The 56450-nt window shown below is 59.0% G+C and carries 54 protein-coding genes (1 of these 54 running past the window's edge); 23 read left to right on the forward strand and 31 right to left on the reverse strand.

Annotated features, from left to right (window positions below; translation table 11 throughout):
* Positions 1–93: 93 nt before the first annotated feature.
* The 7 genes from astE to ACA060_RS21695 form a co-directional block, all read right to left on the reverse strand.
* On the reverse strand, positions 94–1104 hold the full coding sequence (astE, locus tag ACA060_RS21665; protein ID WP_109634088.1) for a succinylglutamate desuccinylase: 1011 nt from the start codon (positions 1102–1104) through the stop codon (positions 94–96).
* 12 nt (positions 1105–1116) lie between these two features.
* A complete protein-coding gene (locus tag ACA060_RS21670) occupies positions 1117–1404 on the reverse strand; it encodes a hypothetical protein (protein WP_033056735.1) in 288 nt (95 codons plus the stop codon).
* 19 nt (positions 1405–1423) lie between these two features.
* Positions 1424–2770, reverse strand: a complete 1347-nt coding sequence (astB, locus tag ACA060_RS21675; RefSeq protein WP_109634090.1) for an N-succinylarginine dihydrolase — start codon at positions 2768–2770, stop codon at positions 1424–1426.
* A 161-nt stretch (positions 2771–2931) separates the two neighbouring features.
* Positions 2932–4401: a succinylglutamate-semialdehyde dehydrogenase gene (astD, locus tag ACA060_RS21680; protein WP_497318330.1), complete on the reverse strand. Its 1470-nt coding sequence runs from the start codon at positions 4399–4401 to the stop codon at positions 2932–2934.
* Positions 4398–5423, reverse strand: coding sequence for an arginine N-succinyltransferase (gene astA, locus ACA060_RS21685; RefSeq protein ID WP_109634093.1), 1026 nt, complete (start codon positions 5421–5423; stop codon positions 4398–4400). Before astA ends, astD begins: the two co-directional genes overlap by 4 nt.
* A 59-nt stretch (positions 5424–5482) precedes the next feature.
* Positions 5483–6502 carry an arginine/ornithine succinyltransferase subunit alpha gene (aruF, locus tag ACA060_RS21690; RefSeq protein ID WP_403106437.1) on the reverse strand — a complete coding sequence of 340 codons (1020 nt, stop codon included), beginning with the start codon at positions 6500–6502 and terminating at the stop codon, positions 5483–5485.
* A gap of 228 nt (positions 6503–6730) precedes the next feature.
* Positions 6731–7951, reverse strand: coding sequence for an aspartate aminotransferase family protein (locus ACA060_RS21695; RefSeq protein ID WP_497313089.1), 1221 nt, complete (start codon positions 7949–7951; stop codon positions 6731–6733).
* A gap of 286 nt (positions 7952–8237) precedes the next feature.
* Between ACA060_RS21695 and ACA060_RS21700 the strand changes: the two genes are divergently transcribed.
* On the forward strand, positions 8238–13103 hold the full coding sequence (locus tag ACA060_RS21700) for a dermonecrotic toxin domain-containing protein (protein ID WP_497313091.1): 4866 nt from the start codon (positions 8238–8240) through the stop codon (positions 13101–13103).
* Position 13104: 1 nt separating this feature from the next.
* On the opposite strand, the gene ACA060_RS21705 is transcribed toward ACA060_RS21700, so the two are convergent.
* The 7 genes from ACA060_RS21705 to acs form a co-directional block, all read right to left on the reverse strand.
* On the reverse strand, positions 13105–14085 hold the full coding sequence (locus tag ACA060_RS21705) for a GlxA family transcriptional regulator (protein ID WP_010457247.1): 981 nt from the start codon (positions 14083–14085) through the stop codon (positions 13105–13107).
* Positions 14086–14329: 244 nt separating this feature from the next.
* Positions 14330–15094, reverse strand: a complete 765-nt coding sequence (locus tag ACA060_RS21710) for an ABC transporter ATP-binding protein (protein ID WP_109634103.1) — start codon at positions 15092–15094, stop codon at positions 14330–14332.
* A gap of 27 nt (positions 15095–15121) precedes the next feature.
* Positions 15122–16234, reverse strand: a complete 1113-nt coding sequence (locus ACA060_RS21715) for a M14 family metallopeptidase (protein WP_497313093.1) — start codon at positions 16232–16234, stop codon at positions 15122–15124.
* 1 nt (position 16235) lies between these two features.
* Positions 16236–16934 (reverse strand): ABC transporter permease, encoded by a 699-nt coding sequence (locus ACA060_RS21720; RefSeq protein ID WP_109634106.1) that lies wholly within the window; start codon positions 16932–16934, stop codon positions 16236–16238.
* Positions 16931–17620: an ABC transporter permease gene (locus ACA060_RS21725; protein WP_010457254.1), complete on the reverse strand. Its 690-nt coding sequence runs from the start codon at positions 17618–17620 to the stop codon at positions 16931–16933. Before ACA060_RS21725 ends, ACA060_RS21720 begins: the two co-directional genes overlap by 4 nt.
* 91 nt (positions 17621–17711) lie before the next feature.
* Positions 17712–18485, reverse strand: a complete 774-nt coding sequence (locus ACA060_RS21730) for an ABC transporter substrate-binding protein (protein ID WP_109634107.1) — start codon at positions 18483–18485, stop codon at positions 17712–17714.
* Positions 18486–19184: 699 nt separating this feature from the next.
* Positions 19185–21140 (reverse strand): acetate--CoA ligase, encoded by a 1956-nt coding sequence (gene acs / locus ACA060_RS21735; RefSeq protein WP_497313095.1) that lies wholly within the window; start codon positions 21138–21140, stop codon positions 19185–19187.
* A 461-nt stretch (positions 21141–21601) separates the two neighbouring features.
* Between acs and ACA060_RS21740 the strand changes: the two genes are divergently transcribed.
* From ACA060_RS21740 to ACA060_RS21750, 3 genes are all read left to right on the forward strand, one after another.
* Positions 21602–21865, forward strand: a complete 264-nt coding sequence (locus ACA060_RS21740; RefSeq protein WP_497313097.1) for a DUF2790 domain-containing protein — start codon at positions 21602–21604, stop codon at positions 21863–21865.
* Positions 21866–22407: 542 nt separating this feature from the next.
* On the forward strand, positions 22408–23658 hold the full coding sequence (locus ACA060_RS21745) for a ribonucleotide-diphosphate reductase subunit beta (RefSeq protein WP_084322765.1): 1251 nt from the start codon (positions 22408–22410) through the stop codon (positions 23656–23658).
* Between the two features lie 414 nt (positions 23659–24072).
* Positions 24073–24606, forward strand: a complete 534-nt coding sequence (locus tag ACA060_RS21750; protein WP_497313099.1) for a BRO-N domain-containing protein — start codon at positions 24073–24075, stop codon at positions 24604–24606.
* Between the two features lie 174 nt (positions 24607–24780).
* On the opposite strand, the gene ACA060_RS21755 is transcribed toward ACA060_RS21750, so the two are convergent.
* On the reverse strand, positions 24781–25878 hold the full coding sequence (locus ACA060_RS21755; RefSeq protein WP_497313101.1) for an SRA domain-containing endonuclease: 1098 nt from the start codon (positions 25876–25878) through the stop codon (positions 24781–24783).
* A gap of 350 nt (positions 25879–26228) precedes the next feature.
* On the opposite strand from ACA060_RS21755, the gene ACA060_RS21760 reads away from it, so the two are divergent.
* The gene (locus ACA060_RS21760) at positions 26229–27218 is read left to right on the forward strand and encodes a hypothetical protein (RefSeq protein ID WP_497313103.1); all 990 of its coding nucleotides are present in this window, start codon (positions 26229–26231) and stop codon (positions 27216–27218) included.
* A gap of 8 nt (positions 27219–27226) precedes the next feature.
* Here the strand turns inward: ACA060_RS21760 and ACA060_RS21765 are convergent, their stop codons facing one another.
* Together ACA060_RS21765 and ACA060_RS21770 are read right to left on the reverse strand one after the other, a co-directional pair.
* A complete protein-coding gene (locus ACA060_RS21765; RefSeq protein ID WP_497313105.1) occupies positions 27227–28390 on the reverse strand; it encodes a hypothetical protein in 1164 nt (387 codons plus the stop codon).
* Between the two features lie 110 nt (positions 28391–28500).
* Complete coding sequence (locus tag ACA060_RS21770; protein WP_497313107.1) at positions 28501–29316, reverse strand: sulfite exporter TauE/SafE family protein; 816 nt, start codon at positions 29314–29316, stop codon at positions 28501–28503.
* 112 nt (positions 29317–29428) lie between these two features.
* On the opposite strand from ACA060_RS21770, the gene ACA060_RS21775 reads away from it, so the two are divergent.
* The 3 genes from ACA060_RS21775 (at position 29429) to ACA060_RS21785 (ending at position 30891) form a co-directional block, all read left to right on the forward strand.
* A complete protein-coding gene (locus tag ACA060_RS21775) occupies positions 29429–30196 on the forward strand; it encodes an AraC family transcriptional regulator (RefSeq protein WP_497313109.1) in 768 nt (255 codons plus the stop codon).
* 93 nt (positions 30197–30289) lie between these two features.
* Complete coding sequence (locus ACA060_RS21780) at positions 30290–30607, forward strand: helix-turn-helix domain-containing protein (RefSeq protein ID WP_109634132.1); 318 nt, start codon at positions 30290–30292, stop codon at positions 30605–30607.
* Positions 30608–30618: 11 nt separating this feature from the next.
* Positions 30619–30891, forward strand: a complete 273-nt coding sequence (locus tag ACA060_RS21785; RefSeq protein ID WP_497313111.1) for an XRE family transcriptional regulator — start codon at positions 30619–30621, stop codon at positions 30889–30891.
* Here the strand turns inward: ACA060_RS21785 and ACA060_RS21790 are convergent.
* On the reverse strand, positions 30879–31937 hold the full coding sequence (locus ACA060_RS21790) for an MBL fold metallo-hydrolase (RefSeq protein WP_497313113.1): 1059 nt from the start codon (positions 31935–31937) through the stop codon (positions 30879–30881). The two genes, ACA060_RS21785 and ACA060_RS21790, sit on opposite strands and share 13 nt — an antisense overlap.
* A 214-nt stretch (positions 31938–32151) precedes the next feature.
* On the opposite strand from ACA060_RS21790, the gene ACA060_RS21795 reads away from it, so the two are divergent.
* Positions 32152–32760 carry a TetR/AcrR family transcriptional regulator gene (locus ACA060_RS21795; RefSeq protein ID WP_497313115.1) on the forward strand — a complete coding sequence of 203 codons (609 nt, stop codon included), beginning with the start codon at positions 32152–32154 and terminating at the stop codon, positions 32758–32760.
* 139 nt (positions 32761–32899) lie between these two features.
* Positions 32900–33436 (forward strand): DUF1003 domain-containing protein, encoded by a 537-nt coding sequence (locus tag ACA060_RS21800; RefSeq protein ID WP_497313117.1) that lies wholly within the window; start codon positions 32900–32902, stop codon positions 33434–33436.
* A 7-nt stretch (positions 33437–33443) separates the two neighbouring features.
* Here ACA060_RS21800 and ACA060_RS21805 read toward each other — a convergent pair whose 3' ends face one another.
* Positions 33444–34385 carry a LysR family transcriptional regulator gene (locus ACA060_RS21805; RefSeq protein ID WP_497313119.1) on the reverse strand — a complete coding sequence of 314 codons (942 nt, stop codon included), beginning with the start codon at positions 34383–34385 and terminating at the stop codon, positions 33444–33446.
* Between the two features lie 15 nt (positions 34386–34400).
* Here ACA060_RS21805 and ACA060_RS21810 point away from each other — a divergent pair, with 15 nt between their 5' ends.
* Complete coding sequence (locus ACA060_RS21810; RefSeq protein ID WP_497313121.1) at positions 34401–35108, forward strand: CTP synthase C-terminal region-related (seleno)protein; 708 nt, start codon at positions 34401–34403, stop codon at positions 35106–35108.
* Positions 35105–35428 carry an antibiotic biosynthesis monooxygenase family protein gene (locus ACA060_RS21815; RefSeq protein WP_497313123.1) on the forward strand — a complete coding sequence of 108 codons (324 nt, stop codon included), beginning with the start codon at positions 35105–35107 and terminating at the stop codon, positions 35426–35428. Before ACA060_RS21810 ends, ACA060_RS21815 begins: the two co-directional genes overlap by 4 nt.
* A 127-nt stretch (positions 35429–35555) precedes the next feature.
* Here the strand turns inward: ACA060_RS21815 and ACA060_RS21820 are convergent, their stop codons facing one another.
* Positions 35556–35882: a DUF2025 family protein gene (locus tag ACA060_RS21820; protein WP_497313125.1), complete on the reverse strand. Its 327-nt coding sequence runs from the start codon at positions 35880–35882 to the stop codon at positions 35556–35558.
* 235 nt (positions 35883–36117) lie between these two features.
* Here ACA060_RS21820 and ACA060_RS21825 point away from each other — a divergent pair, with 235 nt between their 5' ends.
* Complete coding sequence (locus ACA060_RS21825) at positions 36118–37245, forward strand: glycerophosphodiester phosphodiesterase (protein ID WP_497313127.1); 1128 nt, start codon at positions 36118–36120, stop codon at positions 37243–37245.
* A 218-nt stretch (positions 37246–37463) separates the two neighbouring features.
* On the forward strand, positions 37464–37769 hold the full coding sequence (locus tag ACA060_RS21830; RefSeq protein WP_010457288.1) for a PepSY domain-containing protein: 306 nt from the start codon (positions 37464–37466) through the stop codon (positions 37767–37769).
* 158 nt (positions 37770–37927) lie between these two features.
* Here the strand turns inward: ACA060_RS21830 and ACA060_RS21835 are convergent, their stop codons facing one another.
* Positions 37928–39550, reverse strand: coding sequence for a methyl-accepting chemotaxis protein (locus ACA060_RS21835; protein ID WP_497313129.1), 1623 nt, complete (start codon positions 39548–39550; stop codon positions 37928–37930).
* 422 nt (positions 39551–39972) lie between these two features.
* Here ACA060_RS21835 and ACA060_RS21840 point away from each other — a divergent pair, with 422 nt between their 5' ends.
* The 4 genes from ACA060_RS21840 (at position 39973) to ACA060_RS21855 (ending at position 44666) form a co-directional block, all read left to right on the forward strand.
* Entirely contained in the window at positions 39973–40995 is a 1023-nt protein-coding gene (locus ACA060_RS21840; RefSeq protein ID WP_438661144.1) for a transporter, read from the forward strand.
* 214 nt (positions 40996–41209) lie between these two features.
* Positions 41210–42826 carry an inorganic phosphate transporter gene (locus ACA060_RS21845; RefSeq protein WP_497313131.1) on the forward strand — a complete coding sequence of 539 codons (1617 nt, stop codon included), beginning with the start codon at positions 41210–41212 and terminating at the stop codon, positions 42824–42826.
* A gap of 254 nt (positions 42827–43080) precedes the next feature.
* Complete coding sequence (locus ACA060_RS21850; protein ID WP_497313133.1) at positions 43081–43947, forward strand: 2OG-Fe(II) oxygenase family protein; 867 nt, start codon at positions 43081–43083, stop codon at positions 43945–43947.
* Complete coding sequence (locus tag ACA060_RS21855) at positions 43944–44666, forward strand: TylF/MycF/NovP-related O-methyltransferase (RefSeq protein ID WP_046031989.1); 723 nt, start codon at positions 43944–43946, stop codon at positions 44664–44666. Before ACA060_RS21850 ends, ACA060_RS21855 begins: the two co-directional genes overlap by 4 nt.
* A gap of 115 nt (positions 44667–44781) precedes the next feature.
* Here ACA060_RS21855 and ACA060_RS21860 read toward each other — a convergent pair whose 3' ends face one another.
* Positions 44782–45678: a LysR family transcriptional regulator gene (locus ACA060_RS21860; protein ID WP_497313135.1), complete on the reverse strand. Its 897-nt coding sequence runs from the start codon at positions 45676–45678 to the stop codon at positions 44782–44784.
* A gap of 120 nt (positions 45679–45798) precedes the next feature.
* Here ACA060_RS21860 and ACA060_RS21865 point away from each other — a divergent pair, with 120 nt between their 5' ends.
* Positions 45799–46557, forward strand: coding sequence for an SDR family NAD(P)-dependent oxidoreductase (locus ACA060_RS21865; protein ID WP_497313137.1), 759 nt, complete (start codon positions 45799–45801; stop codon positions 46555–46557).
* 141 nt (positions 46558–46698) lie between these two features.
* Here the strand turns inward: ACA060_RS21865 and ACA060_RS21870 are convergent, their stop codons facing one another.
* The gene (locus ACA060_RS21870) at positions 46699–47133 is read right to left on the reverse strand and encodes a multidrug/biocide efflux PACE transporter (protein ID WP_497313139.1); all 435 of its coding nucleotides are present in this window, start codon (positions 47131–47133) and stop codon (positions 46699–46701) included.
* A 90-nt stretch (positions 47134–47223) separates the two neighbouring features.
* On the opposite strand from ACA060_RS21870, the gene ACA060_RS21875 reads away from it, so the two are divergent.
* Positions 47224–48078 carry a LysR family transcriptional regulator gene (locus ACA060_RS21875; protein WP_497313141.1) on the forward strand — a complete coding sequence of 285 codons (855 nt, stop codon included), beginning with the start codon at positions 47224–47226 and terminating at the stop codon, positions 48076–48078.
* A 98-nt stretch (positions 48079–48176) separates the two neighbouring features.
* Here ACA060_RS21875 and ACA060_RS21880 read toward each other — a convergent pair whose 3' ends face one another.
* The 4 genes from ACA060_RS21880 to ACA060_RS21895 form a co-directional block, all read right to left on the reverse strand.
* A complete protein-coding gene (locus tag ACA060_RS21880; RefSeq protein ID WP_497313143.1) occupies positions 48177–49412 on the reverse strand; it encodes an RNA polymerase sigma factor in 1236 nt (411 codons plus the stop codon).
* Positions 49412–49903, reverse strand: coding sequence for an SRPBCC family protein (locus ACA060_RS21885; RefSeq protein ID WP_497313145.1), 492 nt, complete (start codon positions 49901–49903; stop codon positions 49412–49414). The genes ACA060_RS21880 and ACA060_RS21885 overlap by 1 nt, the downstream gene beginning before the upstream one ends.
* Before the next feature lie 27 nt (positions 49904–49930).
* The gene (locus ACA060_RS21890) at positions 49931–50275 is read right to left on the reverse strand and encodes a YciI family protein (RefSeq protein ID WP_497313147.1); all 345 of its coding nucleotides are present in this window, start codon (positions 50273–50275) and stop codon (positions 49931–49933) included.
* Positions 50276–50356: 81 nt separating this feature from the next.
* Entirely contained in the window at positions 50357–50782 is a 426-nt protein-coding gene (locus ACA060_RS21895; RefSeq protein WP_497313149.1) for a YybH family protein, read from the reverse strand.
* 141 nt (positions 50783–50923) lie between these two features.
* Here ACA060_RS21895 and ACA060_RS21900 point away from each other — a divergent pair, with 141 nt between their 5' ends.
* Both ACA060_RS21900 and ACA060_RS21905 read left to right on the forward strand, forming a co-directional pair.
* Complete coding sequence (locus tag ACA060_RS21900; RefSeq protein ID WP_497313152.1) at positions 50924–51409, forward strand: GNAT family N-acetyltransferase; 486 nt, start codon at positions 50924–50926, stop codon at positions 51407–51409.
* 7 nt (positions 51410–51416) lie between these two features.
* A complete protein-coding gene (locus ACA060_RS21905; RefSeq protein WP_497313154.1) occupies positions 51417–52022 on the forward strand; it encodes a pyridoxamine 5'-phosphate oxidase family protein in 606 nt (201 codons plus the stop codon).
* A 131-nt stretch (positions 52023–52153) separates the two neighbouring features.
* On the opposite strand, the gene ACA060_RS21910 is transcribed toward ACA060_RS21905, so the two are convergent.
* The 3 genes from ACA060_RS21910 to ACA060_RS21920 all read right to left on the reverse strand — a co-directional run bounded on the left by ACA060_RS21910 (position 52154) and on the right by ACA060_RS21920 (position 54174).
* The gene (locus ACA060_RS21910; protein WP_497313156.1) at positions 52154–52642 is read right to left on the reverse strand and encodes a GNAT family N-acetyltransferase; all 489 of its coding nucleotides are present in this window, start codon (positions 52640–52642) and stop codon (positions 52154–52156) included.
* A gap of 315 nt (positions 52643–52957) precedes the next feature.
* A complete protein-coding gene (locus ACA060_RS21915) occupies positions 52958–53443 on the reverse strand; it encodes a GyrI-like domain-containing protein (protein ID WP_497313158.1) in 486 nt (161 codons plus the stop codon).
* 68 nt (positions 53444–53511) lie between these two features.
* The gene (locus tag ACA060_RS21920; protein ID WP_497313160.1) at positions 53512–54174 is read right to left on the reverse strand and encodes a LysE family translocator; all 663 of its coding nucleotides are present in this window, start codon (positions 54172–54174) and stop codon (positions 53512–53514) included.
* A 139-nt stretch (positions 54175–54313) separates the two neighbouring features.
* Between ACA060_RS21920 and alaC the strand changes: the two genes are divergently transcribed.
* Positions 54314–55531, forward strand: a complete 1218-nt coding sequence (gene alaC / locus ACA060_RS21925) for an alanine transaminase (RefSeq protein WP_109634179.1) — start codon at positions 54314–54316, stop codon at positions 55529–55531.
* Positions 55532–55640: 109 nt separating this feature from the next.
* On the opposite strand, the gene ACA060_RS21930 is transcribed toward alaC, so the two are convergent.
* Positions 55641–56450: the 3' portion of a GntP family permease gene (locus ACA060_RS21930; protein ID WP_497313162.1), read on the reverse strand. 543 nt of this gene lie beyond the right edge of the window; only the last 810 of its 1353 coding nucleotides appear in the window; its start codon lies off the right edge, out of view; its stop codon occupies positions 55641–55643.

The raw sequence follows: 56450 nt of genomic DNA on the forward strand, positions 1-56450 counted from the left end.
TGCTGGCGATAGCGGAGTGTCAGTCGATAACCAGGGTGACTGACACATTGCAATCGCTAGCAGGCTAGCTCCCACATTTGTTCTGTGTTGGATTCAGGCGAGGTTTTCGTCGGTGGTCGGCACGATCAGGATGCCGGCGCGCAAGCCGTTCTTGACCTTGGGGTTCGGGAAGATGATCCGGGCGCCCTTCTCTTCGATGATCCAGCGAGTCTGGGCAATGTCTTCGGCCAGTACGTAACCCACGTCCAACTCCGAAAAGTTCTCGATGTCCGCCGGCAGGTTCAGGCGGAAGCTGTCGCTATGCTTGATGATTTCCCGCGCCACGCTGAACAACTGCAAACCGTCCAGGCATTCTTCAGTCACCGCTGGCTCGGTACCTTCAATGATCTGCTGGAGGCGGGTCTCAAGCAGCGAGACGTTCACACCGTCGTTCTGCCCGAACGGCCGCGCCTTGCCCAGTTCAAGGGTGAAAGACTCGGCCCCAAGCTTGTCGTAGGTGTAAGAGCTGAACACGATCGACGGCTTGTTCTGCAACAGCACCGCTTCCATGCCGGCAGCACGTAAGCGGGCCAGTTCCAGGCGCGAATGCTGGCGCCCTTCTTTCCACGGATACAACGCGAACTGTTCGATTTTCGAACCGCGTATCGCCGTGTGCAGATCGTAGTGCAGACGCCCACGATCCGGCAGGCTGAAAAAACTCGCCGCCAACCGCTCCAGTTCACAGGCGCGCAGGGCTTCGGAACCGCTGGTTTGTTCGTGACGGCCGTTGAACAGCCGATTGACGTCCTGCTCGACGAAACGCTCGCCTTTGCGAATCGCTTCCGGGTTGCCGAACAGGAACAGAATACGTGCGCGCGGCTTCAAGTCGCCGCGGGCAATGTCATGCAACAGGCGATCGAGCAGCTCGATCGGCGCTGTTTCGTTGCCGTGGATACCGGCCGACAGCAGCAGGTCCAGGCCGTTATCACGAGCCTCAGGTGGCCGGACTTCCAGCGCACCTTCGCTCAACCAGCGCATGCGCACGCCTTCGACAGTCAGTTGAGTCTTCTCCGCCGGTTCGCGGCCGGCGAGGGTCAGTTCAAGCAGTTTGCCGAGGGCGAGCATAGAGCGGTTTCCTTAGTGGTCGTGTGCGCAATCCGGGCCGTGCACGTGGTCTTCGTCGCCGACTTCAGCCGGTTCCATTTCCAGTTGCAGACTTACCAGATTAGTCGCCAATGGGCGCAGCAGCAGGTTTGCGTATTCGGCGTCACCTTCTTCGACGTCCACGCCGATCAGCAGCTGGCCACGGCCGTCCTGCTGGATCCACAGCTCTTTGCCTTGCCACATGACCGCGACGCGGGTGCAGGAGGTTTCCAGTTGCGTGCCGTCGGTGTCTTCAAGGATCAGCTGCAGGGTATCGCTCATGTTTTTACGCTCTCGACGTTCAATTGATCTGGAAGGGATAAACCGCGCCCAGTTTAAGGATTTGCGTCAGTTCATCCAGTGCCGTCCGGCACTCAAGCAGCAACTGCGGGTCCGCGAGATCGTTTTCGGTCATGCGGTCGCGGTAGTGCTTGTCGACCCATTCGGTCAACGTGCCGTACAACGGTGCCGTCATGATAACCCCTGGGTTGACGGCCGCCAGTTCGGTTTCGTTGAGCGCGACGCGCAGTCGCAGGCAAGCCGGGCCACCGCCGTTCTGCATGCTCTGCTTCAAATCGAAGACTTTCACTTCACGGATCAGGCCGCCGGAGCTGGTCAAACCTTGCAGGTACTGCCAGACACGCTCATTGCCACGGCACTCTTCCGGCACGATCAACAGCATCGAACCGTCAGGACGGGTCAGCAACTGGCTATTGAACAGGTAGGAACGAACGGCGTCTTCCACGGTGACGGCGGAACGCGGTACGCAGATTGACTGAAATTTCCCACCAAATTTTGCGAGTTTGCCCTGCAATTCAGCGAGCATCTGCTCGGTGTCGAGGAATGCGTCCTCGTGATAGAACAGCACCTCGCCGTTACCCACCGCGATCACGTCGTTGTGGAACACGCCCTGATCGATCACCGAAGGGTTCTGCTGGGCGTAGACCACGCCGTCATCGCTCAAGCCGTGCAGGCGAGCAACGGCTTGCGAGGCTTCGAGGGTCTGGCGCGCCGGGTATTTCTGCGGTGCCGGGTAGCGGTTGTCGAACGCACTGCGACCGAACACGAAAAACTCGACGCCGGCCTCACCGTATTCACGGCAGAAACGGGTGTGGTTGGCCGCGCCTTCGTCGCCGAACTGCGCCACCGCCGGCAATGCGGCGTGGTGAGCGAAGTGCTTCTGGTCAGCGAACATTGCCCCCAGCACGCGGCTGGTGGTCGGGTGTTCGATGCTGCGGTGGTATTTGCAGTTGAGGTTGGCGGCGGTGAAATGCACGCGACCGTCGGCAGTGTCGGCACTTGGGCTGACCGTGGCGGCGTTAGCCACCCACATGCTCGACGCCGAGCAACTGGCGACCAGCAACGGCATCGCGTCTTTCGCGGCTTGCTCGATCACTTGCGCGTCGGTACCGCTGAAACCCAGGCGGCGCAGGGCTGCAACGTCCGGGCGCTCCTGGGGTGCCAGGATGCCTTGCTGAAAGCCCATTTCCATCAGCGCTTTCATCTTCGCCAGGCCTTGCAGCGCGGCTTCCTTCGGGTTCGAAGACTGCTGGCTGTTGCTCTGGGAGGCGACGTTGCCGTAGGACAAACCGCCGTAGTTATGGGTCGGCCCCACTAGACCGTCAAAATTGACTTCATAGGATTTCATCAGCGAGGCTCCACGAGAATCTGTTGTTATGGCTTGAGTAACTATTCAGTAAGACCGCATCGCGACCATCGCCAGCAGGCTGGCTCCCACAGGTTCGGGGGTGTTCACACATTTTGTGTACGACCCAATCACTGTGGGAGCCAGCCTGCTGGCGATGGGCATCACGCCATTTTCACGCCGGGCGTCAAAGCGGCTGGCAACACCAGGCTCGGCGTTTCCAGCGAGGCCACCGGATACGCGCAATAATCTGCCGCGTAATAGGCGCTGGCGCGGTGGTTGCCCGAGGCGCCGACGCCGCCGAAGGGCGCGCTGCTCGCGGCGCCGGTCAGCTGCTTGTTCCAGTTGACGATGCCGGCACGGCTTTCCAGCCAGAACTGCTGATAGCGCGCCTCGGAATCCGACAGCAAACCCGCCGCCAGACCATATTGGGTATCGTTGGCTTCTGCGATCGCCGCCTCAAAGTCAGCGTAGCGGATCACTTGCAGCAATGGACCGAACAGCTCTTCATCAGGGCGATCGACCACGGCCGTTACGTCCAGGATGCCGGGGGTCAGCAACGCGGCTTGCGCCTGTGGCTGAGTCATTTCCAACAGCGCCACGGCGCCATTGGCCATCAACTGTTCCTGCGCATCCATCAGGGCTTTGGCAGCGCCCAAGGAAATCACCGAGCCCATGAATGGCGCCGGTTGCTTATCGAAGGCTCCGACTTCAATGGTCGAACTGACCTCCACCAGGCGTTCCAGCAACGTATCGCCCCATGCACCTTGCGGTACCAGCAAGCGCCGCGCACAAGTGCAACGCTGGCCGGCAGAGATGAATGCCGACTGAATGATGGTGTAAACGGCAGCATCAAGGTCTGCGACCTGATCAACCACCAGCGGGTTGTTACCGCCCATCTCCAGCGCGAGGATCTTGTCCGGACGACCGGCGAATTGCTGGTGCAGGTGATTGCCGGTACGGCTGGAACCGGTGAAGAACAAGCCGTCGATACCCGGGTTCGCCGCCAGGGCGATACCGGTTTCGCGAGCGCCTTGCAGCAGGTTCAACACGCCCGCTGGCAGGCCCGCTTCAATCCAGCACTTGACCGTCAGCTCGGCGACTTTCGGGGTCAGTTCGCTGGGCTTGAACAGCACGCTGTTACCGGCCAGCAGCGCCGGCACGATGTGACCGTTCGGCAAGTGGCCCGGGAAGTTGTAAGGCCCGAACACCGCGACCACGCCGTGTGGTTTGTGGCGCAGCACGGCGGTGGCGTCGCCCAGCGGGCCGCTCTTCTCGCCGGTACGCTCGCGGTAGCTCTGCACCGAAATCGCGATCTTGTTGACCATGCTGGTCACTTCAGTTGTCGCTTCCCACAATGGCTTACCGGTTTCCTCGCCAATGGCGCGGGCCAGTTCGTCAGCGTGGTTCTTCAGGGCGGCGGCAAAGGCCTCGAGCACAGCAATCCGCTCGTCCAGGGTGCGACGGGCCCAGCCCGGGAACGCCTGACGCGCAGCCTGCACGGCCGACTCGACCTGAGCAACGGTGGCGCCTTCGCCGGTCCACAGCACTTGCTGGGTCACCGGATTCAGCGACTGGAATGCTTCGCCCTGACCGGCCAGCCATTCACCTGCGATGTATAGCGAATTCATTATTTCGACTCCCTGGCAGCAGACAACGGAACGGCGCGCACTTGATCGCCGGCGTTGAGTTGAAGACGTTTGGCGGTCAGCGGATCGACGACCAATGTGCCGGCGGCGAAGCGCGCCGGCGCGGCAGTGATGCGGCAGTCTTCGCGCTTGCGGTTGTGAATCAGGAAAGGGGTAGCGTCGTCACCCGGTGTGCCGATGGCCAACACCAGCGCCTGGCTGTCGCGCACGGCGCGGATCTTGCCGGTTTCGCACTCGACCGCAGGGCCGGCGTCGAAGATGTCGACGTAGCCTTGGTAGCTGAAACCTTCGCTCTTGAGCATGGCCAGCGCCGGCTCGGTGTCCGGGTGAACCTGACCGATGACGTTGCGCGCATCTGGCGACAGGAAGCAGGTGTACAGCGGGAATTTGGGCATCAGTTCGGCGATGAACGCCTTGTTGCCCACGCCGGTCAGGTAATCGGCCTGACTGAATTCCATCTTGAAGAAGTGACGGCCCAGGCTTTCCCAGAATGGCGAGCGCCCGGCTTCGTCGGACATGCCGCGCATTTCGGCAATGATCTTGTTGCCGAACAACTGCGGGAACTCGGCGATGAACAGCATCCGCGCCTTGGCCAGCATGCGGCCATTGAGGCCCGTGCGGTAATCGGCGTGTAGGAACAGCGAGCACAATTCAGAGTTGCCGGTCAGGTCGTTGGCCAGGAACAGCGTCGGGATCTCGCGGTAGATATTCAGCTCTTGCGAGGCGCTGACGGTCAGGCCGACCCGGAAGTTGTACCAGGGCTCACGCAGGCCGACGGCGCCGGCGATAGCGGAAATGCCCACCACGCGGCCGTCATCGTCTTCGAGCACGAACAGGTAGTCCGCATCGCCCCGCCCGGCTTCGCCGCGAAAGGTCTTCTCGGCCCAGCCGACCCGATGGGCCAGACGTTCTTCATTGGCCGGCAAAGTGGTCAGGCCGGTGCCGGTGCTGCGGGCCAGGTCGATCAGAGCGGGTAAATCGCTGCTGCGTACGGGACGAACGATCATGCTATCTCCTCAAACGGGCCGCCAACGCCACCCGCGAAACTTCGCTGCTTTCTAGGCAATCAAACCGCAACCAGGCGCACGCTGGCACCTTCACCGACGCCCAAGGCTTCGGCCGCTTCCAGATCCAGGGTCACGGGTTTGCCCGGCGCGTAATCGAGCTCGAGCAACACGGCGCGGTAATCCTGCAACTGGGCATTGGCCACCAGGTACTGACGACCGGCACCTTTGACCGCCTCGCCGATTTTCACCGGCACCACACGGCTCTGGGCGATCGAACGGATCCCCGAGACACGGGCATGCAACGTCGGGCCACCGTCGAAAATGTCGATGTAGTGATCGGTCTCGAAGCCTTCGCGCATCAGGATGTCGAAAGTGATTTGCGCCCGTGGGTGCACCTGGCCCATCGCTTCTTGTGCGGTGTCCGGCAGCAAAGGCACGTAGATCGGGTAATGCGGCATCAGTTCGGCGAGGAAGGTCCGGCTCTTCAGGCCACACAGGCGCTCGGCTGCTGCGTAGTTGAGGTCGAAGAAGTTGCGACCGATCGCGTCCCAGAACGGCGAATCGCCATTTTCATCGCTGTAACCGACGATCTCGGTCACCACAGAATCGGCAAAACGCTCCGGATGGCTGGCGACAAACAGCAGACGACCACGGGAATTGAGCTCAGCCCACGGCGAACCCACCAGCTCGCGCTGCACGTAGAAACTGGTCAGCAAGCTGTTGCCGGTCAGGTCGTGGCACTGGGAGAGCACGTGGATCTTGTTGTGAATCTTCAGCTCGCGGGAAGCGTGGACGAAGGTTTCATTGCGAAAGCTGTAGAACGGCTCGGAATAACCGGCGGAGGCAACGATGGCCGAGCAGCCGACCAGTTTGCCGGTGGCCGAATCTTCGAGGACGAAGAAGTAGCTCTCTTCACCGTTGAAGCTGACTTCAGCGGAAAACGAGGCTTCGCTCGCGGCGATCTTGTCGCTCAGGCGTTCAACGTCATCCGGCAAGGAAGTGACACCAATCGGGCTGTCCGCAGCCAGACGCTGTACCTCGCCCAGATCAGCCATTTGCGCGGGGCGCATCACCAGCATGGTGTCACTCCTTAATCTCAGAACTTACAGAAGAAAAAATCCCGGGCCATCCCTGAAACAACTCAGAGTCAACTGTGGGAGCTAGCCTGCTAGCGATATCGTCCTGTCAGGCAACAATGATGTTGGCTATCAGGCCCTCATCGCTAGCAGGCTAGCTCCCACACTTTTGATCCAGCCCGAAACAAAAATTTGGATCGACGCCTGAAATGTCAGGCGTCGAAGGGTCTATCAGGCTTGCGTCAACTTGGCCACGGCGCGTTCGAAGCGATCCAGGCCCTGATCGATATCGGCGTCGTCAACCACCAGGCTTGGCGCGAAACGCACCACGTCCGGGCCGGCTTGCAGAATCATCAGACCTTCACGCTCGGCGGCGTTGAAGATGTCTTTGGCCTTGCCTTTCCAGGCATCGCTCAACACACAACCGATCAACAGGCCCATGCCGCGGACCTTGGTGAAGATCGCGTATTTCTCGCCGATCTGCTCCAGGCGAGCCTTGAACTTGTTGTGCTTGGCCTTGACGCCTGCCAGCACTTCAGGGGTGTTGATCACGTCGATCACAGCTTCTGCGACCGCGCATGCCAGCGGGTTGCCACCGTACGTGGTGCCGTGAGTACCGACGACCAGGTGTTTGGCCAGGTCTTCAGTGGTCAGCATCGCCGCGATCGGGAAACCGCCGCCCAGGCTCTTGGCGCTGGTCAGGATGTCCGGGACCACGCCGTAATGCTGGTAGGCGAACAGATGGCCGGTGCGGCCCATGCCGGTCTGCACTTCGTCGAAAATCAGCAGCGCGTTATGCGCGGTGCACAGGTCGCGGGCGCCTTGCAGGTACTCGAGTTCAGCCGGTATGACACCGCTCTCGCCCTGGATCGGTTCCAGGACCACAGCGCAGGTCTTGTCGGAAATGGCGGCTTTCAGCGCGGCCAGATCGTTGTACGCCACGTGGGTGATGCCAGTGATTTTCGGACCGAAGCCATCGGAATACTTCGACTGGCCACCAACGTTCACGGTGAACAGGGTACGGCCGTGGAAGCTGTTGAGCGCGGCGATGATTTCGTACTTCTCGCTGCCGAACCGATCGAAACCGACGCGACGGGCCAGCTTGAAGGCGGCCTCGTTGGCTTCGGCGCCGGAGTTGCAGAAGAACGCACGCTCGGCAAAGGTGGCGTTGATCAGCTTATGCGCCAGGCGCAGCGCCGGCTCATTGGTGAACACGTTGGACACGTGCCACAGCTTGTTCGCCTGCTCGGTCAAGGCACCGACCAGCGCCGGGTGCGCATGGCCCAATACGTTAACGGCGATCCCGCCGGCGAAGTCGATCAGCTCGCGGCCAGACTGGTCCCAGACACGGGAACCGGCACCACGCACAGGGATGAATGCGGCAGGCGCATAGTTGGGAACCATTACCTGGTCGAAATCGGCGCGTTCTACCGCAGCGTGCTCAACGGACATCGGAGTCTCCTGATGAGGAACACTCGCCGGAAACTGGCGAGCTTGGTGAGGATTGTAAGGACAGTTTTCAGCCCGGCCTTGCCGCCAAGCGACAACTTCTTATAGCGCAAACCCCGGTTTTTCCCGGGTTTACGGCAATGCGACATATAGGGTCGCAAAGGCGCAGTTTAAACCGCCGGCACAGGTTATAGGCAGGCTTGTCGAGCGGTGCGGTAAATATGTACCGCACGAAACCCATCATCGTCTGTTTTGCTGGCGGCTCATCCAAACGCTAAGGGAATAGCGCATGAGTCAACACGAAAACGATCGCCCTTCTGATTCCGCTGCCAGTGAATACGTCACGCAGCCGGACGATCATTACCATCACCTGTTCAACAATCTGCCGGCCTGGGTATTAGAAGCATCAGTAGAAACGCGGAGCGCCCTCAAGAACACCTCGCTTGCCACTCCCACATGGCATGGCACCGCGACGCCCCTGCAACATCAGTCGCTGAAAAAGATCAGCCAGGAACACTGGACTCATCGAAATCGCCTGGACTCAACACTGTCAAAGCTTCAAAGCGCACGAGCCTTTGCCGAGCCCCTTCTACAAGCAGCCCTGAAAACCCGGTTTGATCTGGAACTGGATGTCAAAACCACCTTCCTGCGCCTGTACATCCCGCAAACCGTGCCCTGGCTGGGGATCAAGACGGGCGCCGCGCGCACCTGGACCGTATCGCTGCTCGACGCCGCCCTGCACAACTTTCAGGAATCGGAAACGACGGCTGATGCCTACGAGTCCGCCTCGACATTCATCACCAAACCTTCGCCCACCGGGCAGTTCGACACGCTGCCGGCGGTCAAGCAAAAGCTTGGCGTCGCGGCTTTTGCGCGGCTGTGCCGGGAACTGGACATCGGTGCCCGGTACAACACGTATCTCAAGGACAATCTGGGGCTGACCAACCCGGTGGCCGGCGCGGTGTTGAAAACGAAGGTGATCAGCTCGCAAAAAGCGGCCCTCAAAGCCGCGCTGCAAATGGCGCATATCCGCAAGGATATTCCAGAGGATGCCTATCTCTCGATCCTGCGCCTTCTGGAAGGGCGTTCGGGGGCGCAACTGGGTGGCCAATCCCTGTACGGTCATGACCTGACCATAATGTCCTCCGCGCTGACCGGGATTGTCATTTTCGCCGCGAGCCTGGAGCGTGCACGCAAGGGAACACGGATCATTGCCTACATTCCCGACGATCCGGAACATCCGCTCAAGGAATATCCGAACACCCTGGCGTTCATGACCGAGCTGACCCGCAAGCTGCGCGCCCCGGATTACCAGACGTTCTTCAGCCGCTTCGTCGAGCATAAAGAAAGGGGCCATTTTTTCACTGATCTGAACCGTCGTCTCCAGCGTGTCACCTGGCATCAACACAAGCGTGGCGAGCCACTGCCGAGCTGGCGCGCAACGGCCATCGACAGGCCCGATCTGCGGTTCTCGATGACGCCGTTCAGCGCAAACCTGTGGAATCATCTTTATCAGCGACAACTGAACAAGATCCTCAACGACGCCAGCACGCTTGCTGTCTCGACCGCCTCTGCCGACCGAAACGCGCGATGGGCATTGTGGGATGGCTTCAGCAAAGTGGCTTCAACGCTCCTTGAAATCGCATCGTTCGTGGCATTGCCGTTCGTCCCGTTTCTCGGCGAATTGATGCTCGGTTATATGGCCTACCAGTTACTCGACGACACCTTCGAAGGCATCGTAGACCTGGCCGAAGGGTTGAAAACCGAAGCGTTCGGGCATCTGATCGCCTTCGTCGAGACCGTGGTTCAGGTGGGGACATTCGTGGTGGGCGGCGCAATCGCTGCCGGTACCTTCAGCCGTCTGCTCTCGCGTGAAGCTGTCGCGCTGGTCGACCCACTCAAGCCCGTCGCAACGTCAAACGGAAAAACCCGTTACTGGAAGCCGGACCTGACCGCGTACGAGCAAGCAAAGACGCTGCCCGCCGGCGCAAAACCGGATCAACTTGGTCTTTATCACCTCGAGGGCAAGAAGCTGCTGCCTTTGGAGGGAAAACTGTATTCCGTGAAACCCGATGCCACTTTGGGCGCGTTTCAGATTGAGCATCCAACCCGGGCCGATGCGTATCAGCCATCGCTGCTGCACAACCATCACGGGGCCTGGCACACCGAGTTGGAGCAACCACTGAACTGGGATCGGGAAACGGTCATGCGCCGTCTCGGCCAAAGCGTCGAGTCGTTCAGCAGCGCCGAGCGCGAACAGATCCTGCGGGTCAGCGGTTTCCACGACAATGCCCTGCGCGAAATGCATGTCGAACACTATCGACCGCCGTCGCTGCTGACCGACACGATCAAGCGCTTCAGGATCAACCGGGACATTGAAACCTTTATCGAGCAGATCGGCAGCGATCAACCCGAGCGCTATCGAAACGCCGATGTGCCCCTGCAGCATCAATTGCTGAGCGGCTACGACGCGTGGCCCGTCGACACGCCAATGCCGACACCGCAAGCCCAAACGCCGGCCTTCAGGCAACAGAGCGCCGAACTCGCCCGCAAGTACCGCAAAGCACTGTTCGATTTGCGCTATCGCGCACTGGAAAAAACCGATGAACCACGCGTCCAGCGACTGATCGACGACGTGCAGGGGTTACCCTCCGATATCGCCCAGGAACTGGTGAGCAATGCCTCCGGCACCGAATTAAAGCAGCTGCACAACGGCCGCACGCCCCAACGGCTCAAGGACGCGGCACTCAAAGCCATGGAAGCGGTGCGCGCGACCCGAGCCTGTGAAGGCTTTTATTCCGACACGCTGGACACCACCGACACCCACCGACTGATCTTGCAGAGCCTGAACTCGCTGCCCGATTTACCAGCCGAGTTGCGTATCGAAGTGAGGGATTACACTGCCGAGGGCACCGTGCGCGACAGCATTGGCCAGCCCGATGCACCCACTCACAAAACACTGGTTCGCGCTGAAGACGGGACATACCAGGTTCACCCAGACGACGATTCGACGCCTGGTGATTTTTATCACGCCCTGTTCCAGGCGCTCCCGGATGTGCAACGCAACAAGCTGAACCCGTCGATCGCAGACGCCCGGGCACTTAAACAGCGCATCGCCGAACACGCGCTGGAACAACCGGCATTACGCACACTGTTCGCAAAAAACCCTAATCGAAAACCGTTCTACGACCCCACTACCATGCGTCTGCCCGGTGGCACGCAGGGCTACAGCCGAATGAACCGCGAGACCCCCACCCTCGACAACCGTGTTCGCGAGGTTTACCCCGACCTGCCTCAGGAGGAAATGCAGTCCGTTGTTCAGGCATTGCAGCTTCACCCCGATGGCGCCCGTGTAGAACTTTCACGCTTGAACAGGGAATTGGTCCGACTGCATCAGGAGCTGCGCACCTGGGCGGATGACGCCCCCACTGCTCATCCTGAAACCGGACGCCCGCTCACTGAACTGGATCAACAAGCGCAGAGAAACAATCGCCGATTGCTGGCTCAGGAAATCCAGCGCAGCTGGCGGCGACAGTCCGACCGGGACTTCGACACACCGGACGGGGTTAGCCAATATGTGCTCAGGTTTGCAGAGCCGATCATCGGTGACTTGCCGTCATTGAGTGCCGATTTCAGCCATGTCTCTTTACTGTCCCTGGAAGGCAATCATGCCGCGCAAGGTATTCACGGTTTTCTACAGGGTTTCAGCGGGCTGCGCCGTCTGGAATTGCGCCGCTTCTCGCTGGCCACCCTCCCCGACGCCATCAGCCGAATGCCAGACCTGCACGCCTTGGTGTTAAGCGATTGCGGTATCAGGGTCGACGCGGCCACTTGGGCGAAACTGATGGCATTGAACAAACTGGCCATGCTGGACCTGTACAAAAATCCGTTTGAAACCCTGCCCCATTTCGACACGATGAGCGAACTGGTGCACGTGGACCTGAGTGACACTCACCTGAGCGAAATCCCGCCCGGCGCCCTGCAACAGCCAAAGCTCGACACCCTTTTGCTGATGAACAACCGAATCGGCGAGTTACCTGCCGAGTTATTCGAGGCATCGCTGCACGACAAACGGGGCATACACCTCACGCACAATCCGCTTTCAAACAGAGCACTCGAACTGATCAAGCGTCACCATTTTGATACCGCCTACGACATGGGTGTTTATGCCCCAGAGTCGGACATTGATCGCGTCAGGGCGCTGTACCCGAGCATGGAAGTCGAACAGGCGAGCGAGTTTGTGTACGAATTGCCGGGAACACTTGAGGAGGGCCGGACCGCGCTGACACATCTGGAAGAAGAGTTGACCCAATTGAGAAATGACTTGTCGACCTGGACCAGCAACCTTCCAGACCAGCACCCCCTGACGGGCGAGCCCTTCAACGCCTTCCAACTGTTTATCGAGCACGCCAACCGCGACGAATTCAAGCAGGCGCTGGAGCGCTGCTGGCAGCGTGAATCGGAACTGGATGACTTCAACGATGCGCTGGAGCCCACTTACGAGCTCACCATCCGACCGGTCATCAATGGAGAACTGCCGGCCCTGAGTGCAGACTTCAGTCATGTATCCGCACTGGAGATACAGAGCACCAGTGGCGTGACGCGCATCGGGCGCTTCCTGGACGCCTTCCCTAACCTCAAAAGCCTGAGGCTGCGCGAGTGTGAACTCGGCAACATTCCCGACGCGGTATTCAAGATGGGGCGCCTGCGCTCACTGTCGCTTCCCAATTGCCGTGTCAGCCTGTCAGCAGAAACGGCCAATGCATTGGCGGGAATGGAATTGCTGGATTACCTCGACCTCGGTTTCAACCCGCTGGGGCGTACGCCTGATCTTAGTCAAATGCCAGAACTGGCGACCGTGTTGCTCAATGACACCGGCCTCACGGAAATACCCGACGGCCTGCTTCAACTGACGGACCTGGACTGGGCTGACCTGAGCATGAACGGGATTACCGAAGTGCCCAGCGACCTGATGGAGTTGCCGGTTGAAACTGCAGAAAACATCACGTTGAGAGGCAACACGTTTTCCGAGGAAAGCCTGGTACGGCTGATCAGTTACTTCGAACAGACAGGCACAGACTTTGGCGTAGAAGAGGTCATCAACCGAGGTGAAATGCAGGTTTCCACCTCAGAGGGGTCCGAAATCGACGAGTAGATCAGCCGCGCTCGGACGGCACCGACGACAACTCGAATGGACTGCTGCTGCGCCGCTGGTTGCGATCTTCCCGCGGCGTGGCGCCGAAGAAGTTGCGGTAGGCACTGGAGAAATGCGGCCCTGAAGAGAAGCCACACGACAGGCCGATCTGGATGATCGACTTGCTGGTTTGCATCAACATCTGCCGGGCCTTGTTCAGGCGCAGCTCCAGGTAATACTGGCTCGGCACACGGTTGAGGTATTGCTTGAAGATCCGCTCCAGCTGCCGACGGGACACGCACACGTGCTGGGCGATTTCGTCGGTGGTCAGGGGCTCTTCGATGTTCGCTTCCATCAGCAACACCGCCTGGGTGAGCTTCGGATGGCTGGAGCCCAAGCGGTTTTGCAATGGAATGCGCTGGCGCTCGCCGCCTTCACGGATGCGCTCGACCACCAGTTCTTCGGAAACGGCGCCGGCCAGTTCAGCGCCATGATCACGGGCCAGCACCGCCAGCAACAGATCGAGTACCGACAAACCGCCACACGCGGTCAGTCGATCGCGATCCCAATCGAACAGATGGCTGGTGGCAATGACTTTGGGGAAACGTTCGGCGAAATCGTCCTGCCAGCGCCAATGCACGGCAGCGCGATAACCGTCGAGCAAACCCAGTTGCGCCAACGGGTAGACACCGGCAGACAAACCGCCGATCACACAACCGGCGCGCACCAGTTGTTTCAGCGAACTGCTGAGCGCCGGCGCGAGGGTAGTCGGCGGCTCATCGGCGAGCAGAAACAGTTTCTGAAAGTTTTCGAGCTTGCCGGCCCACGGCTCACCCGGCAATTGCCAGGCGCCTTCGGTCGGCGGTTCGGCCTGCAAGAACGACAGTTCGTAGACCACGTCCGGATGCACACGCTGGGCAACACGCAAGGCCTCCTCAGCCAGCGCAAGCGTCAGTGCTTTAGTGCTGGGCCAAATCAGGAAACCAATTCGATGGGCAGTCATGGCGGGCAATCCGAAACGAAAACAGTGATGAAGGCATGGGCCAATGCTAGCCCGTAAATGAACGCAAATCTCAAAACCGATGGAGATCAACTGTGGGAGCTGGCCTGCCAGCGATGGCGGCGTGTCTGTGCCAGAGATGCAAACTGGCCCACCGCTATCGCTGGCAGGCCAGCTCCCACAGGGATCGGGGCCAGCCTTTAGGTTGCGAAGCATGCACTATCCCGGTGCGCAACGGGAGTTCGCTTTACTTCAGGCTGCCCGAGAGAAATTGTTGCAGACGTTCGGACTGTGGATTGACCAGCACTTCACGCGGATTGCCGCTTTCTTCAACGACGCCTTTGTGCAGGAACACCAACTGGTTCGACACTTCACGGGCGAAGCCCATTTCGTGAGTCACCACCACCATGGTCCGGCCTTCCAGCGCCAGGGCCTGCATGACTTTCAATACGTCGCCGACCAGTTCCGGGTCGAGTGCCGAGGTCGGTTCGTCGAACAGCATCACTTCAGGTTCCATCGCCAGCGCACGGGCAATCGCTACGCGCTGCTGCTCGCCGCCGGACATGTGGCCCGGGTAAGCATCTTTGCGGTGGGCCACGCCAACCTTGTTCAGGTAGTGCTCGGCTTTCTCGCGAGCTTCGGCCTTGGACATGCCCAGTACGTGGACCGGCGCTTCCATGATGTTTTCCAGCGCGGTCATGTGCGACCACAGGTTGAAATGCTGGAACACCATCGACAGGCGCGAACGCATGCGTTGAAGCTGTTTCGGGTCGGCCGCTTTCATCGCGCCGTCCTTGTTCGCCACCAGTTTCAGCTCTTCGTTGTTGAGCAGAATACGGCCCGCGTGCGGCTGCTCGAGCAGGTTGATGCAGCGCAGGAACGTACTTTTGCCGGAGCCACTGGAGCCGATGATGCTGATCACATCGCCAGCCGCCGCTTTCAGGGACACGCCCTTGAGCACTTCGTGACTGCCATAGCGTTTATGCAGGTCTTGGACTTCAAGTTTGTACATGCGGTCGGTTCTCACAAAAACAGTCAGTCAGTCGTTGAGCAAGCGCCCGTGACGCAGCGCTTCGCGCCCCGCCACCTTGGCCAGCCAGAAACCGGGTTGGGCATAACGTAGCCGTTCAATGGCAAACAGCACCCCGGACGTACCAGCACACACCGTGCTGACCCGATCCGATAACGGATCGATCACTTCAAAAATCTCGTCGCCGGCTTCGATCCACTCACCGGGTTTACGCAAAAAGCTGATCACGCCCGGGTGCGGCGCGAAGAGCAATTCGGTGCCTTCGAACGGCATGCCTTCGCACGCCTCTTGCGCAGGCTTCGGCCATTCGCCGCTGATCAAGCCTTGCTCGGCGAGGAACGCCAGAATGCCTTCGGCGTAAGCCTCGGCCTCTGCGCGACCGGTATCAGCCTGACCACCCAGTTCAATGGTAGTCGCCAGGCAGGCCAGTGGAATCTGCGCATCAGGAAACTGACGCGACAGGCGCAACCACGGCAGCGAGCAAGCCTCATCAAAGGAACTGCCGCCGGAATCTTCGGCCAGCAACCCCACTTTCACGTTCAGGTGCGCGGCAAGCGAACGCCATTGCGGCCAGTGTTGCGGCAAGGCGTACATGTGCAGCGCGGCTTCGGCATCACAGTGCAAATCCAGCACCACGTCGGCGGCGCACGCATGGCTGAGCAAGATGCGCTGCATGCCTTGCAACTGGCTCGCGGCCGGCGGCAATGCGGCCAGCGCATCGCTCATGGCCTGACGGATCAGCTGAATATTGGCGTGCGGATCATCACCCAGGCGCCCTTCCACCGCGGCGGCCACTGGCGCGCTCAGCTCGACGAAATCCCGGTTGAAATTCTTGCCGCTGCCCGCTTCGAAACGCCCTTGATGACTGCCCTGAAGCAATTGACCCAGCCCCAGCGGATTGGCCACCGGCACCAGTTCGATCACCCCGTTGAGCAAGCCTTGGGCTTCGAGTTCGGCCAAGCGCTTTTTCAGCTCCCAGGCCGTGCGCATGCCCGGCAACTCATCGGCGTGGAGGCTGGCCTGGATGTAGGCCTTGCGCTCACCACTTCCGAAGCGGAACACCGAAATCTGGCGTTCGCTGCCCAGGTGGTTCCACGGCAATGAATGATCGATGCGTTCCATATCAGTGCTTCCGCGGGGCCAGATAGCCCAGCCAGCGGCGCTCGGCCAGTTTGAACAGTTTCACCAGAATGAAGGTCAGGCACAGGTAGAACACACCCGCCGTGATGTACGCTTCGAACGGCAAGTAGTACTGGGCATTGACCGTACGCGCGGCGCCGGTGATGTCGATCAGGGTCACGATGGACGCCAGACTGGTGGTCTGCAGCATCATGATCACTTCGTTGCTGTACTGCGGCAGCGCCCGGCGCAGGGCCGACGGCAACAGGATGCGCTTGTACATTTTGTAGCGCGACATGCCCATCGCCTTGGCCGCTTCGATCTCACCGTTCGGCGTGGCGCGCAGGCTGCCGGCGATGATTTCAGCGGTGTAGGCGCTGGTGTTGATCGCGAACGCCAGGCACGCACAGAACGTTGCGCTGGACAGCCACGGCCACAAGAAGCTTTCACGCACGGCTTCGAACTGCGCCAAACCGTAGTAGATCAAGAACAACTGCACCAGCATCGGCGTGCCGCGGATCACGTAGGTGAAAAGCCAAGCGCTCATGTTAACGACAGCATTCTTCGAGACACGCATCAGGCCAAGTGGCAAAGCCGCCAGCAGACCGAAGAACAGCGACAGCGCGAGCAATTTGAGGGTGGTCACCAGGCCGCCGAAGTACAGCGGCAAGGCCTCCCAAATGACGTTGTAGTCGAAGATCATAGATCAGCCGCCCTTACGCCTACCGAGTAGCGCTTCTCAAGGTGACGCAATGCCAGCAACGAGACACTGGTGATCACCAGGTACATCGCCGCCACTGCGAGGAAGAAGGTGAAAGGCTCGCGGGTGGCATCTGCCGCCTGCTTGGCCTTGAACATCATGTCTTGCAGACCCACCACCGAAATCAGCGCGGTGGCCTTGGTCAGTACCAGCCAGTTGTTGGTGAAGCCCGGAATCGCCAGACGAATCATCTGCGGCACCAACACCCGGAAGAACACCTGAAAACTGCTCATGCCGTACGCCATGCCGGCTTCAGCCTGACCCTTGGGGATCGCCATGAAGGCGCCGCGGAAGGTTTCCGACAGGTACGCACCGAAGATGAAGCCCAGGGTGCCAATACCAGCGGCCAGCGGATTCAGGTCGATGTAGTCGTCAAAGCCGAGCATCGGCGCCACGCGGTTGAGCAGGTCCTGACCACCGTAGAAAATCAGCAGGATCAGTACCAGATCGGGAATACCGCGGATCACCGTGGAATACAGGTCGCCCAGCCAGGCCAGCCAGCGAACCGGCGACAGACGCAATGCAACGCCGATCAGACCCAGAAAGATGGCCAGGACCATGGAGGACAAGGCGAGCTGAAGCGTCAGCCATGCGCCATCGAGGATGACAGCCCCGTAGCCTTTCAACATGATTCAGGTCCTCGAATGTTGGGATGAAAAAATGGCGCAAACCTCAGAGATCCTGTTGCTTGCGCCATTTCGGACTTGTCGCCGGGACGTGTTACTTGCCGTAGATATCGAAGGCGAAGTATTTGTCCTGGATTTGCTTGTACTTGCCGTTCTCGCGAATGGCCGCGATCGCGGTGTTGATCTTGTCTTTCAGCGCGTCGCCCTTGCGAACCGCGATACCCACGCCGTCGCCAAAGTATTTGACGTCGGTGAAGGCCGGGCCAACGAAGGCGAAACCTTTGCCGGCGTCGGTTTTCAGGAAACCGTCATCCAGCAGCGTAGCGTCTGCCACGGTGCCGTCGAGGCGGCCAGCGGCCACGTCGAGGTAGATTTCGTTCTGCGAACCGTAAGGCTTGATCTCGGCACCCAGCGGGGCCAGGACTTCGCGGGCGAAACGCTCGTGGATCGAACCACGTTGTACGCCGATATTCTTGCCCTTCAGCTCAGCCAGGCCTTCGCTGACTTGAGTGCCCGCCTTCATGACCAGGCGCGCCGGGGTGTTGTAGTACTTGTTGGTGAAGTCCACGGATTTCTTGCGGTCTTCAGTGATCGACATGGACGACAGGATCGCGTCGATCTTGCGCACTTTAAGCGCCGGGATCAGACCGTCGAACTCTTGCTCGACCCACGTGCACTTGACCTTCATCTCTTCGCACAGGGCGTTACCGATGTCGTAGTCGAAACCAACGATGCTGCCGTCCGGTGCTTTGGAGGCGAACGGAGGGTAAGCCGCTTCGATACCGATCTTCAGAGGTTTTTCATCAGCGAAAGTCGGCAGGGACAGCACAGACAGTGCCAGGGCGCCAAGCAGCACGAGTTTCTTCATCTTGGGACTCCATCGGTAAAGGGCTAAAACGGCAGAGTGAGCGACAGCCCAATATGCGAATGAGTGGAACCGCAAAGCGGTGCTGCGTCGTAGGAATCGCGCGCTTTTTTCAACGCGAGCCACAACGAGCGAGTGATCGGCATTCTAACGACAGGCCCGAAGCCGATATTTCTTCAATGCGACAACTAATTACAGAAGCACCGAGAAAGCCGTTTGAGCGCGTTGACAGCCCTGCAAATTCATGCAGGAGCAAAAGAAAGTGAACCGATCTACATTGCAAATTGCGGGCCTATTATTGGCAAAGCCTTCTAATCCGGCAAGCGCAGCGTTATGTCTTATTTTTTGGCAGGGCTGGAGAGGCCCGGGAATGGGGGTTTGCGTTTCCCAATGCCCCGTCTCAGGGCGCGAGGTTACACATTCAGTTACTTGAAGGGTGGCGGGTAACAGTGGGAATTGGCGTACGGATGAAGCCGATAATTATTGGGCGATGTTTATTTAGCGTCTGACAGATCGCCATCGCTAGCAGGCTAGCTCCCACAGGGGAACTGCGCTCGGTTCAAACTGTGAATCCACTGGAGATCCCTGTGGGAGCTAGCCTGCTAGCGATGAGGCCCGAACTGTCCCACAAAAACCCCAGACATGAAAAAGCCCCACCCGGCGCAATGCCGGGCGGGGCTTCGATGACTCAGGAACGCCAGGTTAAGCGACGTTCATGATCTTGTGTTCATCAATCAAATGCTGCACCACACCTGGATCCGCCAGGGTGGAGATATCCCCCAACCCATCGTATTCGGCCGTGGCAATCTTGCGCAGAATCCGGCGCATGATCTTGCCCGAACGGGTTTTCGGCAGCCCCGGCGCCCACTGGATCACATCCGGCGAAGCAATCGGACCGATCTCCTTGCGCACCCAGTTTTTCAGTTCCAGACGCAGTTGCTCGCTAGGCTCTTCGCCACCGATCAACGTGACGTAGACATAAATGCCCTGCCCTTTGATGTCGTGCGGCACGCCAACCACGGCTGCCTCGGCGACTTTCGGGTGAGCAACCATCGCGCTTTCGATCTCGGCGGTGCCCATGCGGTGGCCGGACACGTTGAGCACGTCGTCCACGCGCCCGGTGATCCAGTAATAACCGTCTTCATCGCGACGTGCGCCGTCACCGGTGAAGTACATGCCACGGAAGGTCTTGAAGTAGGTGTCGACGAAGCGGTCATGGTCGCCGTACAGCGTGCGCGCCTGGCCTGGCCACGAATCGAGAATCACCAGGTTGCCTTCGGCCACGCCTTCGAGGATGTTGCCCAGGTTATCCACCAGCGCCGGCACTACGCCGAAGAACGGACGTGCCGCCGAACCCGGCTTGAGGCCGTGAGCGCCTGGCAACGGGCTCATCATGTTGCCGCCGGTTTCGGTCTGCCACCAGGTGTCGACGATCGGGCAACGGGACTGACCGACGTTCTTGTAGTACCAATCCCACGCTTCCGGGTTGATCGGCTCACCGACCGAACCCAACAGACGCAGGCTGCTGCCATCAGCGCCTTCAACAGCGGCTTTGCCCGACGCCATCATCGCGCGGATCGCCGTGGGGGCGGTGTAGAGGATGTTGACCTTGTGCTTGTCGACGATCTTCGCCACCCGGGTGATGTCCGGATAGTTCGGCACGCCTTCGAACAGCACGGTGGTCGCGCCGTTGGCCAGTGGGCCGTAGACGATGTAAGTGTGGCCGGTGACCCAGCCGACGTCGGCGGTGCACCAGTAGATTTCGCCCGGGCGGTAGTCGAACACGCGCTCGTGGGTCATGGCGGCGTAAAGCAGGTAACCGCCGGTGGTGTGCTGCACGCCCTTCGGCTTGCCAGTCGAACCGGAGGTGTAAAGGATGAACAGGGCTTCTTCAGCGCCCATCTCTTTCGGCGCGCAGACACTGCCCGCCACTTTCATCAGGTCTTCGTACCAGATGTCGCGATGCTGGTTCCACTTGATGTTGCCACCGGTGCGCTTGCACACGATGACCTTCTGAATGCTGCTGGTTTCCGGGTTGGTCAGCGCGTCGTCGACGTTGGTCTTGAGCGGGATCTTCTTGCCGGCACGAACGCCTTCGTCAGCGGTGATGACCACTTTGGATTTGCAGTCGATGATGCGACCGGCCAGGGCTTCCGGCGAGAAACCACCGAACACCACCGAGTGAATCGCGCCGATCCGGGTGCAGGCCAGCATGGCGACCACGGCTTCGGGGATCATCGGCATATAGATAGTCACCACGTCGCCGCGGTGCACATCCTGGCCGCGCAAGGCGTTGGCGAACTTGCAGACTTGTTCGTGCAGCTCGCGGTAGGTGATGTTGCGGCTTTCGGCAGGGTCATCCCCTTCCCAAATGATCGCGACTTGATCGCCGCGCTCGGCCAGATGACGGTCGAGGCAGTTGTAGGAAACGTTGAGGGTGCCGTCGGCGAACCATTTGATGTCGACATGGTGATCGTCGAAGGAGGTCTGCTTCACCGTGGTGAAAGGCTTGATCCAGTCGAGGCGCTTGGCTTGCTCGCGCCAGAATCCGTCCGGGTTGACGACGGACTGCTGGTACATGGCTTTGTAGGTTGCCTCGTCAGTCAACGTATTGGCCAGAACCTCGGGACGAACGGGATACAGAGAAGCCGCACTCATCTTTCTTACCTCGGTGGAATAGTTGTTTTTGTATGCCCCCAGTTGTAGCCGGGCCGGGCCTATAGAACCATTCGACGATGGTAGTAACAAGCCCCTACAAATTACCGTGATAAGCCCAAAACACACCTCCCCAACACACCGCAACCCCTGTAGGAGCGAGGCTTGCCCGCGAAAAACGATAACGCGGCCCACCTGAAAAACCACATCACCAAAATCGCAATCGACCGGTTAACACAACCTTATTCGAGGATTGTTACAGGATCTGTCAAAGGTGTTTATCAAAACCCCACCTATATGAATGCACCCCCCACGCCTAAAATCAGCCTCGCCAACAAGGCAACGTGATTAACCAAGTTGCAGCCCCCACGAAGGCCGTTAATCCAAGACTCTTTAATCAAGCTCCACACGCAACCCCAAAAAGGTTGCGTGACCCCATTCGACCTCTAAAAGGTAAATCTGAAATGAAAGCTTTATTAGTTATGGCCCTCAGCAGCCTGTGCGCAACCGCCATGGCAGACGAGATCCCGACTGATGTCGCACAGCAGAAACCAGCCATCGAGGAATACACTTACTCGACTCACCTGGACATCGCCAAAGTAATCTCCATGAGTGAAGTCCCCAATGTGTGCGAAGTTGTTCCGGTGAAAATGGAATACGACGACTCCCAAGGCCAACGCCACATCCTGCGCTACAGCATCATGGGTAACGGCTGCACCAACGGATGATCGTGACTGCACCGAATCGGCCCCTTTCAGTTGATCGCTGAAGGTCGATTCCAGCCCGGCTTCGGTCGGGCTCAGTTGTGTTTTGAAGCGGTGAAACCCCTTGCAAACCACAAGATGTAGTGAAAAACGCCATTTTTGGCTGTTTTTTGAACAAATTCGATTCAGCGTCAAAATTAACGAAAAAAAATCTACAGCGGTCAAAGCCCTGTAATACCTCGGTTTGCTCCAAAAACCACCCCTTCCGGCCACTCCATGAGCCGATTCGCCGCACCACGCCGGCAAAAATTTCCCTATAATGCCGGCTTAAACGGGCCTGCAATATTCCCTTACAGGGACGAAAAGCCAGTCTGAAGCCCACGCCGAAGTCTTCACCGATTTCTGCGCCCGTCAGAGGCTCTCGGAACCCCGTACAAAATTATGTTTATTTGCCTGCGTGTACCGCTGCAAAAAACGCTATCCAACGCGGCCAGTACGGCCGTGTGAAAAACCAACCAATCAGTTTTCACACGGGCATCTGGCCCTCACGCAGGAGACGACACGTCATGCTGAGCTGGGACGAATTCGACAAAGAAGACAGCGGCGAGACCGTGGTAAAAGGCGCCAACGCCGGCCACGCGACTGAAGCCAACATGGACCGACTCGACACCGCTGGTGGTGTCGCCGCTCAAGAAGCTCGCGCCGTCACCGCGACCGACTCTGCCGCTATCGCCCGTGCCAAAGCTGCCCTGGACAACCTCGACATCGCCGAAGGCCTCGCCGAACTCGAAGGCGCCTCCGCCCGTGTCGCCGTCGACGAAAAGCGCATGATCAACTGCCGCGCCGACCTCAACCAACTCGTACCGTTCAAGTACGACTGGGCCTGGCAGAAATACCTGGACGGCTGCGCAAACCACTGGATGCCGCAAGAAGTCAACATGACCGCCGACATCGCCCTCTGGAAAGACCCGGAAGGCCTGACCGACGACGAGCGCCGCATCGTGATGCGCAACCTCGGCTTCTTCTCCACCGCCGACTCCCTGGTTGCCAACAACCTGGTCCTGGCCGTGTACCGCCTGATCACCAACCCGGAATGCCGCCAGTACATCCTGCGCCAGGCTTTCGAGGAAGCGATCCACACCCACGCCTACCAGTACTGCATCGAATCGTTGGCCATGGATGAAGGCGAGATCTTCAACATGTACCACGAGATCCCATCGGTCGCGAAAAAAGCCACCTGGGGCCTCAAATACACCCGTTCGATCTCCGATCCGAAGTTCGAAACCGGCACCGTCGAAACCGACAAAGAGCTGCTGCGCAACCTGATCGCCTACTACTGCGTTCTGGAAGGCATCTTCTTCTACTGCGGCTTCACCCAGATCCTCTCCATGGGCCGCCGCAACAAAATGACCGGCGTCGCCGAGCAGTTCCAATACATCCTGCGCGACGAATCCATGCACCTGAACTTCGGCATCGACGTGATCAACCAGATCAAAATCGAAAACCCACACCTGTGGGATGCCGAGATGAAGGAAGAAGCTTCGCAGATGATTCTGCAAGGCACTCAGCTGGAAATCGAATACGCACGCGACACCATGCCTCGCGGCGTGTTGGGCATGAACGCGGCGATGATGGAGGACTACCTGAAGTTCATCGCTAACCGTCGTCTTTCGCAGATTGGTTTGAAGGAAGAGTATCCAGGGACTACGAATCCGTTCCCTTGGATGAGCGAGATTATGGACTTGAAGAAAGAGAAGAATTTCTTTGAGACTCGGGTTATTGAATACCAAACCGGTGGCGCGCTTAGCTGGGATTGATTTCCGAGCTCGCCACGATTTGACGATTGCAGTCTGAATCGACAAATCGAAAAAGCAAAAGCCCCGATCTGATCGGGGCTTTTTTATTGTGCTGGAAAACCGTTTTCACCCCTACGCTAATCCGCTACAACTCCTACAACACTTACAGCCGCTTCCCCATTGATACCCATTCAAAGCACCTCTAAGCTCCATTGCAGGTGCCTAAGAAACGCCCAACGTAGAAAGCTTGGCCAATCACTCAGATCCGCAATCACCTTTAGGTGATTTGTCGTTCAGTTGTGTGATGGCTTTGCTCGTTGGGATTTCTTAAGTCCACTCTACGTTGGGTTCAGGCCCTCCAAAATCTAAACGTAGAGGTAATGGATATGCCTAAACATGATCGCCCCCACGCTCTCGCAATTCAGGAGATCAGCTATGTCTGATCCCTTCTCGGTAATGGCCTTCTCTCGCCACAACCTCGTCCTCCATGCCCTCCTCCTGGAAAACCAAGCATGGTTCTGCGCCCGCGATTTTGGTCGATTGATGGGTTTTCATCTGAGTGATCGGGTGGTCAGTAAACTCGACGAAGATCAGCGGCATACGTTATTGATTGAGTACCACGGGCAACCGGAAAAACGGTTGATGCTCAGCGAGTCCGGTGTGTATGCATTGTTGGTTTATCACTACGCGCCGGGGAATCGGTTGTTGCGTGAATGGTTAACTCATCAAGTGGTGCCGGCCTTGCGCGACGCAGGGCCGTCGAAGAATGCAGATCGGCCAATGTTGAGTTTGCTGGATTGGCCGGAAATGTCATTGACTCTGTTGCATTGGCAGGATGAAGGCTGGATTCGGCTGCGGGATATGCCTTATCTGTTAATAGGTCGTACACGCCGGCACATGCCAGCGGTTAAGCCTTGGTGGCGAAAGGTTTTGGAAGCGTTTCAATTTTCAAAGCATTCGGTCGGTTAAACGTTTTAGGATCGACAGAAAGAAGCGTCGCAGTTCTCTGTAGGTATTTTCGTAGGTCACTGAGCATCGCCGAGGATTTTCAACCCTCGGCGATGCTATGAGCGAAAAGAAGAAAGAAAGCGACTCTGGAGCGCTTTGGAGATTTAGGGCCAATTGCCTTGGCACACCATTCAATCAGCGTTCAATTACTTCCAACCGCTGCTTCAGCCTCTCATTCACCAAAGCCCCGTGCACTCCAGAATGAATTTCCCGATGACAACTCGGGCATACAGCCCCCACATAGCGAGGATGATCTAAACCACCATCTGAGAGCCGGTTGACGTGATGCGGCTCTAGGTATGGCTTGCCATCCTTTTTCGTAAAAGGGGCCGGCCTCTCACAGCTTTCGCATGCACCATCAGCTCGCATCAGCACATAGTGCGCAACCTTACGGCTGCGCTGATAGATCTTACGAGGAGCAGATTGCCCTAAATCATCGCTGCTAGGCTTACATGCAGCCAGCGCAGCCAACCGCGCGGCAGCCAGAGAACCGGAAAGGTCGGCCTCATCTTCATCTAGTTCTTCAGCTTCAATTAGTTCACCAGGAATGCCCACAGGAACTAACCGAAAAACAATCGCCGTCCGATCCTGGCCGTTCACATCCGGCTGGGTCCGTTCAAACATGTCGGCACAAGAAAACTCACCCATGTATTCATTGCCTTTACTTTTGCCGAGGGATTTAAACAAGTGAAGCGCTCGGCCATCCTCGGCATGATTAGCGATCGCTCGGTTGCCTCGGATCAAAGTCATCGGCCCGCGTTGTCCTTCACCGGTGTAAAGATAGGCGCCGTTGTCCCAATCGTCGGCATACCCATATTGCTCACCGCTATCGCCCGTGAACAAAAATATCGCAGGGTAGGTAGCGGACGCTGCAATGCCGCTTTGCAGGCTCCCCCCGAACGGTCCATTGATCTCAGTTTTTCGGTCGTAAACAGCCCCCGGCGTGAACTGCAATACGGGGACGCCCTCCCCACGCGGCAACTCCACAATAGTGAAGCCTCGCTTTTCTAGGTAACTGTTGGTCGGGTGTCCACCGGAGAACTCGCCTACGGCAATACCGGTTGCCAAAGAGACTATTTTCTTCGCCGGATATAGTTCACCGCCCGCGTGAACCGCATAACGGTGAGCTAGGTTGTTTTCCCAGCCTTGCCACTCACCCCTACTCCGAAATTTATGATCAAACTCCAGCATCGCTTTGTCTATTCGTTCCTTCGAAACCGCTTTGATCGCCACGAGCGCAGCCCTTTATCGACAATTGCCGTAGGAAAATTCCTACTACTGCCAAAGTACCAAAGGGCTTCAATATGTAACAGGGCGAATAGCCACTATTTCTAGAGTTGGCCACGCTGCCTGAAGCAGAGAGTTTCGATAGGCGTGGCTAGCCTGCTCTTGGCTGTGGCCGTGAAAGATTGTTAATGATGGTGCGTAGATCAGATATTCAGTGGTGCTTTCAGGTTTTTCGCGAGCGAGCTCGCTCCAGGTCCCGTGGATGGCTGCGGGTTTTGTGGGAATTTGAAAACATTCAGTGCAACCCACCCCGCCTCCCGCTATTAATACCCTTACCACTCAAGGACCCGAGCCCCATGAAATTCGACCTCGCCTACTGCCTCAGCCTCGACGACAAGCTGTCGATCTATGACGTGCGCGATTTGAATTTCGACGAGACGATGGAGTTCGATTCTGCCAAGGAACACTTCCAATGTCCCAATGACGCCTGCCGCTCGGCGTTCGATGCGGCGAATGTGCTGACGACGTTCAACGCCAAAAACGTGAATTACGTTCGCACCCCGCACTTCAAGAACACGCCCAGCACCCGGCATGTGGCGGATTGTCCTTATGTCAGTCTCAAGGCGTCGGCGTCAGGTGTGGATGCGGACGGTGGGGAAACGGATGACAGTCGCGAGGAGCATTTCCCGTCGGAGTTGTTGCTGACTCGGCGTGAGTATGTGCGTAAGCCGTCGAACCCTGCGGTGGCGGCGGATGGGGTGCGGGACGATCCGAAGCCAACCACTGCGGCTAGCAACACAGAACACCCGAGCCGTGAAACAGCACCGGACAAGACCAGTGTCTTCGCTCATCCGGTGGAGTGTTTTGTGTCGAACTTCGAGGACAAGGACCTGCTCAAACGTATGCCGCTGAAGATTGGCGAGCACACGGCGCCTTATGGGTCGTTCTTCAAGAAGATTGAATACCTGACGGACAACAAAGGGCTGATTTACTGGGGCAAGATCAAGGAGATCAAGGATTACACCCAGAGCTTTCGCATCGATTTCGAACAGAAGGTCTGGTTCAAGCAGGCGGATGAGGCGAAGAAGAAGCCGTATTCAGTCAACGTTTACCTGAGCAAGAAGCTGATCGACAACTACCGCAAGCGCAAAGCGTTTCTGGAAGAGATCAAGCACGCCAGTGAGAGCGGGAAAGAGTTGTATTGCTTCTTTTATGGCGTGACGCCGGAGTTGAAGCAGGTACCGAGCAAGAAAAACCCCGAGCAGACGTTCGGGGTGTTCAGTGCGAATATCGAGAACCTGGATCACTTCATTGTTCGTGAAGCGCCGGGGTTAACGGATAAGTAATGCCGGTTTCAGGGCAGTTGCACCGCTGCACCGCCAGGATGTTGTTTAACGAGGCTATAAGGCAGAACGCTCCAGTCTACAAATGCACACGGGGCTTCCGCGTGGGAGAAGTACGGGGCTACCTTGATTCCTTTTTCAGTGAAATACCAAGTGGGAAACGGCCAACGGTCTTCTTCGCCGTACGCACAGTTTTCGTCGCTGCCAGGCATCTGATCAGGGTAAAGCTCACGCAACTGTCCAACCAACCAAGGTGCGAATTCTTTGTTGCGGTAATCGGAATACGCCGTGAATGTGTCGGAGGACTGTTCGTTATTAGGCTCTTCGTAATGCAGCGGTTTGCCCTGCCCTACCCAGAGCACATCTTCAAGAGTCAGAGACTGACCGGTCTTGGCATTCAGATTGATAGCAATCTCGCTGTAATCCGGATGCGCGCCGCCACAGCTGGCCTCAGTACCGACGCTCATGCTGATGACCGTTGGTGTAATCAACAACGGTTTGACGGTTTGGAAATAGAAGTTCACGCCACCGCCGGCGAGACATTCGTAATACCCCACCACTTCCTGCCATAAACGTCCCATCAACAACTGATTGATGCGATCACGCGCCTCGGGGGTGTAGCCCGAAACAATTTCAAAGAACGTCACCTTTGTTTGCGGCTCGCTCCACCATTGCAAAGAGTAGCCATCGAACGTTTCCGTCTTTCCTTGTTTGAGCGTCAGACCTTGCAGACGTAGATATTCGTAAGGTTCGGTGTCACGGAGCTTGGCGAGGTAAGGAGGAGTCCCGGTAGGGATTACTGGCGGCTTGGCTTCCACCAGTTCTATCTTCAACGTTTTGCCTTCGTCGTTGCTCCAATCTCCCCACACCCTATTGGACTCGATATTCAGATGAATTTGCGGCCGAGGCTTTTTCTCTCCGTAAGGATTTTCACCCTCATCGAGTACCAGCATCTCTCCGTTTTTGATGCCACTGAGGACTATGTCCTTACGATACTTTTGATAGAAGTAGCGACCGCTTATGTTTTCGGCGTTAGACGTTTCCACTTCCATAACGATTGGCATCTTGCCCAGCATGCCGCTGAAGACGCGTCGTCCATCGCCAGCCTGCGCGGTGGAACACAGCATGAGTAACAGCGTGGCCACTGGCGCCAGGCATATCAATCCTTTGAGCATCGATCAATCCCTAAATGAGTCGGAGCGGCACCGGAGAGGATTCGCGGCGCAAGTTAAGCGAGGCGGATTATGGCGAGGTTGCTTAGGGTAATCGAGCGGCATTGCACGCTTTAACTCATCATCATGCTGAGCATCACCAACACCAGCAAACCCACATACACCCGCGCATGAACCCGATCCGGTATCCGCCCGATCCAAGGCGTGGCCAATCGAATCCCCACCAACGATCCCATCGTCAACACCGCAAACGCCAGCAGATCCACATAACCGATAAACCAAATTCCCAAATCAAACTCGGTGAACCCCGCCATCGCCATGTAAGTCAGCGTCCCGGCCAACGCCCCCGGCAGGCTTAACGGATTAGCCATGGACGTCGCCTGACTCATGCTCAACCCGCACCGTCGCAACAACGGCACGGTCATGACACTCCCGCCCACGCCAAGAAACGTCGCGATCGCGCCGATTCCTACGCCACCACCCGACACTTCCGCCCTCCCCAATCGTCGTGGGATTGCGGTGTCGGACGCTGTCAGAAAACCACGTCGGAACAAGCAATCCACAATGGTTACGCCCAGATACGCGATGAAGGCATAACGAATCACCTCGCCACTCACCCACATCGCGGCGACTGCTCCGACGATTGCGCCCAGACCGATGAACCCGCCCAGCGGCCACAGGTAATGACGAATGAGATTGCCGGCGCGACGGTGTTTGCCGGTGGCGATCCACGCGTTAACGATCATCACGCAGGTCGAAGTCGCCACGGCAATGTGCATCGCCGATTGACCGATAGGATCGTCGGGGCCGTGGCTGGCAGCGAGCATGTGGTAAAGCAATGGCACGACAACGAAGCCGCCGCCGAAGCCGAACAACACCGCAGTGACGCCAGTCATGCACCCGAAAAATGCCAGCAGGAGATAAAACATCACGCGTCGTCCATTGATTGAGAGCGGTCGACAATAGAGCGATGCTCCTTGGCCTGCTTCAGCAAGTCAGACAATAATGTTCGCGTTTACGCCAACTGTTGGAAGCCGCTCAATGCGCAATGTTTCGATCAATCTGCTGGATGACACCCCACGCTCAGTGGTGGCGATCGGTACGGATTATTCCCACGGCCATGTGTTGCCCCGTCATACGCATCGGCGGACACAACTCCTGTACGGCGCCACCGGGGTGATGCAGGTCAGCACGCATGACGGCAACTGGGTGGTGCCGCCGCAGCGGGCGGTGTGGATTCCGGCGGGGGTGGCGCATGAGGTGTTGATGCTGGGGGTGAGCACGCGCAGTTTGTACATCGAGCCTGGCGCGGTTGATCTGGGGCCGCGTTGCCAGGTGATCAGTGTGTCGCCGTTGATGCGGCACTTGTTGATGGAGGCGGTGGAGATCCCGCTGACGTACGACGAGGCCGGGCGCGATGGCGCGCTGATCGACTTGCTGCTGCATGAGCTGGCGCGCAGTGCTCATTTGCCGTTGCACATTCCGTTACCGGTCGATGCGCGGTTGCTGGGGTTGTGCCAAGGCTTTTTGCAGCGGCCCGATGCGCATGAATCGCCGCAGCAATGGGCTGATCAATTGCACATCAGTTTGCGCACGTTCAATCGGCTATTCCGCCAACAAACGGACCTGAGTTTCAGCCAATGGCGCCAGCGGGCCTGCGTGGTGCTGGCCCTGGCGCGGTTGGCGGCGGGTACACCGGTGACGCGGATTGCGCTGGATTTCGGTTATGACAGCCCGGCGGCATTCTCGACCATGTTTCGCCGCGTATTGGGGCAGGCACCGTCCGTCTGGATGGAGGGCGCGACATAGCAAAAATCAAAAAATGAGTTTGATCCGGGCGCAAAACAACTGTACAAAACAACAGTACTTTTTGGATTAGCACTCTCGAGCCCGGAGAACACCATGGCCTCTCTTGCGATGAAAATCACCCTGGAACGTATCGCCCTTTTCCAGTTCACCCCATCCCACTGTGCCCAGGCCCGGGCGATGCTGGGTTGGAGTGTGGAAGAGCTCTCGGAGGAATCCGGGGTCTCCGTGGACGCCATTACGCGATTTGAAGCCGAACGCGATGTGCTGGATGTCACCCGGCTGGCGTTGGCGTATCGGTTTGAATCTGAGGGGTTGGTGTTCTTCCCGGGATTTGCGCCGGGTCGAGGGATGAATGTGAGAGGGTCGACGCCTGATCCGGTGGGTCGGGCGGACTACGCGATGGTTGAGTGAGGTGTCAGCAGATGAATGGAATCAATGAATGCGACAGGCGCGGTAATCCGTCTTCGGGTGATGCCGATGCGGGGCAGATGAGGGCCAAGGCCGAATACCTCATGAAGATCGGCATGCTGCTCGACACCGGTCAGTTGGGCAAGGCGGAAGCGGCGCAAAGGCTGGGGCTGTCAGCGGGTGAACTGGATGAAATTCTCGACGGGAATGTTCGCGACCTGACGGTGGCGAAGATCGTGGGCCGCTCCATGGCGAGCGGCCCGACGATAGAGGATCAAGCGTTCTGAGTGGCGACCTGATCGCTTTCATCTTCCAGTCCGGACCACCAGGTATTTCCTCGCTGCGGATACATGACGTTGAACGCCTCGCCCATTTGCGGCGTGGTGATCGACACATTACGTTCCCAGGCCAATGCGAGGATCCGGTCGAAGGGCTCGAACCAGGCGTGCATCGACAAATCGAAGGTGCCGTTGTGAATCGGCAATAACCAGCGCCCTTTGAGGTCGATGTGCGCTTGCAGGGTTTCCTCTGGCTGCATGTGAACGTGTGGCCACTCGACGTTGTAGGCGCCGGTTTCCATTAGGGTCAGGTCGAAGGGGCCGTGCTGTTCGCCGATGCGTTTGAAGCCATCGAAATAACCGCTGTCGCCGCTGAAGAAGATGCGCGTGTCGCCGTCGATCATTACCCACGAGGCCCAGAGCGTGCTGTTGCCATCGAACAGGCCGCGACCGGAAAAGTGCTGCGACGGTGTGGCGATGAACTGCATGCCATCGACTTCCGTGCCCTGCCACCAATCCAGTTGGCGCACTTTGCTGGCATCGACGCCCCACTTGATCAGGGTGTCGCCCACGCCCAGTGGCGTCAGGAAGTACTTGGCCTTGTTCGCCAGTTTGAGCACGGCTTGATAATCGAGGTGGTCGTAGTGGTCATGCGACAGGATGACCGCTTCAATCGGCGGCAATTCTTCGAGGCTGATCGGCGGCTGGTGGAAACGCTTGGGTCCGGCCCATTGCACGGGTGAGGCGCGTTCGGCGAAGACCGGGTCGGTGATCCAGAATTTGTCCCGCAGTTTCAGCAGGACGGTGGAGTGGCCGAGGCGATAGACGCTGTGGTTCGGGGCAGCGATCAGCGCGGCCTGGGTCAAGGCTTGCACCGGCACGGGCGTTGTCGGGCGGGTGTTGCGCGGTTTGTCGAAGATCATCTTCCACATGATGCGCACCATTTTCCGAACGCCTTCGCGCTGCACCGGCGAATGATTGCGGAAGAGCCCTTCTGCCTGGCGGGAGGCTTCAGGCGTGGAGGCGTTGTCCGTAGAGGAAATTGAGTGGGCCATGAATGAGTAACTCCTGAAAAACCGCACTGAGCGGCATTTCACGGTGGGACGATAAATGGCCAAAGCACGCACGCATCAGCCGGAGATTCTATTCTTCACTGCACAGGATTAACAAAACATTACACTGCACAGTGTAGTTTCAAGGTTGCATCAAAGCGGATCACAAGTAAACTGCCGAGTGTAATTCTTCTCTGCCGACTGCCGAAGCGTACTTATGACAGCTCCACAGCGCCTCACCGACCGAAAACGCGAAGCCATCATCCAGGCGGCGATTGCCGAATTCCGTGCCAACGGTTTCGACATCACCAGCATGGACAAGATTGCCGCCTCCGCTGGCGTGTCGAAGCGCACGGTGTACAACCACTTCCCCAGCAAGGAAGAGTTGTTCGCCGAAATCCTCAATCAACTGTGGGCGCGGGTAACGGCCGAACAGGAATCACCCTACCGCCCTGACCTGCCGCTGCGCGATCAAATGCGCCTGATGTTGCAGGCGAAACTGCAGATGATGGGTGATGACAATTTTCTTGATCTGGCCCGGGTGGCGATCGCCGCCACCATTCACTCTCCCGAGCGCGCGCAGAACATGGTCGCCCGCATGGGTGAGCGTGAGGAAGGCCTGACCGTGTGGATCCGCGCAGCTCAGGCGGACGGTCGATTGAAACCGGTCGCCCCTGAATTCGCCGCACAACAGATTCAGGGAATGCTCAAATCCTTTGCATTCTGGCCGCAGATTTCCATGGGGCTCCCGGCGCTGTCGGACGCGATGCAGAGCACCGTGGTGGAGTCGGCGCTGGACATGTTCCTGGCTTGTTATCAGCGCTGAATAGAGCTGCAAAAAATGACACGCTCTGCCGATTGATCGATCACGGGTCGCTCTGAATAAAACGCGGCAATGTGTTTCAGAATGAAACTGACGCCGGGGCTATAGTGAGCGTCAGTCCCAGCGCCATGCAGAGAGCATCATGACCACCCCGACCCACGAATCCAAACCCACCGTCGCCGTCGATCACCTGCGCTTTCACCGCGCCCACGCTCACTTGGCGCCGACGTTCGGCAACGACAAATTTGCCCTGCGCGCCGAGGCCTTTGCGCGGTTCTTCGGCACGCCGACCTTTCTGGGTGCCCAGACGTTGATCGTGGTGCTCTGGATATGCCTTAACGTCTTTGGCGTGACTCAGTTCGACGTTTATCCGTTCATCCTGCTCAACCTCGCGTTCAGCCTGCAGGCGGCTTATGCCGCGCCCCTGATTCTGCTGGCCCAGACTCGTCAGGCAGCGCGGGACAAAGCCCAGTCGGATGCCGACGCCCTGCACCGCGAATCCATCGCCGTGGCCAACAGCGAACGTCAGGCCCAAGCGGCAAAGAACACCGCGCAATTGCTGGAGTTGCTTGAGCAGAACACCCGGCTGACGGAAATGACCAAGACCCTGACCGAACGCATTGAAAACCTCACCTCGGAAATGCATCAGCATTTAGTGAAAGATCATCCGAAGGATTAGCACCCGGTCACGGCAATCGAAGCGCCCGCCCCAGCTCATCGAACAACGTCACCACTGAGCGCAACGCGCGGCAGTCCGGACGGGTGAGCAACCAGAGCGCGGTGTCGTAGCCGTGCAACGGGCCGGTCAGCGGTTGCAGTGGGTCACCGATCAGAAAGTCCGGCAACGCCGCGACGCCCAGCCCGGCCCGCACCAATTCGGTCACCGACAGCATGCTGTTGCAGCGATAACCGGGCGTCACGCCGGGCAATTGCTGGCGTCGCCAGGCGACGGTGGGATGGTCGGGAAGAAAGTCATCCGGCGCGATCCAGGTCAGTGAGGCCAGGTCTTCAGGATCGACCGATTTCAGGTACGCGGCGCTGGCACAGACCCGGTAGGAAATGTCCGCCAGACGTCGGCCGACCAGATGCTCGGGCGGCGTGCGGGTGAGGCGCAAGGCGATGTCGGCATCGCGGCGGCTGAGGTTGGCAAAGTCGTTGGAGGTACTCAGTTCGAGGGTCAGCGCCGGGTAGGATGGCATGAACTGCGCCAGCGCCGGCAGCAGCAACCCTTGCAGGACAGAATCCGTACACGTCAGCCGCACCGTGCCGCTGATGACTTCACCGCCCTGCTCCACACCGATTCGCGCGGCATCCAGCGCTTGTTCCGCGCGCTCGGCTTGCTCGGCCAGGGTCTGCGCGAGCGTGGTCGGCAGGTAACCGGCGCGGCTTTTTTCAAACAGTTGCTGGCCCAGCGCCGCTTCCAGTCGGCGAACGGCGCGAAACACCGTCGAGACGTCGACCTTCAACAACGCCGAGGCCCGGGCCAGAGAGCCGCCGCGCACCAAGGCGAGGATCAGCGCCAGGTCTTGGTAGTCGAGCCGATAGTGCGTCGCTGCATTGATCACTTGGGTTAACGCCAATATTGAATGCGTGAACGCCAATCTATAGTGGGTGCCAGGAATCAACAAGCGTCGAGATCACTCATGGAAACCAGTGCAATCCGCCTCGCCCTGATCGGTGACTACGACCCACAGGTCACCGCCCACCAAGCCATTCCCGTCGCGCTCGGCATGGCGGCCGAACAGCTGAATCTGGATGTGCAATTTCAGTGGCTGGCAACCGATCACATAAACGCCGCCACCCCTTTACACCACTTCGACGGTTTCTGGTGCGTGCCCGCCAGCCCATACCGCGACATCGACGGCGCGTTGCGGGCGATTCGTTTTGCCCGTGAGCAGCAGCGACCGTTCCTCGGTACCTGCGGCGGGTTTCAACACGCGGTGCTTGAGTTCGCCCGAAACGTGTTGGGTTGGAAAGATGCCGAGCACGGCGAAACCCATCCCGATGCCGCCCGCGCGTTACTCACGCCGCTGGCCTGCTCATTGGTGGAAGCAACGGACAGCATTCATCTGGTTGAAGGTTCGTTGATCGCCAAGGCGTACGAAAGTGCTGAGATCGCTGAGGGATATCGCTGCCGCTATGGCGTGAACCCGCAGTTCGAGCGTGAGTTATTGACTCAACAGCTGTGCGCCGTTGGCCATGACTCGACCGGCGAATTGCGGGCGGTGGAGCTCAAAGGGCATCCGTTCTTCGTCGCCACCCTGTTCCAGCCGGAACGCGCCGCGCTCAAAGGCACGCTACCGCCGCTGGTCCGCGCATTGGTCGAAGCCTGCGAAGGGCAAAAACCATGATTGCCGATACGCCAACAGCGCCGTACTACGCGGTGATTTTTACCTCCCTGCGCACCGACGGCGATCAGGGTTACGCCGAGGCTGCCGAACGGATGGTGGAACTGGCTCGTGAGCAGCCGGGGTTTCTCGGGGTGGAATCAGCTCGGGGCGAGGATAGGCTGGGGATTACTGTTTCCTACTGGGCCAGCGAGGCGGCGATCCTGGCATGGAAGCATCATCCTGAGCACAGTGAGATTCGTGAGCGGGGGCGGTCTACGTGGTATTCGGCGTGTCATACGCGGGTGTGCAAGGTTGAGCGGGCGTATGGGTTCAAGCAGTAAAGCGATGCAGTGTTCTTTAGGCCGCCATCGCTAGCAGGCTAGCTCCCACAGGGGGATAAGTGTCGTACACAAAACCAATGTGGGAGCTAGCCTGCTAGCGATGAGGCCAGCACAAACACTACAAAACTCAGCCCTGAACAAGACTCCGCACCGCCGCAATCTCCGGCACTTCCCAACGATTCATATAAACCCGCAACGGCTCGGTCACATTGATCCGGTCATCGATATTCTGATCCAGCAACAACTGAATCAGCTCACGCTTGAGCGTCATGGCCGGCCCCGGCGCCGGCGCCCAGACAAATTCACTGGTGGGAATAATCCCGTCATCAGCCACGTCCATGCCAAACGAGTCTTCGCTGAAACGCACGATGTAGTGGCCGGTCTTGCGATTGAGGCCGACGAAGCCTTTGAGTTGGTCGGCGGCCTGACAGATAAGCTCGGAAGTGATGCGCATATAAACCTCACAAAAGGTCGGTAACGACCGGTGATCGATGGTTTACACGCAAGGCTGGGGAGTCGGATTTCCCTCTGCCGGGGAAACGCCTGGGCCAAGAGTACTGCAAAGAACCGCACAAAAGCGCTGAAAAAATCTGCTTTAAACACGTTTATGTCGGTCTGGCGATAGCGTTCGGGGCGCTCAGTTGTTAAAAGAGACGTCTTTGAAAACTCAATGCGAAAGGACCTCGACCATGCCTGTTACCTTCACCAAAAGCGCCCTGCTGCTGAGCGTGCTGCTCGGCCTCGGCCAGGCACAGGCCGCCACTGAGCCTAGCCCGACTGCGCTGGCGACCCGTTTGGGCATCCCGCATCCGGCAGTGATCGCCCACCGTGGCGCGTCTTTCGATGCACCGGAATCCACCGCCGCCGCCTACAAACTGGCCCGCGACCTGGGCGCCGACTACCTGGAACTGGACCTGCAACGCAGCAAGGACGGCGTGCTGTTCGCCCTGCACGACAACAACCTGCAACGCACCACCGACGTCGCCACGAAATTCCCTGATCGCAAGGACAGCCCGGCCAACGCCTTCACCCTCGCCGAACTGAAAACCCTCGATGCCGGCAGCTGGTTCAACGCCGCGTACCCGGATCGCGCGCGCCCGGCCTTCGTCGGCCTGAAAATCCTGACCCTCGACGAAATCATCGACATCGCCCAAGGCAATCCGCTGCACAAGCCGGGCCTGTACATCGAAACCAAAGAGCCGAAGCAATTCCCCGGTATCGAAAGCGACCTCAAGGATAAATTGCAGGATCGCGGCTGGCTGAGCCCGGCCGGTTCCAAACTGGCGAAAAGCAACCTGGCGGTCGGCCAGGGCAAAGGCAAAGTCGTGCTGCAAACCTTCGAGAAGAGCAGCCTCGAACTGCTTGAGAAGGAAATGCCGAAAGTGCCGAAGATCCTGCTGCTGTGGGTCGGCGAAGGCAGTATTGAGCCGAAATCCAAAGTGACGTTTGCCGAGTCCGGCGACAAGGACAAAGCGACTTATTACGCCAAGCAGGAGCCGAAAGACAAAGCCGAATTCCAGCAATGGGTCGAGTACGCCAAGGCCCAGGGTGCGATCGGCACCGGTCCTTCGGCCGCGTTGACCAAGGGTGGCGATCAGAGCTATTCAGACCTGGTGAAACCGTGGATGAACCAGTACACCCACGATCAAGGCTTGCTGGTGCACGTCTACACCATCGACGATGCGGTGGATTTTCAGAAAGTCATGGATGCGGGCGTCGATGGCGTCTTCACCAACCGTGCCAGCGAATTGCTGAAGTTCTACAAACGTCCGGCGGCGGGCACCGTTGGGCAATTGCTGCAGAACAACGGCTACTGATCGGTCGCTGGCACGGCACCGCGTCGACTTCTTCGCGGGCAAGCCTCGCTCCCACAGGGTTTTTGGATGCCGACATTTTTGTGGCAAACCCGGAACCCGTAGGAGCGAGGCTTGCCCGCGAAATCCTCCAAACGACACGGTCATTGGAATTAAGGGTGAATTAAGTTGCCACAGTTAATCTGGACTCACTTAAACAGATCAACCCAAGGAATGACCCCATGAAAACCCTGACTGCCCTGTTCACCGCTGCTGCCCTGACCCTCACTGCTGGCCTGGCCCAAGCTGACGTTCGCGTCGACCAGATCCCTGAGCTGGTCAAGAGCGGCAAGATCAAGCCACTGGAAGAAATGAACCAGGCGGCGCTGAAACTGCACCCGGGTGCGACCATCACCGACACCGACCTGGACAACCACTTCAACAACTACGAGTACGAAGTGGAACTGAAGACCGCTGACGGCAAAGAATTCGACGTGGACTTCGATGCCACCACCGGCAAAGTCCTGAGCGACAAGCAAGACACCTGATACGCGTATAAAACAAAGCCGCACGATCTTCGGATCGTGCGGCTTTTTTGCATGTCGGATTCACCCAGGATTCAGGCGGTCGTGCTGACCAGCGCTCCCGACGTACTGGATTGACTGTGTAACGGCTCGGTAAGCAAACCGGTACATCGTCATTCCCGTCACGCGCTCAGACGCGCCGTGACTTCATTCAACTGCCCCGACAACCCATGCAAATTACGGCCAGCCGCTTCGGTGCGCTGCACGTTGTCCAGATTGGTACTGGCGATGCTGGTGATTTCAGTGAGGTTGCGCGAGATGTCCTCGGCCACCGAGGTCTGCTCTTCGGCGGCGGTGGCGATCTGGCGGTTCATGTCGCGGATGGCTTCCACGGCATGGGTGATCCGCTCCAGCATCGCGCCGGCCTGGGTCACTTGCTCGACGCTTTCTTCACTGCGCGACTGGCCGCTTTCAATCGCCTGAGCCGCGTCCACCGCACCGGTTTGCACGGTCTGGATGATCTGGTTGATTTCGATGATCGACGCCGCCGTGCGCTGGGCCAGGCTGCGCACTTCATCGGCCACCACTGCAAAACCGCGACCGGCTTCACCGGCACGGGCCGCTTCGATTGCCGCGTTGAGCGCCAGCAGGTTGGTTTGTTCGGCGATGCCACGAATCACTTCGAGCACCTTGCCGATACGCCCGCTGTCGGTTTCCAGCTGGCGGATGACCGTGGCGGTATTGGCGATTTCGCCGCGCATCCGGGTGATGGTGTGAATGGTGCCCTGCATGACTTTTTCGCCGTGCTGGGCGGACTGGTCGGCATCGTCGGCCGCGCGTGCCGCATCGGCGGCGTGACGGGCGACTTCCTGTGCGGTGGCCGACATTTCGTTCATCGCCGTGGCCACCTGATCGGTGCGGTTGAATTGCTCGTTGGTGCCGCTGGCCATGAGGCTGGCGATCGAATTCAGTTCACCGCTGGCGCTGTCCAGGTCCTTGGCGCTGCGCTGCAACCGGCTGAAGGTTTCGGCGAGGAAATCACGCAAGGTGTTGGCCGCGACCGCCAATTTGCCAAGCTCATCCTGACGGGTGCTGGCCACGCGGTCAGCAAACTTGCCCTGGCTGAGTTGCGCGACGTATTCGATCAGTTTGCGAATCGGTTCGACCAGGTTGCGGTTGACCAGCCACAGGCTCAACAGCCCGATCAACAGACTCGAGGCGAGCATCACAATGAGCCCCAGCAACACGGTGCGATCGGCTTCGGCGCTGATCTGCTTCGATTGCTCGGTCCCCTGCTTGCGCAATTCGCTGACCAGCTCGGTCATCTGTTCGCTGGCCGCACGGTCCACACCTTTGACCGCAGCGTCGCCTGCCGTTGGGTCGGCGCCGGCCGCCACGTAGGCATCACGGCCCTTCTGGTAGGCAGCGCCCAGCAAACGGTGTTCATCACGCAGGCGTTCGATGCGGGTCTTGAGTTGTGGCTCGATGCCCTTCTGTGCAGCCAGTTCGCCGAGAATACTCTGCACATCGCGCTGACGGTCTTCGAACTGTTTCCAATACTTATCCAGGTCGGCCGGTTGCTTGCCACGCAGCAGGACGTTTTTCCATTCCTGAACCTGCACCTTGAATTGCAGGTTGGCTTCATCGATCAACTGCGAGGTGTGCAACGGGCCTTCGATCAGGTTCGCGTAGTTCTGAACACCGTTGGACAGAAAGTGAAAGCAGGCCAGGGCGATCAACAGCATGGCCAGCAGGCTGCCGCTCAACAAGGCGAGGATTTGTGCTCTCAGGGATTTTTGCAGCATCGAGTGATACTCATGACAGGGGGTGAGACACGCGGCAAACACAGCGTGAAAGGTGTCCGGACATCCCTGTCTGAAACTTGGCTCATGGCCGAGGCCGCGCAAAGTAACTTAAGCGGGATCGGCGTGCCAGAGCGGTTCTTGAATCCATTCCGACCACCGGCAACGCAATCGTTTGCGGTTATATTTTCGTCACAAAAACGTCATCCACAGTTGCGATGATGCGGCTCAAGTGAACCCAGCCATAACCCTGACCTGTAGCAGCTGGCGAAGCCTGCGTTCGGCTGCGTAGCAGTCGTGAAATCAGGCACCGCGTTGTGTCAGGCAGAGCGCGTGCTCAGGTTTGACGACTGCTGCGCAGCCGAACGCAGGCTTCGCCAGCTGCTACATAAAGCGACCGACCGCGCCTCCTTCAGCGAGCCCTCATGAACCACAGCATCGACCAAAGCCATCGCGACCCGGACCTGTTCGGTCTGCTCTACGGTTTCAGTTTTCGCCCCGGCGAGCGTGGTCGCGAGATTGATTCGGCCAAGGCGTTGCAATGCTTGCAGCAGCCGGACGAAAGTGACGAGTTTCTGTGGCTGCACCTGAACCTCGCGCATGCCGCGTGCGAGCGCTGGATGAAAAGCCACCTGGAATTGCCGGACGAGTTTTTCGAAGCCTTGCACGAAGGTTCTCGGTCCACGCGCATCGAGCATGTGGATTCGGCGTTGCTGGCGGTGGTCAACGACGTGGTGTTCAACCTCAGCAGCATGGTGTCGTCCGATGTATCGACGCTGTGGGTGTGTGCCCGCAGTCGGCTGATCATCAGCGCGCGCCTGCAACCGCTGCATTCGGTGGACAAGTTGCGGTCCTCGGTGAAGGCCGGCGAGTGCTTTCGTTCACCGCTGGAATTGCTCGTGCATCTGCTGCGTGATCAAGGGGAAGTACTGACCCAGATTGTGCGCAAGACCAGCCTCAGTGTCGATCAGATCGAAGATGAGTTGCTGTCTTCACGGCTGTCGACCAACCGGGCGGAACTCGGCGCAAATCGCCGGGTGCTGGTGCGTTTGCAACGGTTGTTGGCGCTGGAGCCGGGTTCGTTGCTGCGGCTGCTGAACCGGCCGCCGCAATGGTTGCAAAAGGAGGACGTGAAGGAGCTGCGCAAGTCCACCGAGGAGTTTGCGCTGATCATTAACGACCTCACGGCGCTGGGTGAACGGATCAAGCTGTTGCAGGAAGAGATTGCCGCCAACCTGAATGAGCAGAGCAACCGCACGCTGTTCACCCTGACCGTGGTCACGGTGCTGGCGCTGCCGATCAACATCATTGCCGGTTTCTTTGGGATGAACGTGGGTGGCGTGCCGCTGGCGGGGGACCCGGAGGGGTTCTGGATTCTGGTGGCGCTGGTCGCGACGTTTACCGTGATTGCGGGGCGCTGGGCGTTTCGTAAGCGCCAGGATTATTGAGCCTTCACCTCCATCCCCTGTAGGAGCGAGGCTTGCCCGCGAAGGCGTTTTACCTGACACACCGCTTTCGCGGGCAAGCCTCGCTCCTACAGAGACCGGGTGGATTCTGATTAATGGATCAGCAAAACCCCCAAACCCTGATCCAAGGCAGTTTCTCTGTAACATTTGGCAACGATCATGACGAACACTCCTTCCTTCCTCAGGATTGTCCGTCATGGCTACGCCTTCCTACACCGCTCAAACGCAGGCTCCCGCCCGTAGCGCCAGACCGCAACTCGATAAAAAACCCAGCCTGTTCACCCTCGTGGTGTTTTTCGGGGTGCTGGCCAGCGGGTTGTTGTTTACCGCCTACAGCCTGATACACGACATGAACGAACTCGGCACGGTGGTCACCACCTGGACGCCGTTTCTGCTGTTGGGCGTCGCACTGCTGATCGCCCTGGGCTTTGAGTTCGTCAACGGTTTCCACGACACCGCCAACGCCGTGGCCACGGTGATTTACACCAACTCGATGCCGCCGAACTTCGCCGTGGCCTGGTCGGGGTTCTTCAACTTCCTCGGCGTGTTGCTGTCGAGCGGCGCGGTGGCGTTCGGCATCATCGCCCTGCTGCCAGTGGAGCTGATTTTGCAAGTGGGCTCCTCCGCCGGTTTCGCGATGATCTTCGCCCTGTTGATCGCTGCGATCCTGTGGAACCTCGGCACCTGGTGGCTGGGCTTGCCGGCCTCGTCGTCGCACACCTTGATCGGCTCGATCATCGGCGTCGGCGTGGCCAATGCCCTGATGCACGGCCATGACGGCACCAGCGGCGTGGACTGGGCGCAGGCAACCAAGATCGGTTACGCGTTGCTGCTGTCGCCGCTGGTCGGCTTCGGTTTTGCCGCGTTGCTGCTGCTGGCCCTGCGGGCATTCGTCAAGAATCGCGCGCTGTACAAGGCACCGGTCGGCAACACGCCTCCGCCGTGGTGGATTCGCGGCATGTTGATTGTGACCTGCACCGGCGTCTCGTTCGCCCACGGTTCCAACGACGGCCAGAAAGGCATGGGCCTGATCATGTTGATCCTGGTCGGCACGTTGCCGATGGCCTATGCGCTGAACCGCACCATGCCGGCCGACCAGGCGCTGCAATTCGCCGCCGTCGCCGAAGTTACCCAGCAAGCGCTGGTGAAAAGCGCACCGATGCCGGCCCCGGCTGATCCGCGTCCGGTGCTCTCCGAATACGTGCGCAGCAAGGAAGCCACGCCGCAACTGGTCCCGGCGCTCGCCGCCCTCACTGGCAGCATCGGTGCGCAGGTCAAGGGTTACGGCTCGCTGTCCAAAGTGCCGGCCGAGGCCGTGGGCAACGTGCGTAACGACATGTACTTGACCAGCGAAACCATTCGCCTGATGGACAAGAACAAGGTCGGCAACTTCGATGCCGACACCAGCGGCAAGCTGCAACTGTTCAAGCAACAGATCGACAACTCGACGCGCTTCATTCCGCTGTGGGTGAAGATCGCCGTGGCGATCGCGCTCGGGCTGGGCACCATGGTCGGCTGGAAGCGCATCGTGGTGACCGTCGGCGAAAAGATCGGCAAGACCCACCTGACTTACGCCCAGGGTGCCTCGGCAGAAACCGTGGCCATGCTGACCATCGGTGCGGCGGACATGTTCGGCTTGCCGGTGTCGACCACTCACGTGTTGTCCTCGGGCGTGGCCGGGAGCATGGTCGCCAACGGCGGCGGCTTGCAGATGAGGACCATCCGCAACCTGCTGATGGCCTGGGTGCTGACCTTGCCGGCGGCGATTGTGCTGTCGGGCAGCCTGTATTGGCTGTTCACCCAACTCTTCTAGCCCAACACATACCTCCTGTAGGAGCGAGGCTTGCCCGCGAAGGCGGTGTGTCATTCAACGATATTGTCGACTGACACACCGCCTTCGCGGGCAAGCCTCGCTCCTACAAGGGGATTTTTTGTGCGCGGGACAACGCATTTCGTCGCAAATTCAGGCGTTTACCTTTTTATTGATTCACCACCCGCCGGATTGCACTTCAGTTTGCTAACGTGTGGCCGACTCTTAAGAGACTCGTTGCATTCAGGAGTGGAATCGTGAATCTGTACATCAATCAGCTTCAACAGAAAGCTGACTTCAAAGAAGCCATCTACGCCGGCGACATCTTCCTGAACACTCAGCTGCGCGCTGCCAAAGAGCTGTGTGCGTTCGCCCAGGAAAGCATCACCGCCGCTTTCAACGGCGAGACCAATCACCAGGCGCTGCACACGCTGATGCCGGTGGAAGAATTCGTGGTTCTGGTGACGCGCCTCAAGGGCCAGTTCACCAACAGCCAGCGCGCCAAGGACCTGATCCTGTCGTTCATCGACGAGATCGGTGTCGACCCGCGCGAATACATTTTCGACGTGCCGCGCATTCGCGTGGTGCCGAACTATGACTACCTGCACGCCGGTGTCAGCTATGCCTACAAGCCGCATCGCGACACGTGGTACGGCAGCGTCGATTGCCAGATCAACACCTGGATGCCGGTGCACACCATCAGCCCCGACCAGACCATGATGATCAACGCCGGTTACTTCGACGTACCGGTGAAGAACACCTCCAGCGAATGGAGCCTCAACGACTGGATCAGCAACCAGCGGCACAAGGCCAAGGACAACCTCAAGGAGGAAGTCCGCGTGCACCCGGTGCCGATGGAAGCGATCAACACCGCGTCAGAAGTGCGCATCGCCGGCAACACCGGTGAGATGCTGATCTTCTCCGGCTCACACCTGCACGGCACGGTCGCCAACCACACCAACCAGACCCGCTTCAGCGTGGACTTCCGCCTGATGCACCTCGACGACCTCAAGCACAAGCGCGGCGCGATCAACGTCGACAGCGCCTGCCCTGATGTCGGCGCCGGTTTCAAAGACTATTTCCACGCCCACGACTTCTCGAATTTCCAAGGAATCCAGCAATGACCAAGCGTCGCATCACGCCTGCCGAGGCCCAGTACAACGAAACCCGTGCCAACGTTCTGAAACGGGTCGATGCCGAGTACGTGGCCGACGCACCGTTCGTCTTTGCCAACCGCATCGGCGTCACCGCTGCACTGTCGCGCATGGAACTGTTCAAGAAAGTCGCTGAAGTACCGGGCGCGATCATCGAGTGCGGCGTGTACAAGGGCAACTCGCTGATGCTGTACATGCACTTGTCGATGATTCTCGAGCCGTACGCAATCAACCGTTCGATCGTGGGCTTCGACACCTTCGAAGGCTTCCAGAGCATCGACAAGAAAGAAGACCCGGCCGACGTCAACGAGACCATGTTCTCCGACACCGACCAGTCGCTGATCCAGGACATGATCGACGCCAACGACCTGCTGCGCCCGGTCAACCGCATCCCGCGTTGCGAGCTGGTCAAAGGCGACATCGTCAAGACCGTGCCGGAGTGGGTCAAGACCCGTCCGGACCTGGTCGTGGCCATGCTGATCCTCGACACCGACCTGTACGAATCGACCAAAGTCGCGCTGGAAACCTTCCTGCCGTACATGCCAAAAGGCGCCATCGTGGTCCTGGACGAAGTGGCTTACCGCAACTTCCCGGGCGAAACCAAAGCCCTGCGTGAAGTGCTGGACCTGAACAAGATCGAGCTCAAACGCCTGCCGTTTGATAGCTGCGTCGGCTATTTCCACGTCTGACACAAAACCCTGTGGGAGCGGGCTTGCCCGCGATAGCGGTCTTACATTCAATGATGATGTTGAATTTGAAACCCCATCGCGGGCAAGCCCGCTCCCACAGGTTATGAGTTGTTCTTCAGATTGTGGACTGGATGACGTTCGCCAGCCAGTCCATAAACGCTCGCACCCGCAGCGGCAAATGCCGTTGCCGGGCGTAGAGCAGCGAGACCTCCATCGACGGTGCGCTGAACTGCGGTAACACCGCCACCAGATCACCGCTGCTCAAGTGCGCTTGCATGCCCTTGACCGGCGCCTGAATCAGACCGAATCCCCCCAGACACGCCAGCTCATAAGCGTCGGTGCTGCTCACCGTCACGCTGCCGGCCATTGGCAGTTGCTGCGGCTTGCCCTCGACCTCGTACAAAAACCCGTCCGACCGCGAACCCAATACGCCGACGTAATGCACCATGCGGTGCTGCGCCAGGTCTTCGAGTGTTTCGGGCATCCCATAGCGCGCCAAGTACGCCGGGCTCGCGCAGTTGACCATGGCGAAATCACACACGCGGCGAGCGACCACCGATTGATCCGGCTGCGCACCGACCCTCACGACGCAATCAAAGCCTTCCCGCTGCAAATCGACCCGGCGATCAGTGGTGCTGATTTCCAGTTCGAGGTTGGGGTGCAGCGCCATGAATTCCGGCAAACGCGGCAGCACCATCTGGCGCCCCAAAAAGTTCGGCATGTCAAAGCGAATCCGCCCGGTGAGCGACGCCGCATCCTGACGAAACAGCCCTTCGATTTCATCCATGTGCGACAACAAGTCCCTGCTGCGCTCGTACAGCACCAGACCGTCCTGAGTCGCCTGAACCCGGCGCGTGGTGCGTTGCAACAGGCGCGTGCCCAGCAGCGCTTCCAGTGCTTGAATGTGCTCCGAGACCGTGGACCGAGGCAGGCCCAGGCTCTCCCCCGCCAAGGTAAAGCTCGACATCTCGCTGACGCGAACGAAGGTGCGCAGCAGTTCCAGCTTGTTCATGGGCCGACCTTTATTGTTCGGATTAACCGACCAGTGTTTCCGATTTAAGTCTGTTTATCACTTCAGGGCGGATAAATAAACTTCCTCCACACCGTTACCCACCACCCTTGAGGCAGTCCCATGAACCGTAAAATCGCACTGATCACTGGCGCCAGCCGCGGCCTCGGCAAAAACGCAGCGCTGCATCTGGCCGCCCAAGGCGTCGACATCATCGGCACCTACAACAGCAAGGCCGATGAAGCGCAGGCACTGGTTGCAGAAATCGAAAACCTTGGCGCTCGGGCGGTGATGCTGCAACTCGACGTGAGCCAAAGCGACCGCTTTGAAGCATTCGCTACGCAAGTCGCCGACGTGTTGCGCAGCCGTTTTGACCGCCCGCACTTCGACTTCTTGCTCAACAACGCCGGCATCGGCCTGACCGCGAGCTTCGTCGACACCACCGTCGCCCAGTTTGACTTGCTGATGAACATCCACCTGAAGGGGCCGTTCTTCCTCACCCAGAACCTGCTGCCGCTGATGGCGGACGGTGGGCGCATCCTCAACGTGTCCAGCGGACTGACCCGTTTCAGCCTGCCGGGTTACGGCGCTTACGCAGCGATGAAAGGTGCGATGGAAGTGCTGACCCGCTACCAGGCCAAGGAACTCGGAGCCCGCGGTATTTCCGTGAACACACTGGCACCGGGCGCCATCGAGACCGACTTCGGCGGCGGCACCGTGCGTGATAACAGTGACGTGAACAGCTACGTCGCCAGCAATACCGCGTTGGGTCGGGTGGGTCAGCCGGATGACATCGGTGCTGCGATTGCATTGCTGCTGGCACCGGGTAGCCAGTGGATCAACGGCCAGCGCGTGGAAGCGTCCGGCGGGATGTTTCTGTAACCCCTAAACCTGTGGCGAGGGAGCTTGCTCCCGCTCGAGTGCGAAGCGCTCGCAAAATCTCCAACAGTTGCCGAGATTTTGGGGCTGCTTCGCAACCCAGCGGGAGCAAGCTCCCTCGCCACAAAGACTGTTCACTGTGGGTTAGCGAGCAGTAGATACCATCAACATGCGCTCGCGCACCACGTCATACGCCCAGTGATAAACGTAGGTGTACGGCAGGAAAAACAGCAACACGCCGATGTCCAGCAGGAATGCTTGCCACAGGCTGACCTTGAGCCACCAGGCAATCAGCGGCACACCCATCGCAACCAGCCCGCCTTCGAACAGCAGCGCATGGACAACGCGTACCCAAGCGTTGTGCACGACGCCGTAGCGTTTGAGCAAACGGTCGAACAGGCCGTTGAAGACCACGTTCCAGCCCAGGGCAAGCGCCGCAATCACAACGGTGACAGCGCCCATTTCAATCATCGGCTTGTCCATGATCCACGCCAACAGCGGCGTACAGATCAGGATGGCCAGCACTTCGAAACCGATGGCTTGGAAAATACGTTCAGTGATGGATTTGTTGGTGCTCATGATCAGGACTCCCTGAGTGACTGTGGTTGCCATGATCCCGCCTCGCGCCGATACTTCATAACCAATAACCATCGATCAAGGCGATAGTTCATGGCTTCTCAGGAAGTGTTGCAGGCGTTTGTGCAGGCGGCGACGCAAGGCTCGTTTTCTGCGGCGGCGCGCAAACTGGGGCGCAGTCAGTCGACGATCAGTGCCGCGGTGGCCAGCCTGGAGATTGATCTGAACCTGACCCTCTTCGACCGCAGCAGCCGCAAACCGAGCCTGACCCCGGCCGGGCACGTGATGCTGCAACGGGCCGAGGAAATTCTGGCCGCCACCAGTCGCTTGGAGATGACCGCCAGCCAGCTGTCACAAGGGGTTGAGCCGAAGCTGACGGTGGCGATTTCCGACACCTATCAATCCGACCGATTCGAAGCGGCGTTGAGTGCGTTCGAGCAGCGTTATCCAGACCTTGAGCTCGAATGCCTGATTGCTGAATGCGATGACCTGGTGGCATTGGTGCAAAGCGGTCGGGCGCATGTCGCCTTCGCCGAGAAGCAGGACAGTTACCCGCCGGATCTGGTCAGTTCGACCGTGGAGGAACGCACGGAAATCGCCCTGTTCGTGTCCCGTGAGCATCCGTTGGCGGCGCTGAGGCTCGTCGATCAAGACGTGTTGCAACAGCATCGGGAGTTGCGCCTGGCGACGATCGTCAATCCGTATGAAAGCCGTGCGAAAGGCCGCGTCTGGTCGGCGCCGAGTTACCTGATGCTGCTGGAAATGGCCCAGGGCGGATTCGGCTGGGCGCCGTTGCCGCGATGGCTGGTGGAGCGGTTTGGCCCGGGGACATTGCAGGAACTGGACGTGCGCGGCTGGCCGAAACCGGTGTTTGTCGATGCCTTGTGGTCGCGGCTGCATCCGCCGGGGCCGGCGGGGAGTTGGCTGCTCGGCAAGATGCTGGAGTGAAGGTCCTTCGGCCCTTATCGCGGGCAAGCCACGCTCCCACAGGTTCAGCGCCAAACTGTGGGAGCGGGCTTGCCCGCGATGGGGCCCGCAAACTCACTTCACTTCAAAGCCTTGATCCTGGCCTCAATAAACCGCCGCTCCGGCACCTGTTGCGTCAACTCCAGCGCCCGTTCATACGCCGCCAGCGCCTCTTCACGCCTCCCCAACTGCCGACAAAAATCCGCCCGCGCCGAATGCGCCAAGTGGTAATCCAGCAGATCCCCCCGCTCCAGAATCCCTTCCACCAACACCAACCCCGCCAGCGGCCCATCCCGCCTGGAGATCGCCGCCGCTCGGTTCAGCTCGATCACCGGCGAAGGCACCGCCGCCAACAACACGTCATACAAACCCACAATCTGCTGCCAGTCAGTCTCCCCCGCCGTGGGCGCTTCGGCGTGCACCGCCGCAATCGCCGCTTGCAGGCAATACGGCCCGAATCGTCCCGTGGTCAACGCCGCTTCCACCAGCGCGCAACCTTCGGCAATCATTTCGGCGTTCCACAACGAGCGATCCTGTTCATCCAGCACAATCAACTCACCGCTCGCCGACGTCCGGGCCGGGCGGCGTGATTCATGCAACAGCATCAACGCCAGCAGCCCCATCACTTCCGATTCCGGCAGCAATTCCATCAACAACCGCCCGAGCCGAATCGCTTCGCGTGTCAGGTCCTCTCGAGTCAGTTCGGTACCGACCGACGCCGAGTAACCTTCGTTGAACACCAGGTAAATCACCCTCAGCACACTGTCGAGGCGCTCGGGCAGTTCCGCCAGCGTCGGCACTTGATAAGGGATTTTCGCGTCACGGATTTTCGCCTTGGCGCGCACGATGCGCTGGGCGATGGTCGCCGGTGCCGAGAGAAACGCCCGGGCAATTTCCTCTGTGGTCAGGTCACACACTTCGCGCAGGGTCAACGGCACCTGGGCGTCCGACGCAAGGGCCGGGTGGCAACAGGTGAAGATCAGGCGCAAGCGATCATCTTCCACGTCTTCATCACTCCAGTCGGCCTGCTCCAGCGCCTCCAGTTGAGCGATCAACATCGGCCGGGAAGCGGCAAAACGCGCGCGCCGACGCAACACATCAATGGCCTTGAAGCGCCCGGTGGACACCAGCCAGGTGCGCGGGTTGTCCGGCACACCGTCACGCTGCCAACGCTCGACCGCGACGAAAAACGCCTCGTGCAGGGCCTCTTCGGCGAGGTCGAAATCGCCGAGCAAGCGGATCAGCGTCGCCAGAATCCGCCGCGAGTCTTCGCGGTAGACCTGTTCGACCCGAGCCGTGACCGAAGCGTCAGTCATCAGTCCGGCATGCCTTCAGTCACCAGCGTCACCAAGCGATCGAGGCTTTGTCCCCAGCCTTCGTGAAACCCCATGGCCTCGTGCGCCTGGCGGTCTTCTGCGGACCAATGCATGGCCCGGGCGGTGTAGAGGGTTTTGCCGTCCTTGTCTTCGAGCGTCACTTCGGCCGACATGAACGGTTTGCCCGAAGGAATCCAGCCCGGAATGAACGCGTCGGTGAACACCAGTCGTTCAGGTGCGACGATCTCCAGAAACACCCCCATGGTCGGGTATTCCGTCCCGTCCGGCGCGCGCATCAGGGTGCGAAACTGGCCGCCGACCCACAGGTCCATTTCGCATTCCGGCGTGGTCATGCCGTGCGGCCCCCACCACTGAGCAAGCAAGGCCGGCTCGGTCCAGGCGCGGAAGATCTTGCGGCGCGGCGCGTCGATCAGCCGACTGATGGATAACTCGAATTCGGCAGGCTGATGCTTGTAGGGTTGTGGACTCATGGGGATCTCCTGTCTTGTGATTGTTATTCAGGGATTCAACTGGCGAACGGGCCGCACCTCGACACTGCCGACCCGGGCCGCCGGGATGTTGCCGGCGACCTGGATCGCTTCGTTGAGGTCCTTGGCATCGATCAGGTAGAAGCCGGCCAACTGCTCCTTGGTTTCGGCGAACGGGCCATCGGTGATCGACAGTTTGCCGTTGCGCATGCGTACGGTGGTCGCGGTCTGCACCGACTCCAGCGCCTCGGCCGCGATCATCCGGCCGCTGCCCTCGATCGCCTCGGCGTAGGCCATGCACTCGGCGTCATGGGGACTGTCCGGCTGCGAGTGCAATTGCTGTTCGTTGCTGTAGACCAGGCATAGGTACTTCATGTGGGCTCTCCCGGATCGAACTGATCAACTATGGCTGCTGATTGGCGTTTTGGCGCTGCTTCCCGATAAACAGCCTGACGATCAGGGTTCCAGATTGAACAGCGCCGTGCCGCTCGTCATGTCGAACGGGGCCGACCAGTGTTCGTGGACGATGCGCCATTCCCCGGCATCGCGCCGATAGCAGGCGGTGACGCGCATCCAGCAGGCCTGGGTTTCACCTTGTTCGTTGGTGCCGCCGCAATGGGCCAGCCAGTGGGCGAAGGCGATGTGCTCGTCCGCGACGATGTTCATGTGGTCGAAGTCGAACGTGTGCGCGCCCTGGCACATTTCCATGCACTCCTCCCAATGCGCGCGGTAAGCCGCCTTACCCCGGAATTGCAGGGCCTTGACCGCGTCGTAGGAGACGATGTCGTCGGCATACAACGGCATGAGTTTCTCGACGTTCTTGGCGATGACCGCTTCACGATAGGTGTCGATCAGGGCCTGGATTTCATGGGTTGCGTTCATGGTGGTTCTCCGTGGTTTTTGTTGTGAAGACACCTTTAGTCGTCTGGCGCACAGCCAATTCGACAGTCGAAATAAAAATAATCCATGAACGCAAACTCGCTAGAATCCGAAACACATTTACGTTGGAAAAAGGACACTCCAGTGACAACCCGACTCGTGCCTTACGAAAGCCTGAACGCGCACCAGCGCCAGCAGGTCGAGGCCATCGAAGTTCATAAAGAACAGATCAAATTCTCCGGCGACATCCACGGCGCGTTGCACACCTTGCTGTCCAAGCCCGGCCCCGGCGTCGAAGGATTTGCGCTGCTGGCCGAGGAGGTTCCAGTGGCCTTCCTGCTGCTCAAGCGCCCGCCCGTGTTACCGGCGTGGGCCGATGAGCACAGTGCGACCTTGCATGCGTTGCAGGTCGATCATCGCGCTCAAGGCAAAGGTTATGGGAAGGCCTGCCTGCAAGCCCTGCCTGACGTCGCTCGCCAGGCGTTTCCGGAGATCAAGGCACTGGAATTGTCGGTGGATGCAGACAACGAGGCCGCCATCGCGCTTTATGCAAAATTTGGCTGGGTCGACAGCGGCGAAGCGTACAGGGGCCGGATCGGTTATGAACGGCGAATGAGTCTGATTTTCTGAGGTGGTTATGCTCGACAGCATCGAAGCACTGGAAGCGATCTACGGCCAACCCCACGATCGCGCCGTGCGCAAGCAGATTCCGTTTCTGAACAAGGACTATCAGGCGATGATCCGCGCCTCGCCGCTGGTGATCATCAGCTCGGTTGGCCCCGATGGTATGGACGGTTCGCCCCGGGGCGATACGCCGGGTTTCGTGCGGATCATTGACCCGCAAACCCTGGCGATCCCGGATCGGCCGGGCAACAACCGCATCGATACGCTGCGCAATGTGGTGCTCGATTCACGGGTGTCACTGCTGTTCATCATTCCAGGAATCGGCGAGACGTTGCGGGTCAACGGCACGGCTAAGATCAGCGCGGAACCGGCGTTGCTGGAAAGCTTCGCGGTGAACGGCAAACCGGCGCGCACGGTGATGCTGGTGACCGTGGAAGCGGCGTACTTCCATTGCTCGAAAGCGATGGTGCGTTCGGATGTGTGGAACCCCGAGAAGCATCTGGATCGATCAGCGTTGCCGACGGCGGGGGCGTTTCACAAGCGCTTGAATGACGGGCAGTTCGATGCCGAAACGTATGACCGGGAAGCGCCGGCGCGGGTGCGGGATAGCCTCTATTAGAATTGATCAGGATTGCCTTCGCGGGCAAGCCTCGCGCCTACAGGTTCGCGTCGATGTGAAATGTTGTGTTCGACTCAATCGTGTAGGAGCGAGGCTTGCCTGCGAAGGCCATTCACGCCACACCGCTTCAATCAGAGCGTCAACACCATCTCATGCCACGCCATGCCGCCATGGTCCGAAGCTGAAGGCTTGATGTAGGCAAACCCGAATCCGGCATACAGCGGAATGTGCCGTTCTTTGCACATCAGGTGGAGGGTGGTCTTGCCCATCGCCCGCATGCGCTCGATGAATTCGCCCATCAAACGCTTCGCCAGCCCCCGCCCCTGATAATCCGGGTGCACCACCACCGACATGATCACCACATGCGGCCCGGCCGGGTCGTGGCCGATCAGTTCCTTGAACGCTTCGTCTGACATTTCCACTTCAAACGCCGCACCGGAATTGATGAAACCGGCTACAACGCCGTCCACTTCGGCGACGATGAAACCCTCGGGCCAGGTGGCGATGCGGGTAGCGATTTTCTCGCGAGTGGCGGCTTCGTCGCCTTCATAGGCAACGGTTTCGATGGCGAAGCAGCGGTCCAGGTCGGCGGGGGTGACGTGGCGGATGACGGTGTTCATGGCAGCTCGGATTCAGCGTGGGAAAGGCTGGGGATCATAAATTAATAAGGTGTTCATATCGATCACTGCTGACGTCGTAAAGCCTTCGTATAGGCGCTTTCATTGCCGATCGGTTCGGATTATTGGTGTTGCCTGTCTCTGACCATCAATAGGGGGAACACACCATGAGCAGCGTTCAGATCGGCCTTCTCTTGCTGTTGGGCATCAGCACGTTTGGCTTTGTGACGTTGTCGATTGACGTGTTGCGAGCGCGACGGATGAAGCAAGGCAAGTGACGTTCAAGAGGCGGACCCGGTCCGCCTCTTGATGCGCTCGTCAGGCTTTGAGCGGTAGCCAGATTTCCAGAACGCCGGTATTGAGCTTCGGGTTGAAATCTTCGCTGTAGCGTTCGAACTCCGGGGCGTCTGCCGCTTCTTTACCGGACTGCGGCAGCCAGGTTTTCCAGATGTACTGAAAGGTCGCGGGTAACTGGTCCAGCGAGCCTTTGTGCTCGAACACCGCGTAATGCTGGGGCTGAACTTCGACCCAGCGGTACTTGTCGGGCAGGTCGTCGAGTTTGTCGATTTCGATGCCGGCGATGTATTCAAAACCACCTTTGCCATCAGGATTGCAGCAGATGCCGTAGGTCACTTCGCTTTTTTGGCCGGGGATCTTGCCAATCTCGGGAATGAATTTTTCCCAAAGCGCTGGGATGTCTTTGGTTGTACCTGCGGTAAATCGACCACCGAGGCCTGCTATCAGCAGGAAGTGCCCGTGTTCAAAGCGTGGTTCGGCCGGTTTTACGCCTGTTTGCTCATCCATGACTCAACTCCTGAGACGAAAAAAGTGGGTTCGGCTGGGAGTATAGAAGCCAAACCCGATTCGCCCAATTACAGGGCGTGCAACTGCTCGACGGCGCTGCTGCCAACGAACTCGTTATAACCCGATAGGATCACGTAGACCGCGAAATAGCAGAAGATCGCCGCCGATGCCATGTAGGAGTAACGCAGCAGTTTGTCCCCCAGCAACTTGCCTCCATGGCTCGCGGCGAAGCACAACGCGACACACCAAAGCACCCCGGCGCACAGAAAACCACCGAGAAACAACGCAGAGCTGACGGCATCACCGCCACCGGAACGCGCGATCAGTGTGCCGCCTACCGCCGCGAACCAGAGAATGGCGCTGGGTGATGACATGGCGAGGAAGATCCCACGGAAAAACTCCTTTCGGTGAGAGTTCTGCCCCACTTCGGCGGACTGCGCCAGCACTGCTTCATGGTGAATCGCCGAATAAATCATCTTCGCCGCGAAATACACCAGCAACGCCGAACCGCCGATCCACAGAACCCAGCGCACGGTTTCGTATTGCAGCAAAACGGTCATCCCCGCCAGCGCCAGCACCGCGTAAATCAGGTCACCGACACAGGTCCCCAAGCCCAAAGCAAAGCCTTGAAAATAGCCGCGTTGCATGGCCAACGTGATCATCGCGATATTGGCCACGCCGATATCCAGGCACAGCGAAAGGCTCAGCAGAAAGCCGCTGGTAAATTCCATCAACCGGGTTCCTTCGGACAAATTTGTTTACATAGTCGCTGGACAGTGTGCCATACCAGCCCTTATCTTCCGCAACAGGCCACCGCAGTGGCCAGCGTCGCTCGGACGGTTCCGGGCGCTCACGTTATCCGAGGCACCAATGGCTAACCCAGGTTCGCCGCGCCGTTTTGCGCGCATAGATCGACTCCCCCCTTACGTATTCAACATCACTGCCGAGCTGAAGATGGCCGCCCGTCGTCGTGGCGAAGACATCATCGACTTCAGCATGGGCAACCCTGATGGCCCTACTCCGCCGCACATCGTCGAAAAACTGGTGACCGTCGCCCAGCGCGAAGACACCCACGGTTATTCGACGTCCAAGGGTATTCCGCGTCTGCGCCGAGCGATTTCCAACTGGTACAAGGATCGATACGCGGTCGATATCGACCCGGAAACCGAAGCCATTGTCACCATCGGCTCCAAGGAAGGCCTGGCGCATTTGATGCTGGCCACCCTCGACCAGGGCGACACCGTGCTGGTGCCGAACCCGAGCTACCCGATTCACATCTACGGTGCCGTGATTGCCGGCGCCCAGGTGCGTTCGGTGCCACTCATCCCGGGCGTGGACTTCTTCGCCGAACTGGAAAGCGCCATTCGCGGCTCGATCCCGAAACCGAAAATGATGATCCTCGGCTTCCCGTCGAATCCCACCGCGCAGTGCGTGGAACTGGATTTCTTCGAGCGCGTGATTGCCCTCGCCAAGCAGTATGACGTTTTGGTGGTGCACGACCTGGCTTACGCCGACATCGTCTACGACGGCTGGAAAGCCCCCTCGATCATGCAGGTGCCGGGCGCCAAGGACATCGCGGTGGAATTTTTCACCCTGTCCAAGAGCTACAACATGGCCGGCTGGCGCATCGGTTTCATGGTCGGCAACGCCGAACTGGTCAACGCCCTGGCGCGGATCAAGAGTTACCACGACTACGGCACGTTCACCCCGCTGCAGGTCGCGGCCATTGCGGCGCTGGAAGGTGATCAGCAGTGCGTCAAGGACATCGCCGAGCAGTACCGGCAGCGTCGCAACGTGCTGGTCAAAGGCCTGCATGAACTGGGCTGGATGGTCGAGAATCCGAAAGCGTCGATGTACGTCTGGGCGAAGATTCCAGACGCCTATGCGCACCTGGGCTCGCTGGAGTTTGCCAAGAAGATGCTCGCCGAGGCCAAGGTCTGCGTCTCGCCGGGTGTCGGGTTTGGTGAGTATGGGGATGATCATGTGCGCTTTGCGCTGATCGAAAACCAGGACCGGATTCGTCAGGCTGTGCGCGGGATTCGCGGGATGTTTCGGGCGGATGGGCTAGTTACTAAAACCAACGCCTGACACAAAAAACTGTGGGAGCTGGCTTGCCTGCGATGGCATCAACTCGGTTCGAAGTCAAACCGAGTCGCCTGCATCGCGGGCAGGCCCGCTCCCACATGTTTTGCAGTGTTTAGACGAACATCGACAGCAGCAGGATAAAGCCCAGCGCAACGATGGACAGGATGGTTTCCATCGCGGTCCAGGTCTTGAAGGTTTCCGCCACGGTCATGTTGAAGTACTGCTTCACCAGCCAGAAACCCGCGTCGTTGACGTGAGACAGGATCAACGAACCGGCACCGGTGGCCAGCACCAGCAGCTCACGGTTCACACCCGGAATCATCCCCACCACCGGCACCACGATACCCGCGCCAGTAATGGTCGCCACGGTCGCCGAACCGGTCGCCACGCGAATCACCGCCGCTACCAGCCAGGCCAGCAGGATCGGCGAGATTTGTGCGTTGACCGCCATGTGGCCAATCACGTCACCCACACCGCTGGTGACCAGCATCTGCTTGAAGCCACCACCGGCACCGATGATCAGAATGATCGCGGCGGTCGGCGCGAGGCTGGCGTCGAGCAATTTCAGAATCTTGTTGGAACCCATGCCCTGACGATGGCCGAAGGTGTACAGCGACAGCAGCAAAGCCAGCAACAGCGCCGAGATCGGGTGACCGACCAGGTCCATGAAGGAGCGCGCGAAATTGCCTTCCGGCAGCACCACATCGGCAAAGGTCTTGAGCAACATCAGGAACACCGGCAGCAGCACGGTGATCAGGGTGATGCTGAAGCTCGGCAGATCGGCCGATTCAGGCTCACGCGCCAGTTGATCCACCAGTTCCTGGTTAGGATGACCGGGGATGTATTTGGCAATGAACGTGCCGTAGATCGGACCGGCAATAATGGCCGTCGGCAGCGCAACAATCAGACCGTAGAGAATGGT

The organism is Pseudomonas sp. LBUM1671 (assembly GCF_059695685.1).

Excerpts from the sequence above, each read along its gene's own strand:
- astE (WP_109634088.1), bottom strand. The coding sequence starts at position 1,104 with ATGCTCGCCCTCGGCAAACTGCTTGAACTGACCCTCGCCGGCCGCGAA.
- ACA060_RS21670 (WP_033056735.1), bottom strand. The coding sequence starts at position 1,404 with ATGAGCGATACCCTGCAGCTGATCCTTGAAGACACCGACGGCACGCAA.
- astB (WP_109634090.1), bottom strand. The coding sequence starts at position 2,770 with ATGAAATCCTATGAAGTCAATTTTGACGGTCTAGTGGGGCCGACCCAT.
- astA (WP_109634093.1), bottom strand. The coding sequence starts at position 5,423 with ATGATCGTTCGTCCCGTACGCAGCAGCGATTTACCCGCTCTGATCGAC.
- aruF (WP_403106437.1), bottom strand. The coding sequence starts at position 6,502 with ATGCTGGTGATGCGCCCCGCGCAAATGGCTGATCTGGGCGAGGTACAG.
- ACA060_RS21695 (WP_497313089.1), bottom strand. The coding sequence starts at position 7,951 with ATGTCCGTTGAGCACGCTGCGGTAGAACGCGCCGATTTCGACCAGGTA.
- ACA060_RS21700 (WP_497313091.1), top strand. The coding sequence starts at position 8,238 with ATGAGTCAACACGAAAACGATCGCCCTTCTGATTCCGCTGCCAGTGAA.
- ACA060_RS21705 (WP_010457247.1), bottom strand. The coding sequence starts at position 14,085 with ATGACTGCCCATCGAATTGGTTTCCTGATTTGGCCCAGCACTAAAGCA.
- ACA060_RS21710 (WP_109634103.1), bottom strand. The coding sequence starts at position 15,094 with ATGTACAAACTTGAAGTCCAAGACCTGCATAAACGCTATGGCAGTCAC.
- ACA060_RS21715 (WP_497313093.1), bottom strand. The coding sequence starts at position 16,234 with ATGGAACGCATCGATCATTCATTGCCGTGGAACCACCTGGGCAGCGAA.
- ACA060_RS21720 (WP_109634106.1), bottom strand. The coding sequence starts at position 16,934 with ATGATCTTCGACTACAACGTCATTTGGGAGGCCTTGCCGCTGTACTTC.
- ACA060_RS21725 (WP_010457254.1), bottom strand. The coding sequence starts at position 17,620 with ATGTTGAAAGGCTACGGGGCTGTCATCCTCGATGGCGCATGGCTGACG.
- ACA060_RS21730 (WP_109634107.1), bottom strand. The coding sequence starts at position 18,485 with ATGAAGAAACTCGTGCTGCTTGGCGCCCTGGCACTGTCTGTGCTGTCC.
- acs (WP_497313095.1), bottom strand. The coding sequence starts at position 21,140 with ATGAGTGCGGCTTCTCTGTATCCCGTTCGTCCCGAGGTTCTGGCCAAT.
- ACA060_RS21740 (WP_497313097.1), top strand. The coding sequence starts at position 21,602 with ATGAAAGCTTTATTAGTTATGGCCCTCAGCAGCCTGTGCGCAACCGCC.
- ACA060_RS21745 (WP_084322765.1), top strand. The coding sequence starts at position 22,408 with ATGCTGAGCTGGGACGAATTCGACAAAGAAGACAGCGGCGAGACCGTG.
- ACA060_RS21750 (WP_497313099.1), top strand. The coding sequence starts at position 24,073 with ATGTCTGATCCCTTCTCGGTAATGGCCTTCTCTCGCCACAACCTCGTC.
- ACA060_RS21760 (WP_497313103.1), top strand. The coding sequence starts at position 26,229 with ATGAAATTCGACCTCGCCTACTGCCTCAGCCTCGACGACAAGCTGTCG.
- ACA060_RS21765 (WP_497313105.1), bottom strand. The coding sequence starts at position 28,390 with ATGCTCAAAGGATTGATATGCCTGGCGCCAGTGGCCACGCTGTTACTC.
- ACA060_RS21770 (WP_497313107.1), bottom strand. The coding sequence starts at position 29,316 with ATGTTTTATCTCCTGCTGGCATTTTTCGGGTGCATGACTGGCGTCACT.
- ACA060_RS21775 (WP_497313109.1), top strand. The coding sequence starts at position 29,429 with ATGCGCAATGTTTCGATCAATCTGCTGGATGACACCCCACGCTCAGTG.
- ACA060_RS21780 (WP_109634132.1), top strand. The coding sequence starts at position 30,290 with ATGGCCTCTCTTGCGATGAAAATCACCCTGGAACGTATCGCCCTTTTC.
- ACA060_RS21785 (WP_497313111.1), top strand. The coding sequence starts at position 30,619 with ATGAATGGAATCAATGAATGCGACAGGCGCGGTAATCCGTCTTCGGGT.
- ACA060_RS21790 (WP_497313113.1), bottom strand. The coding sequence starts at position 31,937 with ATGGCCCACTCAATTTCCTCTACGGACAACGCCTCCACGCCTGAAGCC.
- ACA060_RS21795 (WP_497313115.1), top strand. The coding sequence starts at position 32,152 with ATGACAGCTCCACAGCGCCTCACCGACCGAAAACGCGAAGCCATCATC.
- ACA060_RS21800 (WP_497313117.1), top strand. The coding sequence starts at position 32,900 with ATGACCACCCCGACCCACGAATCCAAACCCACCGTCGCCGTCGATCAC.
- ACA060_RS21810 (WP_497313121.1), top strand. The coding sequence starts at position 34,401 with ATGGAAACCAGTGCAATCCGCCTCGCCCTGATCGGTGACTACGACCCA.
- ACA060_RS21815 (WP_497313123.1), top strand. The coding sequence starts at position 35,105 with ATGATTGCCGATACGCCAACAGCGCCGTACTACGCGGTGATTTTTACC.
- ACA060_RS21820 (WP_497313125.1), bottom strand. The coding sequence starts at position 35,882 with ATGCGCATCACTTCCGAGCTTATCTGTCAGGCCGCCGACCAACTCAAA.
- ACA060_RS21825 (WP_497313127.1), top strand. The coding sequence starts at position 36,118 with ATGCCTGTTACCTTCACCAAAAGCGCCCTGCTGCTGAGCGTGCTGCTC.
- ACA060_RS21830 (WP_010457288.1), top strand. The coding sequence starts at position 37,464 with ATGAAAACCCTGACTGCCCTGTTCACCGCTGCTGCCCTGACCCTCACT.
- ACA060_RS21835 (WP_497313129.1), bottom strand. The coding sequence starts at position 39,550 with ATGCTGCAAAAATCCCTGAGAGCACAAATCCTCGCCTTGTTGAGCGGC.
- ACA060_RS21840 (WP_438661144.1), top strand. The coding sequence starts at position 39,973 with ATGAACCACAGCATCGACCAAAGCCATCGCGACCCGGACCTGTTCGGT.
- ACA060_RS21845 (WP_497313131.1), top strand. The coding sequence starts at position 41,210 with ATGGCTACGCCTTCCTACACCGCTCAAACGCAGGCTCCCGCCCGTAGC.
- ACA060_RS21855 (WP_046031989.1), top strand. The coding sequence starts at position 43,944 with ATGACCAAGCGTCGCATCACGCCTGCCGAGGCCCAGTACAACGAAACC.
- ACA060_RS21860 (WP_497313135.1), bottom strand. The coding sequence starts at position 45,678 with ATGAACAAGCTGGAACTGCTGCGCACCTTCGTTCGCGTCAGCGAGATG.
- ACA060_RS21865 (WP_497313137.1), top strand. The coding sequence starts at position 45,799 with ATGAACCGTAAAATCGCACTGATCACTGGCGCCAGCCGCGGCCTCGGC.
- ACA060_RS21870 (WP_497313139.1), bottom strand. The coding sequence starts at position 47,133 with ATGAGCACCAACAAATCCATCACTGAACGTATTTTCCAAGCCATCGGT.
- ACA060_RS21875 (WP_497313141.1), top strand. The coding sequence starts at position 47,224 with ATGGCTTCTCAGGAAGTGTTGCAGGCGTTTGTGCAGGCGGCGACGCAA.
- ACA060_RS21880 (WP_497313143.1), bottom strand. The coding sequence starts at position 49,412 with ATGACTGACGCTTCGGTCACGGCTCGGGTCGAACAGGTCTACCGCGAA.
- ACA060_RS21885 (WP_497313145.1), bottom strand. The coding sequence starts at position 49,903 with ATGAGTCCACAACCCTACAAGCATCAGCCTGCCGAATTCGAGTTATCC.
- ACA060_RS21890 (WP_497313147.1), bottom strand. The coding sequence starts at position 50,275 with ATGAAGTACCTATGCCTGGTCTACAGCAACGAACAGCAATTGCACTCG.
- ACA060_RS21895 (WP_497313149.1), bottom strand. The coding sequence starts at position 50,782 with ATGAACGCAACCCATGAAATCCAGGCCCTGATCGACACCTATCGTGAA.
- ACA060_RS21905 (WP_497313154.1), top strand. The coding sequence starts at position 51,417 with ATGCTCGACAGCATCGAAGCACTGGAAGCGATCTACGGCCAACCCCAC.
- ACA060_RS21910 (WP_497313156.1), bottom strand. The coding sequence starts at position 52,642 with ATGAACACCGTCATCCGCCACGTCACCCCCGCCGACCTGGACCGCTGC.
- ACA060_RS21915 (WP_497313158.1), bottom strand. The coding sequence starts at position 53,443 with ATGGATGAGCAAACAGGCGTAAAACCGGCCGAACCACGCTTTGAACAC.
- ACA060_RS21920 (WP_497313160.1), bottom strand. The coding sequence starts at position 54,174 with ATGGAATTTACCAGCGGCTTTCTGCTGAGCCTTTCGCTGTGCCTGGAT.
- alaC (WP_109634179.1), top strand. The coding sequence starts at position 54,314 with ATGGCTAACCCAGGTTCGCCGCGCCGTTTTGCGCGCATAGATCGACTC.